Annotated in this window: 54 protein-coding genes and 1 pseudogene (2 of these 55 only partly in view); 26 read left to right on the top strand and 29 right to left on the bottom strand. The window is 70.0% G+C overall.

The features are described 5' to 3' along the window. Window positions 1-669 carry the 5' portion of a cytochrome P450 gene (locus ACFOY2_RS33295; RefSeq protein ID WP_379532072.1) on the bottom strand. 573 nt of this gene lie to the left of the window's left edge, so only the first 669 of its 1,242 coding nucleotides appear in the window; the start codon lies at window positions 667-669; its stop codon lies beyond the left edge, outside the window. A 155-nt stretch (window positions 670-824) separates the two neighbouring features. On the opposite strand from ACFOY2_RS33295, the gene ACFOY2_RS33290 reads away from it, so the two are divergent. Further along, window positions 825-1,778 carry an aldo/keto reductase gene (locus tag ACFOY2_RS33290; RefSeq protein ID WP_379532071.1) on the top strand — a complete coding sequence of 318 codons (954 nt, stop codon included), beginning with the start codon at window positions 825-827 and terminating at the stop codon, window positions 1,776-1,778. 71 nt (window positions 1,779-1,849) lie between these two features. Continuing rightward, the gene (locus tag ACFOY2_RS33285) at window positions 1,850-2,308 is read left to right on the top strand and encodes a GbsR/MarR family transcriptional regulator (protein ID WP_379532070.1); all 459 of its coding nucleotides are present in this window, start codon (window positions 1,850-1,852) and stop codon (window positions 2,306-2,308) included. Window positions 2,309-2,318: 10 nt separating this feature from the next. On the opposite strand, the gene ACFOY2_RS33280 is transcribed toward ACFOY2_RS33285, so the two are convergent. From ACFOY2_RS33280 to ACFOY2_RS33260, 5 genes are all read right to left on the bottom strand, one after another. After that, on the bottom strand, window positions 2,319-2,990 hold the full coding sequence (locus ACFOY2_RS33280) for a response regulator (RefSeq protein WP_379532069.1): 672 nt from the start codon (window positions 2,988-2,990) through the stop codon (window positions 2,319-2,321). After that, on the bottom strand, window positions 2,987-4,273 hold the full coding sequence (locus ACFOY2_RS33275; RefSeq protein WP_379532068.1) for a sensor histidine kinase: 1,287 nt from the start codon (window positions 4,271-4,273) through the stop codon (window positions 2,987-2,989). The genes ACFOY2_RS33280 and ACFOY2_RS33275 overlap by 4 nt, the downstream gene beginning before the upstream one ends. 11 nt (window positions 4,274-4,284) lie before the next feature. Next, the gene (locus ACFOY2_RS33270; protein WP_379532067.1) at window positions 4,285-5,406 is read right to left on the bottom strand and encodes an acyltransferase family protein; all 1,122 of its coding nucleotides are present in this window, start codon (window positions 5,404-5,406) and stop codon (window positions 4,285-4,287) included. After that, window positions 5,399-6,340, bottom strand: coding sequence for an alpha/beta hydrolase (locus ACFOY2_RS33265; RefSeq protein WP_379532066.1), 942 nt, complete (start codon window positions 6,338-6,340; stop codon window positions 5,399-5,401). The genes ACFOY2_RS33270 and ACFOY2_RS33265 overlap by 8 nt, the downstream gene beginning before the upstream one ends. A gap of 113 nt (window positions 6,341-6,453) precedes the next feature. After that, on the bottom strand, window positions 6,454-6,999 hold the full coding sequence (locus ACFOY2_RS33260; RefSeq protein WP_379532065.1) for a dihydrofolate reductase family protein: 546 nt from the start codon (window positions 6,997-6,999) through the stop codon (window positions 6,454-6,456). 134 nt (window positions 7,000-7,133) lie between these two features. Between ACFOY2_RS33260 and ACFOY2_RS33255 the strand changes: the two genes are divergently transcribed. Beyond that, the gene (locus ACFOY2_RS33255) at window positions 7,134-7,433 is read left to right on the top strand and encodes a hypothetical protein (RefSeq protein WP_379532064.1); all 300 of its coding nucleotides are present in this window, start codon (window positions 7,134-7,136) and stop codon (window positions 7,431-7,433) included. Window positions 7,434-7,521: 88 nt separating this feature from the next. On the opposite strand, the gene ACFOY2_RS33250 is transcribed toward ACFOY2_RS33255, so the two are convergent. From ACFOY2_RS33250 to ACFOY2_RS33240, 3 genes are all read right to left on the bottom strand, one after another. Then, window positions 7,522-8,973 (bottom strand): amidase, encoded by a 1,452-nt coding sequence (locus ACFOY2_RS33250; protein ID WP_379532063.1) that lies wholly within the window; start codon window positions 8,971-8,973, stop codon window positions 7,522-7,524. Between the two features lie 495 nt (window positions 8,974-9,468). Beyond that, the gene (locus ACFOY2_RS33245) at window positions 9,469-10,230 is read right to left on the bottom strand and encodes an SDR family NAD(P)-dependent oxidoreductase (RefSeq protein ID WP_379532062.1); all 762 of its coding nucleotides are present in this window, start codon (window positions 10,228-10,230) and stop codon (window positions 9,469-9,471) included. A gap of 95 nt (window positions 10,231-10,325) precedes the next feature. Next, window positions 10,326-10,688, bottom strand: coding sequence for a hypothetical protein (locus ACFOY2_RS33240; protein WP_379532061.1), 363 nt, complete (start codon window positions 10,686-10,688; stop codon window positions 10,326-10,328). A 195-nt stretch (window positions 10,689-10,883) separates the two neighbouring features. On the opposite strand from ACFOY2_RS33240, the gene ACFOY2_RS33235 reads away from it, so the two are divergent. From ACFOY2_RS33235 to ACFOY2_RS33220, 4 genes are all read left to right on the top strand, one after another. Next, complete coding sequence (locus ACFOY2_RS33235) at window positions 10,884-11,159, top strand: hypothetical protein (protein WP_379532060.1); 276 nt, start codon at window positions 10,884-10,886, stop codon at window positions 11,157-11,159. Continuing rightward, the gene (locus ACFOY2_RS33230) at window positions 11,159-11,542 is read left to right on the top strand and encodes a MerR family transcriptional regulator (protein ID WP_379532059.1); all 384 of its coding nucleotides are present in this window, start codon (window positions 11,159-11,161) and stop codon (window positions 11,540-11,542) included. The genes ACFOY2_RS33235 and ACFOY2_RS33230 overlap by 1 nt, the downstream gene beginning before the upstream one ends. Window positions 11,543-11,616: 74 nt before the next feature. Beyond that, entirely contained in the window at window positions 11,617-12,654 is a 1,038-nt protein-coding gene (locus ACFOY2_RS33225; protein ID WP_379532058.1) for a LacI family DNA-binding transcriptional regulator, read from the top strand. A 145-nt stretch (window positions 12,655-12,799) separates the two neighbouring features. Further along, the gene (locus ACFOY2_RS33220; protein WP_379532057.1) at window positions 12,800-15,070 is read left to right on the top strand and encodes a HelD family protein; all 2,271 of its coding nucleotides are present in this window, start codon (window positions 12,800-12,802) and stop codon (window positions 15,068-15,070) included. Between the two features lie 65 nt (window positions 15,071-15,135). Here the strand turns inward: ACFOY2_RS33220 and ACFOY2_RS33215 are convergent, their stop codons facing one another. After that, on the bottom strand, window positions 15,136-15,588 hold the full coding sequence (locus ACFOY2_RS33215; RefSeq protein ID WP_379532056.1) for a MarR family winged helix-turn-helix transcriptional regulator: 453 nt from the start codon (window positions 15,586-15,588) through the stop codon (window positions 15,136-15,138). Between the two features lie 100 nt (window positions 15,589-15,688). Here ACFOY2_RS33215 and ACFOY2_RS33210 point away from each other — a divergent pair, with 100 nt between their 5' ends. From ACFOY2_RS33210 to ACFOY2_RS33185, 6 genes are all read left to right on the top strand, one after another. After that, window positions 15,689-18,925 (top strand): efflux RND transporter permease subunit, encoded by a 3,237-nt coding sequence (locus ACFOY2_RS33210; RefSeq protein ID WP_379532055.1) that lies wholly within the window; start codon window positions 15,689-15,691, stop codon window positions 18,923-18,925. A 71-nt stretch (window positions 18,926-18,996) separates the two neighbouring features. Beyond that, the gene (gene purB / locus ACFOY2_RS33205) at window positions 18,997-20,427 is read left to right on the top strand and encodes an adenylosuccinate lyase (RefSeq protein ID WP_379532054.1); all 1,431 of its coding nucleotides are present in this window, start codon (window positions 18,997-18,999) and stop codon (window positions 20,425-20,427) included. Next, on the top strand, window positions 20,424-21,188 hold the full coding sequence (locus tag ACFOY2_RS33200; RefSeq protein ID WP_379532053.1) for a GNAT family N-acetyltransferase: 765 nt from the start codon (window positions 20,424-20,426) through the stop codon (window positions 21,186-21,188). The genes purB and ACFOY2_RS33200 overlap by 4 nt, the downstream gene beginning before the upstream one ends. 79 nt (window positions 21,189-21,267) lie before the next feature. After that, the gene (locus tag ACFOY2_RS33195; protein ID WP_379532052.1) at window positions 21,268-22,308 is read left to right on the top strand and encodes a DUF4037 domain-containing protein; all 1,041 of its coding nucleotides are present in this window, start codon (window positions 21,268-21,270) and stop codon (window positions 22,306-22,308) included. A gap of 331 nt (window positions 22,309-22,639) precedes the next feature. Next, window positions 22,640-23,419: a MerR family transcriptional regulator gene (locus ACFOY2_RS33190; RefSeq protein WP_379532051.1), complete on the top strand. Its 780-nt coding sequence runs from the start codon at window positions 22,640-22,642 to the stop codon at window positions 23,417-23,419. Continuing rightward, window positions 23,416-23,928 (top strand): hypothetical protein, encoded by a 513-nt coding sequence (locus tag ACFOY2_RS33185; protein WP_379532050.1) that lies wholly within the window; start codon window positions 23,416-23,418, stop codon window positions 23,926-23,928. The genes ACFOY2_RS33190 and ACFOY2_RS33185 overlap by 4 nt, the downstream gene beginning before the upstream one ends. On the opposite strand, the gene ACFOY2_RS33180 is transcribed toward ACFOY2_RS33185, so the two are convergent. Both ACFOY2_RS33180 and ACFOY2_RS33175 read right to left on the bottom strand, forming a co-directional pair. Further along, a complete protein-coding gene (locus ACFOY2_RS33180; protein WP_379532049.1) occupies window positions 23,816-24,307 on the bottom strand; it encodes a hypothetical protein in 492 nt (163 codons plus the stop codon). The two genes, ACFOY2_RS33185 and ACFOY2_RS33180, sit on opposite strands and share 113 nt — an antisense overlap. 284 nt (window positions 24,308-24,591) lie before the next feature. After that, window positions 24,592-25,380 carry an MBL fold metallo-hydrolase gene (locus ACFOY2_RS33175; protein ID WP_379532048.1) on the bottom strand — a complete coding sequence of 263 codons (789 nt, stop codon included), beginning with the start codon at window positions 25,378-25,380 and terminating at the stop codon, window positions 24,592-24,594. A gap of 86 nt (window positions 25,381-25,466) precedes the next feature. Here ACFOY2_RS33175 and ACFOY2_RS33170 point away from each other — a divergent pair, with 86 nt between their 5' ends. Continuing rightward, window positions 25,467-26,066 carry a CGNR zinc finger domain-containing protein gene (locus tag ACFOY2_RS33170; protein ID WP_379532047.1) on the top strand — a complete coding sequence of 200 codons (600 nt, stop codon included), beginning with the start codon at window positions 25,467-25,469 and terminating at the stop codon, window positions 26,064-26,066. Between the two features lie 131 nt (window positions 26,067-26,197). Here ACFOY2_RS33170 and rox read toward each other — a convergent pair whose 3' ends face one another. Beyond that, entirely contained in the window at window positions 26,198-27,622 is a 1,425-nt protein-coding gene (gene rox / locus ACFOY2_RS33165; RefSeq protein WP_379532046.1) for a rifampin monooxygenase, read from the bottom strand. 561 nt (window positions 27,623-28,183) lie between these two features. Here rox and ACFOY2_RS33160 point away from each other — a divergent pair. The 7 genes from ACFOY2_RS33160 to ACFOY2_RS33130 all read left to right on the top strand — a co-directional run bounded on the left by ACFOY2_RS33160 (window position 28,184) and on the right by ACFOY2_RS33130 (window position 36,203). After that, entirely contained in the window at window positions 28,184-28,918 is a 735-nt protein-coding gene (locus tag ACFOY2_RS33160; protein ID WP_379532045.1) for a hypothetical protein, read from the top strand. Between the two features lie 613 nt (window positions 28,919-29,531). Next, the gene (locus ACFOY2_RS33155) at window positions 29,532-29,783 is read left to right on the top strand and encodes a helix-turn-helix domain-containing protein (RefSeq protein ID WP_379532044.1); all 252 of its coding nucleotides are present in this window, start codon (window positions 29,532-29,534) and stop codon (window positions 29,781-29,783) included. A gap of 276 nt (window positions 29,784-30,059) precedes the next feature. Further along, window positions 30,060-30,203 carry a DUF4158 domain-containing protein gene (locus ACFOY2_RS33150; protein ID WP_379532043.1) on the top strand — a complete coding sequence of 48 codons (144 nt, stop codon included), beginning with the start codon at window positions 30,060-30,062 and terminating at the stop codon, window positions 30,201-30,203. Between the two features lie 175 nt (window positions 30,204-30,378). After that, on the top strand, window positions 30,379-30,657 hold the full coding sequence (locus tag ACFOY2_RS33145; RefSeq protein WP_379532042.1) for a hypothetical protein: 279 nt from the start codon (window positions 30,379-30,381) through the stop codon (window positions 30,655-30,657). Between the two features lie 41 nt (window positions 30,658-30,698). Then, window positions 30,699-31,688, top strand: coding sequence for a DUF4158 domain-containing protein (locus ACFOY2_RS33140; RefSeq protein WP_379532041.1), 990 nt, complete (start codon window positions 30,699-30,701; stop codon window positions 31,686-31,688). Beyond that, window positions 31,667-33,103: a Tn3 family transposase gene (locus ACFOY2_RS33135; protein ID WP_379532094.1), complete on the top strand. Its 1,437-nt coding sequence runs from the start codon at window positions 31,667-31,669 to the stop codon at window positions 33,101-33,103. Before ACFOY2_RS33140 ends, ACFOY2_RS33135 begins: the two co-directional genes overlap by 22 nt. A gap of 175 nt (window positions 33,104-33,278) precedes the next feature. Then, window positions 33,279-36,203: a Tn3 family transposase gene (locus ACFOY2_RS33130; protein WP_379532040.1), complete on the top strand. Its 2,925-nt coding sequence runs from the start codon at window positions 33,279-33,281 to the stop codon at window positions 36,201-36,203. 456 nt (window positions 36,204-36,659) lie between these two features. Here ACFOY2_RS33130 and ACFOY2_RS33125 read toward each other — a convergent pair whose 3' ends face one another. The 4 genes from ACFOY2_RS33125 to ACFOY2_RS33110 are packed head-to-tail and all read right to left on the bottom strand — an operon-like array spanning window position 36,660 to window position 40,573. Further along, window positions 36,660-37,415, bottom strand: a complete 756-nt coding sequence (locus ACFOY2_RS33125) for a hypothetical protein (protein ID WP_379532039.1) — start codon at window positions 37,413-37,415, stop codon at window positions 36,660-36,662. Next, window positions 37,406-38,092: a response regulator gene (locus ACFOY2_RS33120; RefSeq protein ID WP_379532038.1), complete on the bottom strand. Its 687-nt coding sequence runs from the start codon at window positions 38,090-38,092 to the stop codon at window positions 37,406-37,408. The genes ACFOY2_RS33125 and ACFOY2_RS33120 overlap by 10 nt, the downstream gene beginning before the upstream one ends. Beyond that, window positions 38,089-39,177, bottom strand: coding sequence for a sensor histidine kinase (locus ACFOY2_RS33115; protein ID WP_379532037.1), 1,089 nt, complete (start codon window positions 39,175-39,177; stop codon window positions 38,089-38,091). Before ACFOY2_RS33115 ends, ACFOY2_RS33120 begins: the two co-directional genes overlap by 4 nt. A 10-nt stretch (window positions 39,178-39,187) precedes the next feature. After that, window positions 39,188-40,573, bottom strand: coding sequence for an alpha/beta hydrolase (locus ACFOY2_RS33110; protein WP_379532036.1), 1,386 nt, complete (start codon window positions 40,571-40,573; stop codon window positions 39,188-39,190). A gap of 387 nt (window positions 40,574-40,960) precedes the next feature. On the opposite strand from ACFOY2_RS33110, the gene ACFOY2_RS33105 reads away from it, so the two are divergent. After that, window positions 40,961-41,902: a tyrosine-type recombinase/integrase gene (locus ACFOY2_RS33105; protein WP_379532035.1), complete on the top strand. Its 942-nt coding sequence runs from the start codon at window positions 40,961-40,963 to the stop codon at window positions 41,900-41,902. Between the two features lie 363 nt (window positions 41,903-42,265). On the opposite strand, the gene ACFOY2_RS33100 is transcribed toward ACFOY2_RS33105, so the two are convergent. Further along, the gene (locus ACFOY2_RS33100) at window positions 42,266-42,478 is read right to left on the bottom strand and encodes a hypothetical protein (protein ID WP_379532034.1); all 213 of its coding nucleotides are present in this window, start codon (window positions 42,476-42,478) and stop codon (window positions 42,266-42,268) included. Window positions 42,479-42,719: 241 nt separating this feature from the next. Next, window positions 42,720-43,505 carry a helix-turn-helix domain-containing protein gene (locus ACFOY2_RS33095; RefSeq protein ID WP_379532033.1) on the bottom strand — a complete coding sequence of 262 codons (786 nt, stop codon included), beginning with the start codon at window positions 43,503-43,505 and terminating at the stop codon, window positions 42,720-42,722. Window positions 43,506-43,720: 215 nt separating this feature from the next. Here ACFOY2_RS33095 and ACFOY2_RS33090 point away from each other — a divergent pair, with 215 nt between their 5' ends. Together ACFOY2_RS33090 and ACFOY2_RS33085 are read left to right on the top strand one after the other, a co-directional pair. Beyond that, window positions 43,721-45,187, top strand: coding sequence for an alpha/beta hydrolase (locus ACFOY2_RS33090; protein WP_379532032.1), 1,467 nt, complete (start codon window positions 43,721-43,723; stop codon window positions 45,185-45,187). A gap of 228 nt (window positions 45,188-45,415) precedes the next feature. Next, window positions 45,416-45,583, top strand: a complete 168-nt coding sequence (locus tag ACFOY2_RS33085) for a hypothetical protein (protein WP_379532031.1) — start codon at window positions 45,416-45,418, stop codon at window positions 45,581-45,583. A 66-nt stretch (window positions 45,584-45,649) separates the two neighbouring features. Here ACFOY2_RS33085 and ACFOY2_RS33080 read toward each other — a convergent pair. From ACFOY2_RS33080 to ACFOY2_RS33055, 6 genes and pseudogenes are all read right to left on the bottom strand, one after another. Beyond that, window positions 45,650-45,994, bottom strand: a pseudogene (locus tag ACFOY2_RS33080) (DUF4158 domain-containing protein); the annotation flags it as partial. Window positions 45,995-46,158: 164 nt separating this feature from the next. Continuing rightward, window positions 46,159-46,956 (bottom strand): ABC transporter permease, encoded by a 798-nt coding sequence (locus tag ACFOY2_RS33075; RefSeq protein WP_379532029.1) that lies wholly within the window; start codon window positions 46,954-46,956, stop codon window positions 46,159-46,161. After that, entirely contained in the window at window positions 46,949-47,704 is a 756-nt protein-coding gene (locus tag ACFOY2_RS33070; protein WP_379532028.1) for an ABC transporter permease, read from the bottom strand. The genes ACFOY2_RS33075 and ACFOY2_RS33070 overlap by 8 nt, the downstream gene beginning before the upstream one ends. Continuing rightward, window positions 47,701-48,063: a hypothetical protein gene (locus ACFOY2_RS33065; protein WP_379532027.1), complete on the bottom strand. Its 363-nt coding sequence runs from the start codon at window positions 48,061-48,063 to the stop codon at window positions 47,701-47,703. Before ACFOY2_RS33065 ends, ACFOY2_RS33070 begins: the two co-directional genes overlap by 4 nt. 347 nt (window positions 48,064-48,410) lie before the next feature. After that, complete coding sequence (locus ACFOY2_RS33060; protein WP_379532026.1) at window positions 48,411-49,109, bottom strand: hypothetical protein; 699 nt, start codon at window positions 49,107-49,109, stop codon at window positions 48,411-48,413. Between the two features lie 92 nt (window positions 49,110-49,201). After that, window positions 49,202-49,669, bottom strand: a complete 468-nt coding sequence (locus ACFOY2_RS33055; RefSeq protein WP_379532025.1) for a hypothetical protein — start codon at window positions 49,667-49,669, stop codon at window positions 49,202-49,204. 151 nt (window positions 49,670-49,820) lie between these two features. Between ACFOY2_RS33055 and ACFOY2_RS33050 the strand changes: the two genes are divergently transcribed. Both ACFOY2_RS33050 and ACFOY2_RS33045 read left to right on the top strand, forming a co-directional pair. Next, entirely contained in the window at window positions 49,821-50,381 is a 561-nt protein-coding gene (locus tag ACFOY2_RS33050) for a PadR family transcriptional regulator (RefSeq protein ID WP_379532024.1), read from the top strand. Window positions 50,382-50,392: 11 nt separating this feature from the next. Further along, entirely contained in the window at window positions 50,393-51,112 is a 720-nt protein-coding gene (locus ACFOY2_RS33045) for a VOC family protein (RefSeq protein ID WP_379532023.1), read from the top strand. Between the two features lie 410 nt (window positions 51,113-51,522). Here ACFOY2_RS33045 and ACFOY2_RS33040 read toward each other — a convergent pair whose 3' ends face one another. The 4 genes from ACFOY2_RS33040 to ACFOY2_RS33025 form a co-directional block, all read right to left on the bottom strand. Next, on the bottom strand, window positions 51,523-52,548 hold the full coding sequence (locus ACFOY2_RS33040; RefSeq protein ID WP_379532022.1) for a tyrosine-type recombinase/integrase: 1,026 nt from the start codon (window positions 52,546-52,548) through the stop codon (window positions 51,523-51,525). Window positions 52,549-52,614: 66 nt separating this feature from the next. Further along, on the bottom strand, window positions 52,615-54,144 hold the full coding sequence (locus tag ACFOY2_RS33035; RefSeq protein ID WP_379532021.1) for a helix-turn-helix domain-containing protein: 1,530 nt from the start codon (window positions 54,142-54,144) through the stop codon (window positions 52,615-52,617). Window positions 54,145-54,160: 16 nt separating this feature from the next. Beyond that, window positions 54,161-55,864: an enoyl-CoA hydratase-related protein gene (locus ACFOY2_RS33030; protein WP_379532020.1), complete on the bottom strand. Its 1,704-nt coding sequence runs from the start codon at window positions 55,862-55,864 to the stop codon at window positions 54,161-54,163. A gap of 520 nt (window positions 55,865-56,384) precedes the next feature. Beyond that, window positions 56,385-56,592: the 3' portion of a hypothetical protein gene (locus tag ACFOY2_RS33025; RefSeq protein ID WP_379532019.1), read on the bottom strand. Its footprint extends 44 nt past the window's final position; the window shows 208 of its 252 coding nt (coding positions 45-252); the start codon falls outside the window, past its right edge; the stop codon is at window positions 56,385-56,387.

Raw genomic sequence — 56,592 nt, 5'->3', positions numbered from 1 at the left:
GAGGTCGCCGGTCGGGCGGGCCCGGCGCTCGGCGGTCAGGTCGCGGAAGTAGGCGAGGAAGTCCTCCAGCACGGAGGTGTGGTCCTGGGGGGTGCCGCCGCGGCCGGTCTCTGCGTCGTCTTGGCCGAACAGTTCCTGCGTCAGGCGCAGCATGCGGGGGAAGTCCGACTCGGGCAGGCCCAGCAGGGACAGGATGACGTACAGCGGGTAGTGCGCGGCGACCTGCCGGACGAAGTCGCACCTGCCGTCGTAGGCGGCCATCCTGTCGACGTGGCGCCTGGCGAGTTCGCCTGCCCGCGCCTGCAGGGCGCGCATGGCTTTGGGCCTGAACCAGTCGGCGCCGACGGCGCGCAGGGCGTGGTGCTCGGGATCGTCCATGTGCACGAGGGTCCTCAGCCCGGCGCTGCGGGCCCGGCGCGTTTCGAGCTCGGCGTCGAGTGCGGCGGCGCGCAGCACGGGACGCGGGGCGCTGAGCCACAGGGCGTGGTCGCGCTCGATCGCCAGCACGTCGGCGTGCCGGGTGATCGCCCAGAACGGGGTGTAGCCGGGGACGTCCACCCAGTGCACGGGGGATTGGCGGCGCAGCAGCGCCAGTGCCTCGTGGAGCCGCCTGTCGTCGGTGTAGGCGGCGGGCGTGGCGAGCAGGCGCCCGGCTTCGCTCACGGACATGACGGGAGCCTCCTGTCGCATCGGGTGCGGACCGGAAAGCGCCGCCCCTGCGGTCAGGAGGGGCATTCCCGCGGCGGGCCCCCGCCATGCGCCGCCCCGGTGAGCGGGCGGGCTCGATGTGTGGTCGTGGAGGCGGCGTGTGGTGAACTGGCGGGATGAACGAGCTGGGCAGGAGCGCCTTGCGGGTGACGTCCATGGGGATCGGGCTGGCCGCCCTCGGCCGGCCGGCCTACATCACGCTCGGCCGCGCGCAGGACCTGGGGGAGGACCGCAGTGTCGCGGCGATGCGGGCGCGCTGCTGGCAGGTGCTGGACGCGGCGCTGGCGGCGGGCATCGGCTACGTCGACGTCGCCCGCTCCTACGGCAGGGCGGAGGAGTTTTTGGCGGGCTGGCTGCGTGAGCGCGGCATCGCGCCGGGCACGCTGACCATCGGATCCAAATGGGGGTACGCCTACGTCGGCGATTGGCGCATGGACGCCGAGCGGCACGAGGTCAAGGAGCTGTCGGCCGGCCGGTTGCGGGGCCAGCTCGGCCAGACCCGGGCGTTGCTGGGCGAGCACCTGTCGCTTTACCAGATTCATTCGGCCACCGCCGACAGCGGTGTGTTCGATGATGAGGACGTGCTGGCCTGCCTGCGCGAGCTGCGCGCCGGCGGTGTGGCGATCGGCCTGTCCACGACCGGTCCCGGTCAGGCGGACACCATCGATCGCGCGCTCGAGGCCGATGTGTTCGACACGGTTCAGGCGACCTGGAATCTGCTGGAGCGCTCCGCGGGCCCGGCCCTGGCGCGGGCGCACGCGGCCGGCCTGGGCGTGATCGTCAAGGAGGGCGTGGCGAACGGCCGTCTCACCGCCGATGCCGCGCCGCGGGAGCTCGCCCGCGCCGCCCGCGAGCGCGCCGTCACCCCCGACGCGCTGGCGCTGGCCGCCGTTGTGGCCAGGCCGTGGGCGGGGGTGGTGCTGAGCGGGGCCGTCTCGGCGGCCCAGCTGCACAGCAACCTGGCCGCCGCCGGCATCACCTGGGACGCCGAGCTGGAGGAATGCCTGGCCGCGCTGGCCGAGGACCCCGAGACCTACTGGGCGAGGCGGGGCTGCCTGACGTGGGGCTGAGCGACCCGCGGTCCTGGGCATGCTCGGAATGCTAAGTGTTCGGAATGATCCGAACAAGTTAGAATCTTGGTGTGGCAGGCGTCGAGGAATTCGTCGAAAGCGCGGGGCTGTACTTCGAGCGGCTGGGGCTGAGCCGGACCGCCGGTCGCGTCATCGGCCTGCTGCTGGTCGACCCCGGCGACTCGGCCGACGCCCCGGCCCTGTGCGAGAGCCTGGGCGTCGCCAAGAGCAGCATGAGTGTCGCGCTGGGACAGCTCGAACGGGGCGGCCTCATCGAACGTTTCCGCCCGCCCCGGGGCCGGCGAGACCACTACCGCCTGGTCGAGGACGTCTTCGGGCGCGCGTTCCGGGCAAAGATGGCCGAGTTCACGGCATTCGCCCAGCTTGCCGAGCAGGGGCTGAGCGTCGTCGGCGACAACCCCAAAGGCCGGGCGCGGCTGGAGCTGATGCGCGACATGCACGCGTTCATGGGCCGCGAGTTCCCCAAACTCCTCGACGCGTGGGACCGCGAACCCCGCGAGCCGACCTGACCCGCCCCGATCAGTAGCCCGACGGGCGTACCAGGCCCGACTCGTAGGCGAAGACGGCCGCCTGGGTGCGGTCACGGAGCCCGAGCTTGACCAGGATCCTGCTCACGTGCGTCTTGACCGTCTGCTCGGCCACCACCAGGCACGCGGCGATCTCCGCGTTCGACAGCCCCTGCGCGATCAGCGACAGCACCTCGCTCTCCCGCTCGGTCAGGTCCCCCACGCGCTCCTTCAGCGGGGCGCGCGGCGCGCCGCTGACACGGGCGAACTCGGCGATGAGCCGCTTGGTGAGGTTCGGCGCCAGCAGGGCGTCCCCGGCCGCCACCACGCGCACCGCGTGGGCCAGTTCGGCCGCCGAGGCGTCCTTGAGCAGGAACCCGGACGCGCCCGCGCGCAGCGCCTCATACACGTAGTCGTCGAGGTCGAAGGTGGTCAGGACCAGGACTTTCACGGTGGTGTCCGGCCGGGCGGCGATGCGGCGGGTCGCCTCGATGCCGCCCAGTTCGGGCATCCGCACGTCCATGAGGACCACGTCGGGGTTCAGCTCTGCGGCCTGCGCGAGGGCGTCGAGGCCGTTGACGGCCTGGCCGACGACCTCGATGCCGGGCTCGGCGTTCAGCAGCACGGTGAACCCCTGACGGACCATCACCTGGTCGTCGGCGATGAGCACGCGGATGCTCCTCATGGTGTGGCCTGGATGCCTTTCTGCGAGTCGGCGGGCAGGAACACGCTCACTTCGTAACCGCCGTCCGGCGTCGGCCCCGCGACCAGGTCGCCGCCCAGCATCGCGGCCCGCTCACGCATCCCCAGCAGCCCGTGCCCGTCGCCGCGCGCCGGCGGCGGCGAGGCGGCGGGCGCGTCGTTGACGACCCGGATGGTCAGGGCGCCGGGCCGGTAGGACAGCCGCAGGCGCACCGGCGCGCCGGGCGCGTGCCGCATGGCGTTGCTGAGCGCCTCCTGCACGATCCTGAACGCCGACAGCTCCACCCCGGGCGAGAGCGGGCGCCGCCGGCCGGCGATCTCGGCGGTGAGCGCGACGCCCGCGCCGCGCACGTTCGCCAGCAGCTCCTCCAGCCGCTCCAGCGTGGGCTGCGGGGCGTCGGCGGGGGTGTCCTGCGCGCGCAGCAGGCCCAGCACGCGGCGCAGCTCGCTCAGCGCCTGGACGGCGTTGTCGCGGATGCCCGCCAGGTTCTCCTTCAGCTCCTGCGACGGGTTGTCCACCAGGTGCGGCGCGACCTGCGCCTGAATGGAGATGACGGACATGTGGTGGGCGACCACGTCGTGCAGCTCGCGGGCGATCCTGTTGCGTTCCTCCAGCAGCGTGCGGCGGGCCCGTTCCTCGGCGGTCAGCTCCTGCTGGGCCTCCAGCCGGGTGCGGGTCGTCCTGAGCGCACGCACAGCGGCCCCGGCCGCGACCGCGATCGCGTAGACGACCATGGCGATCAGCGGGAAGCCGCCCCTGCTGCCGTCGGGCAGGAACACCATGCACAGCCCCGCCGTCAGCACGGTGATCGCCAGCGCCTCGGCCGCGGCGCGGGGGCGCACCCGCAGGGCCAGCAGGAACAGCACGCCGCCCTGCAGGGCCAGGCCGGACCCCGTCCAGGGGAAGGCCACCGCCTCGACCCCCGGGTAGGGGGGCAGCCGGCCGGGGGCCGCCTCGGACACCATCCAGGGGAAGAGCGGGACCAGCGAGTTGTGGGTCATCCCCGTGCGCGCGCCGGCGACCACGACGGCGAGCGAGGCCCACCAGGCGGGCAGCGGACGCAGCCGCGCGAGCACGAGCACCGCCCCGTGCGCCATGGCGATCAGCGGCACCGTCGGATCGACGCCTTGCCCGGAGGGGAACAGGCCCATGGCCGTCGCGTACACGACGACCACGGCATGCGCGAGCCACGAGCGCCGGTGGCGGGGGAGCGGGTCGGCGCGCAGCGTGCCGAAGAGCCCGCGCGGCCCGTCCCCGTTGGTCATGATGTTCCACCCTAACCATGACCTGCGGTCGGTTTCGTGCCCGGACGCCCCCGCTGGCGGGCGCCGAAGGCCGCGCAGCACGCCACCAGCGCCGCCGCGAACACCGGCAGCCACGCCGCCCGCGCCGCCACCCAGCCAGGACCGTCGGGGACGGTGTGCAGGCCGGGCAGCCTCCCGCCGCCGAGCAGCCCGATGGCGGTGACGGCGATCATCGCGCTCTGGTGCCACAGGAAGATCGTCAGCGCGGACAGGTTCACCAGTGCCACCGCGGCCCAGGCCGCCGGGCGGCGCAGCAGCCGCCGCAGCGGGCCGGCCAGCAGCAGCGCCGCGCCGCTCTGGGCCAGCCCCCAGGCGACGGCGGCCAGGGAGGGCGGGTCGAGGTTCGACAGCGGCGCCCCCGGCACCCCCACCATGGCGGCGGGGTAGCCGCCCCAGGTGACGAGCGCGGCGGCGGCGGCCGCGCCGCCGAGCAGCAGCGCCCACCCGCTCGCGCGCCCGCGCAGCCCGCCACGGGCCCAGGCCGCCCCCAGGCAGTAGGGCACCAGCCACCCGGCCGCCACGTTGACCCACCCGGCCTGCGGCCCCCCGCAGAACCGCATCAGGTCGGCGCACACCACGACGGCCAGCGGCCAGCCCGGATGCAGCCGCGCCACCAGCGGCGTCGCCGCGCTCAGCGCCACCAGCACCAGCAGGAACCACATCGGCGACCACACCAGCTTGACCAGCGCCCGCACGGTCTGCGTCCCGGCCCCGCCGGCGAGCATCGCGATCGCGGCCACGGCCCACACCGCGGCCACGGCCGCCACAGGCCGCGCCAGCCGGGCCGTGCGCGCCGCGAGCCAGCGCCCATAGGAGAGGCCCTCGGCCCGGGCGCGCAGGTGGCTGCGCGTCGCGACAGCCCCGCCCACCAGGAAGAAGAGCGCGAGGGTCTGCAGCAGCCAGGAGGCCGGGGCGAGCTGCGGCATGAACGTCAGCGGGCTGGTGACGCGCACCGCGCCGCTGTCGGTGACCAGCGCGGTCACCAGCCAGTGCCCGGCGACCACCCCGGCGATGGCCAGAGCGCGCAGGGCGTCCAGGGCGCGGTCGCGCTCTGGCGGCGTTCGCGCCTCGATCCGGGCGGCGAGCTCACGCATCGTCGCCGGCCCGCCCGCAGACGATCCGCGCGATGCTCGCCAGCGCCGTGGACCCGGCCGCCAGGTAGTCGCTGTGCCCGCCGCCGCCCGCCGCGAAGATCCGGGCGCCGAAGGCGGGCGAGAGCGGGTCGGCGCCCAGCCCCACCGTGGCGAACGGCAGCTCGATCAGGGCGTGCGGCAGGCCGCCGACCCAGTCCCCCGACGTGCGCCCGGCCCACACCCTGGCCCGGGTACGCAGCTGGGCGGCCTGGCTCACGCCCGCGCCGGGGCTGCCGAACAGCACGATGTCGGCCACGTCCAGGCCCGGCGCGGCCAGGCCGCACACCACCGAGCCGTAGGAGTGGCACAGCAGCGAGATCCGGGCGCCGGGCCTGGCCGCGCGTAACTCCCGGACGAAGGCCCGCAGGGCGGGCGCGGCCCTGCGGGCGCCGGACGGGGTCAGCGCCTGGAGGCTCACACTGGCGGGTGTGGCGTACCCGAGCCAGGCGATCACCGCCGAGCGCTCGTCGAGCGCGGCCCGCAGCCTCAGCGAGCCGCCGCGCAGCAGCCCGTACTTGTCCAGGTTGATGTCGGCGCCGGGGACCAGCACGGCGATGCGCTCGGCGCGGGACAGCTCGCCGAACACCTCCACCGTGCGTCCGCCGTCACGGCCGTCGAAGGACAGGAAAGAGCGGGCGGGATCGGCCATCTCGCGCAGGCGCGCGGCCCGCCACCGGTGGCCGTGCCGGGCCGCCGTCTGCCCGGCCGCGCCGATCTGCGCGCGGCTTGCCGCGTACCGTGCGGCGAGCACGGCCGGCGTCGCGGCGGCCAGGGGCGGGACGGGGGCGGGGATGGGCGCGGGCACCGCCCCGGGCCGGGCCGCGCCCGTCACCGGCCCCGCCACCGAGGCGGCCAGGAGCGCGGCGAACAGGGTGCGGCGGGAGCGGGTCGCCATGGGGGGTCGGTGTCCTTTCGAGGCCGGAGATCGTCCGGCCTCGAACGGTAGGGGTCACCTCGCGTCGTCGGCGTCCCGCTGCGGAGGGCACCTGGCGGCGTAGCTCTGAAGTACTACGGGGTGCAGGGCGCCGCTTGTCGTTCGACCTTGTAGGTCGACTGGACGACTCCCGCCCCGAGCACCTTGGTCCGCACGTGGGACAGCGGGATGTCGCCGCCGACCGGGCCGAACAGGGGCACGCCCGTGCCCAGCACCACCGGGACCGTGGTGATGGTGATCTCGTCGATCAGCCCGGCGCGCAGGAAGGCGCGGATGACCTGCCCGCCGTCCACGTACACGCTCCTGGCGCCGCGCTCTTCGAGCCCGCGCAGGAGCCGGTCGAGGTCGCGGTAGACGGTGATGCGCGGGTCGGCGCCGGCTTGCAGCGTGGTGCTCAGCACGGCCACGTGCAGGCCCTCGTGGGGCCAGGTGTCATAGCCGAGCGCCGGCTCGTAGGTGCCGCGGCCCATGACGACGGCGTCGATGCCGGCGATGAAGGCGTCGTAGCCGTAGTCGCCGGCGGCCTCGCCCCGGCTGGTGAGCCAGTGCAGGTCGCCGTCCTGGCGGGCGATGAACCCGTCGAGGCTCGTGCCGATGAACACCGAGGACGTGAACGTCATGAGAACCCCCAATAGTAAATGTCGATTCGTTTATAAACTAGCGAGCCGCCCCCCGGCGCGCAAAGCGGGATTTTGCCGGGGGCGCGGTCCATACCGAGACGACGCTGCGCGACGGCGAGCTGTGGACCGGCTCGATGCCGCGCGCGGTCAAGGCCGCCGACCTGCGGCGCGATCCCCGGATGGCGATCCACGTGACCTCGAGGGAGCCCGAGGGCGACGACCCTTCGGCGTGGGAGGGGGACCTGAAGCTGGCGGGCCGGGCGGTGGAGGTCCTCGACGAGGCGGTACTGGCGTCCTTTGAGTTGCCGAGCGGCGACTCCCATCTGTTCCGGGTGGAACTGGTCGAGGTGGTGTGGACGAGGGTCGAGGGCGACGAGATCGTCATGGACGCCTGGCGCGAAGGGGTGGGTGTCCGGCAGATCCGGCGTAAGTAATCTACTAAGTAAAGGCGCTCAATTCGGACACCCCGGATGTCAGGGACTGATCCGCACCTCGTCCGCGACGGACACTCAGAGGTGGGCCCTATTTCGGTGCCTGGAAGCCGCCGATCTTCTGCTCGAGCAGTTCGGCCAGCCGTAGCGGGGTGCGGTCCTCGAACATCGGACCGATGAGCTGCACTCCGACCGGCAGACCCTCGGGGGACCGGCCCGCTGGTATGGCGGTGGCGGGCAGGCCGGGCATGGTGGCCAGACCGGCCCAGACGAGCTGGTCGAAGTACGGGTACTCGACGCCGTCGATGTCGATGCGCCGTTCCAACGGATTGGGGTCGTGGTCGTGCGGGAACGCGGGCGTCGGCGTGATCGGGCACACCACGGCGTCGAACTCGGCGAACAGCTGCCGCCAGCCGTGGCGGTGGACTTCGCGGCGGTTGTTCGCCTCCATCCAGTCGCGGTGGCTGAACATCATGGCGCGCAGCCGCGCGGCGTCAAGACTCTGGTCCTCCGCGCTCAGTTCGGCGGCGCGGGTCCGCAGCTGCTCGTGCGATTCGATGGGAAAACGCGCAACGGAGCCCGAAATCAGCAACTGCATGTAGAGCAGCGCGGCTTCGGTCAGATCGGGCAGCAGCGGACTGTGCCGTTCGACGCGGGCGCCGCCGTCGGCAAGCGCGTCGGCCACCCGGTTCACGCCCGCCCGCACGGCGGACCCGGTCGGAATGAGCGGATGCTCCTCGAGCACCAAGACGCGGAAGTCGCCGAGCCGCTCGTGGCGCGCGGGCGGCAGCGTCACCTCGTGCGCCACACCGTGCGTCAGCGGGTCCGGGCCGGCCATGACGTCGAGCAGGAGCGTGAGGTCGCGGGCGGTGCGCGCCATCGGGCCGACGACGGCGAGGTCGAGGTCGACCGGCAATGGCGGTGCCGGCGGCGCGACCATGCCGCGGGTTGCCGCCAGTCCGAGTGTCGGCTTGTGCGCGTAGACACCGCAGAAATGCGCGGGGGTGCGCAGCGAACCGGCGAGGTCGGAGCCGATGGACAGCGCGCCGAACCCGGACGCCAGAGCCGCCGCCGATCCGCCCGAGGACCCACCCGGCGTGCGACCGTGATCCCACGGGTTGTTGGTGGTGCCGTAGATGTCGTTGAAGCTCTGGATATCCTGCAGCCCCAAGGGCACATTGGTCTTGCCGAGCACCACCGCGCCCGCGGCCTTGAGCCGCGACACCTGTACCGCGTCCTCGGCCGGCATGAAGGTCGCCTGCGGCGGCATGCCCCAGGTCGTGGGCAGCCCGGCCATGTTGTAGGACTCTTTGACCGTCACCGGAACGCCGAGCAGCGGCCGGACCTCGCCGCGGGCGCGCGCCTGGTCGGCACCGCGCGCGGCAGTCCGCGCACGGTCGAAGTCCGGCACGCAAATCGCGTTGATCACCTTGTCGTCCCGCTCGATACGGGCGATCGTCGCGTCGGTCAGTTCCACCGAGCTCACTTCACCGGCACGCAAGGCAGCCGCGAGTTCTTCGGCCGCCTGAAAATTCCATTCCATAAAATTTGACTCTAACGGCCTGCGGCAGACGCTCGTCCCCGCACAAGTCGCCCGCATCCGCCCGGCAAATTCTAAACGGCTACCTTGGTGGGCCGAAGTCGCGCACTCATTCTGCCTCCCAAGGTGGCCAACCCCAGGTCAGAAGGGTCGGCGGCGGGTCGACTCCACTGGCAAGGGCATGAAATTCCGCGTCGCGCAACGAGAGAGATGTCTCAATGCTCATCTGTTTCTCTCCGGCCACTGACTATTCGCTCGACCGCCAGGCCATAGTGCGCGGGGATTGTCCAGTAAACGGGGTAACTCGTTTTAAATTTGTTCTTACGCCTCCAGCTCGGCGTAGTTCTCGATGCGGCGGGCGGTGAGGTCGGCGGGCAGGTTCTCCTCCGGGTCGCGGAAGGAATGGGCGCCGACCACCAGATCTCCTTGCACCGCAGGGCCTGGAAGGTGGCGATCTCGTTACTGTTCAGTTTGATCCGCTGTCAAGCGCCTCGCCCGTCAGTGGACCGCGAAACCGCCGTCCACGAAGAGCATCTGGCCGGTGACGAACGCGCAGGCCTCACCGGCCAGGAACACCGCGGCGCCCGCGAAGTCCTCGGGCAGCCCGTTGCGCCCGCTCATGTGGCGCGCGGCGAGCGCTTCGAGGCGGCCGGGAATGGCCTGGGCCGCGGCGGTCAGCGGCGTCAGCACGAATCCGGGGATGATCGTGTTGACGCACACGCCGTCGGCCGACCACGCCTCGGCCTGGGAGCGGGTCAGCCCGGCGAGCCCGGCCTTGGCCGCCCCGTAGGCGCCGCTGTCGCCGAAGGCGCTGATGGACTGCTGCGAGCCGACGTTGATGATGCGGCCCCAGCCGCGGCCGGCCATCTTCGGGCCGTGGTGCTGGCCGAGCAGGTAGGGGGCGGTCAGGTTGACGGCGATGCTGAGGTCGTAGTCGTCCTCGGTGAGCTCGGCCATGGGCTTGCGGATGTTGGCGCCGGCGTCGTTGACGAGGATGTCGATGTCGCCCGCCTCGTCGCACACGCGCCGCAGGTCCTCGCGCACGCCGACGTCGGCGCTGATCCGGGAGGCGGTGACGCCGTGGGCGCGCAGCCGGGCGACGGCCCGGTCGAGTTCGGCCTCGCGACGGGCGACCAGGACGACCTCGGCGCCGGCGCGTCCGATGGCCTCGGCCATGACCAGGCCGATGCCGGAGCTGCCGCCGGTGACCAGGGCCCGGCGGCCGTTCAGGGAGAACAGGTCGCGCAGATAGTCAGACACGCTCGCAGAAGCTAGCACCCGCCGGGCCCGGCAGGGGGGACGGCGGGGCCTCACCCGGCCCCGTACCTGGGTGAGGCCCCGCCGTCGTCAAGGGGTCAGCCCAGCACCAGTGCCGTGACGAACTGCAGCAGGTGCCAGGCCGTGTAGGCGCCGGCCGACCAGAACGCCCACGTCTTGCCGCGCTGGATCCGCGAGATCCAGCGCAGGGCCTCCACCGGCTCCCGGCGTTCCCGGACGGTCGCGGCGGTCAGGAGCGCCGAGGCCAGCCAGGTGATCGCCGAGCCGGCGACCAGGGCGAGCGAGAGGGCCCACAGGATCGGGCCGGGCGCCTGCGGGAGGGGCAGTTGGCGGGCCCAGGCGGCCACCAGGCCGCTCTGCAGGGCGATGGTGATCCATCTGTCCTTGCGGGCCTGTCGCTTGAGCCACTGAAGGTCGTGCCGTAGCTGGTTCGTGAGCATCGGGATCACCTCCGCTTGTAGCTGGTGGGACCAGCTAACGGAAAATTCCGGGGAGGATCTGCGACCTCACATCCGAGATTTCACGACTTTTAGCGGAATTTCAGGCAAGTCGTCTCGCGGCCCGCACCCCAGAAACACGCTGACGATCACGGCGTCCGGCGTGAACGCCGCCCGCGTCCCCGGTTCGGGTTGCCCTTGACGCGCACGTCAGGAGTTACGGTCTCTGCCCGTCCATCCGAGGAGCGCGACCGTGCCATCCCCGCCCCGAACGTCGAGACAGATCAGGCTCGCCACCGTCCCCGCATTCTCACCGCCCGCCCCGGACGCGGCCGGCTGCGCGCGGGCGACATCACCTTCCCGCACGTCCGGGTCACGGGCATCGAAAACGCGCCGCGGGCGTTGCGGGAAGTGATCGAGGGACGGCATTTCGGGACCGTCATCGTCGAACTGGAGACCAACGGGGAGCGTTGATGCGCATCGGCGACGCGGCGGCAGCGGCGGGCACCACACCCAGGGCACTGCGCTTCTACGAGCAGCGCGGGCTGCTGAGGCCGCCCCCGCGCACGGCGTCCGGGCAGCGCGAGTACGGGCCGCGCGAGGTCGCCCTCGTGCGCGTCATCCGCGAACTGCTCTCGCTCGGGCTGACCGTCCAGGACGTACGGGGCTGCGCCGATCGCCTGCACCTGCTGGACGGCGACACGCTCCCGGCACGCGGCGGGCCCGGCTGCTCCACGGCCGACGGCGTGGTGGAAGCCCGGCTCGCCGCCCTGGACGCGCAGATCGCCCGGCTGTCGCAGGTGCGCGAACGACTCGCCGCTCGGGCCGGGGTGCAGCAGGATGCGACAACCCCGTGAGCGCCTGCTCTGGCTGAAGCGATTAAGCAGTTGCTCGTACAATCGGCACGTTGTAAAAGGGAAGAGGCGAGCCGATGAGCACGGGCGGGCGGCGACGGCGGGTGACGATCGCCGACGTGGCACGCCACGCGGGGGTGTCGACCACGGCCGTGTCGAAGGTGCTGCGCAACGCCTACGGGGTCAGCGCCGCGATGCGCGAGCGGGTCAAGGCCGCCATCGAGGAGCTCGGCTACCGGCCGCACGCGGCGGCGCGGGCGATGCGCGGCCGCACGTACACGATCGGGGTGCTGCTCCCCGAACTGCGCAACCCGTTCTTCCCCGACATCCTGGACGGTCTGTACGCGCAGCTGTCCGGCACCGACTACCAGGTGATCATCGTCACCGGCGGCCCCGACGCCAAGGCGGAGAACCGCGCCATCGACGCCCTGGTCGACCGGCAGGTCGACGGCATCCTCATGGTGGCGCCCCGGGTGGCGCGGGCCCGGCTGGAGGAGGTCGCCTGCGGGCTGCCGACCGTCGTGCTCGGCCCGCACGAGAAGTCGGCCCTGTACGACGCGGTCCTCGACGACGACGAGGTCGGGGCCGAGCTGGTGGTGCGGCACCTGATCGGGCTGGGGCACCGCCGGATCGCGCACATCGGCCAGCGCGAGGGCACGCCGCGGCGGGCGGCGGCGATGCTGCACACGATCAGGGCGCGCACCTACGAGCGCGTCATGCGCGAACACGGCCTGGATGACGAGATCGCGATCGCCACCACCTCCTACAGCGAGGAGGGCGGCTACCGGGGGGCGCGCGAGCTGCTCGGGCGCTCGCCCCGGCCGACGGCGATCTTCGCGGGGGCCGACCTGGCGGCCTTCGGGGCGCTGACGGCGCTGCACGAGGCGGGGCTGGCGGTGCCGGGGGAGGTGTCGCTGGCCGGCTACGACAACACGCGCCTGGCGGCGCTGTCGACCATCTCACTGACCAGCGTGGATCAGGACGGGGATGTGATGGGACGGACGGCGGGGCGCCTGCTGCTGGAGCGGATCGAGGGCCGGACGTCGTCGGTGCGCTTCTCCATCACCCCGACCCTGGTCCCCCGCCGCTCCACCGCCCCACCCCCGCAGACGTAGCTGAGGTTGCTCGAAGAGGCGGGAAGGTCTGTGCCGGAGGGGTCGACGGCGAGGGTTTGCGCGCGCAGGGGGTGGAGGGCTAAGCTCGAACACTGCCCAATGGCAAGCGAACTCCACACGCCTCCCGTTAGGAGTATAGCACCGGATGACTAATCGTCAAGATGGTTTCGCGCAAGCCCTTGACAGCGAGCAGCGTACTGTCTCGTGGCTGTACGGCCGGCTCGACACCGCCAGAGCGCGGGCGCAGGCGGCGCTGCGCGAGGTGTACGGCAGGAGCGGCGGCACCCGGCAGGCGCGGGTCGAGCGCGAGGTGCTGGCCGGCGAGCAGACGCGCCGGCTGGCGCAACTGAACGCGGTCGAGCGGGGCCTGTGTTTCGGCCGCATCGACGACGGCGCGGGAGGCAGCACCTACGTCGGCAGGATCGGGCTGCGTGATGAGGAGCACGAGTCGGTCCTGATCGACTGGCGGGCGCCGGCGGCGCGGCCGTTCTACGTGGCCACGGCCACCGATCCGGGCGGCCTGGTGCGGCGCCGGCATCTGCATCTGAAGGAGCGGCGGGTGGTGGGCATCGATGATGAGGTGTTCGACCTGGAGGGGATGAGCGAGGGCGACCGGCGCACGCTGGTGGGCGAGGCGGCGCTGCTGGCGGCGTTGCGGCGGGGCCGTACGGGCCGGATGGGCGATGTGGTGGCGACCATCCAGATCGAGCAGGACCGGGTGATCCGCTCCTCGCTGCAGGGGGCGCTGGTGGTGCAGGGCGGGCCGGGCACCGGCAAGACGGTGGCGGCGCTGCACCGGGCGGCCTACCTGCTCTACACCCACCGCGAGGCGCTGGAGCGGCGCGGGGTGCTGGTGGTTGGCCCCAACCCGATGTTCCTGCGCTACATCGGCCAGGTGCTGCCGGCGCTGGGGGAGACGCAGGTGGTGATGACCACGGTCGGGGAGATGTTCCCGGGGGTGCGGGCGAGCGGGGCGGACACTCCGGCGGCGGCGGTGGTCAAGGGCGATGCGCGGATGGCGCAGGTGGTGGCCGGGGCGCTGGAGCTGCGCCAGGCGGCGCCGGACGGCGACCTGGTGGTGGAGCTGGACGGGCTGGCGCTGCGGGTGCCGCGGCGCACGTGCCTGCTGCTGCGCGATCGGGCGCGGGCGGTGCGGCTGCCGCACAACATGGCGCGCAAGCTGTTTGTGACCGAGATGCTCAAGGAGCTGGCCAGGGCCGAGGCGCGGGCGCTGGAGGAGTCGCTGCGCATCGACGAGCTCGAGGTGGACGATGAGCCTGAGCTGTCGCAGCCGCTGGATCTGGAGGGCGACCTGGACGAGGTGGACCTGGACGTGGCCTCGGCGCGGCTGTGGGGTGAGCCGCAGGTGCGGCGGGCGGTGGATGGGCTGTGGCCGGAGCTGACGCCGCAGCGCCTGATCGGGGAGCTGTTGTCCTCGCCGGACGCGCTGTGGTCGGTGGCGCCCTCGGGGCTGGACTGGCGGCAGCTGCTGCGTCCGCGGGGGGCCGCCTGGACGGTGGGGGATGTGCCGCTGCTGGATGAGGCGGCCGAGCTGCTGGGCGAGGACGACTCGGCCGAGCGGGCCTCGGCCCGCGAGGCAGGGCGCGAGAGGGCCGAGCGGGAGCTGTACGCCCAGGAGGTGCTGACCTCGACCGGCGTGCTGGAGCAGGGGGTGTTCGAGCGGGCCGACGTGCTGGCTGGGCGGCACGCCGACGACGGCGCGGAGCTGACGACGGCCGAGCGGGCGGCGGCCGACCGCTCCTGGGCCTATGGGCATGTGATCGTGGACGAGGCGCAGGAGTTGTCGGCGATGGCCTGGCGGATGGTCATGCGGCGGGTGCCGGCCAAGTCGCTGACGGTGGTGGGCGACCTGGCGCAGACGGGGTCGTCGGCGGGGGCGCGCTCGTGGGGCCAGGTGCTGGATCCGTATCTGCGGGGCCGCTGGCGGGAGGAGCGGCTGCTGGTGAACTACCGCACGCCGGCGGAGATCATGGCGGTGGCGGCCGACGTGCTGGCCTCCTTCGCGCCGGAGCAGGCGCCGCCGGAGTCGGTGCGTGAGGGCGGCCAGGTGCCGCGGGCGGTGCGGATGCCGCTGTCGGGGCTGCCGGCGCTGGTGGAGGAGGAGCTGGCGCGCATCGGTGAGGGCCGGGTGGGCGTGGTGACCTCTGATGCCCGCCACGCGGAGGCGTCGCGGTTGTTGCCGGCGGCGGACCTGGAGGCGGCGGTGGCGGTGCTGACGGTCGGGCAGGCCAAGGGGCTGGAGTTCGACGCGGTCGTGGTGGTCGATCCGGCGGGGATCCTCGCGCAGTCGGCGATGGGCGGCCAGGACCTGTATGTGGCGGTGACGCGGGCGACGCGGCGGCTGACGGTGGTGCACGAGGACGGCCTCCCCGACGTCCTATCCCGAATCTACTAAGTAAAGGCATTCGGGCTGGATGTCCGATTCGTCCAGCCCGAAAAGCCGGGAACCGCGGCAGCGGATCAGCCGTTGTAGAGCTTGTCGGCCACGGCCCGGATGGTGCGGGTGACGTGGTCGAGGGCGCGCAGCGTCTCGGTGTCGAGGTGCCGCATGACGCTGCGGAAGTGCTCGATGCCGGCGTTGTTGATCTCCTCGACGAGGGCGGCGCCCTTCGCGGTGAGCTCGACGCGGCGCACCCGGCGGTCGTGCGGGTCCTCGTGCCGGCTGACCAGGCCCTGGGCGACGAGGCGGTCGACGATGCCGGTGACGGTGCCGAGGCTGACGCCGAGGTCGCCGGCGAGGTCCTGGCCGGAGGCCGAGCCGCTCGCGGCCAGGATCATCACGACCTTGAGCTGGCGCATGGTGAGGTTGGAGGAGAACAGGGGGGATTGATGCTGGGCGAACAGCCGGCCCAGGCCACGCTGGCTTTCGGTGATCCGGCGGATCAGGTCTTCCCGTTCGTCGTTCACGCTCACCTCTCGCTTTCCTGAGAAGGTTATCAGGAAAGCTTGAGTGATCTAAATATTCGTTCAAGGCAAAGTGTTAGTCTGTGGCGAACTCTTGGAGGGGACGCCTATGACCGCTTTGGCACGGTTGAGTCTGGTCAACCGAAGTCTTGTGATCCTGGTCGCGGTCGTGCTCAGCGCGTTCGGCGCGTTCACGATCCCGCAGTTGAAACAGCAGTTGCTGCCATCTTTGGCCTTTCCCGGCGCTTTCGTGGTCGCCTCCTATCCCGGCGCGTCGCCGGAGATCGTCGAGGACGAGATCACCAAGCCGATCGAGGACTCCTTCCAGGGGCTGGCCGGGATGGAGCAGATGACCTCGACGTCGAAGGAGGGCCTGGCGCAGATCCAGGTCGCCTTCACCTACGGCACCGACGTCGAGGCCTCGCTGAACAAGATGCAGCAGGCCATCGACCGGGCTGCCCTGCCCGACGGGGTGGACCCGCAGGTCGTGGCGGGCAACACCGACGACATCCCGGTGCTGGTGCTGGCGGTGGGCGACGGCGGCGACGAGCGGGCGATGGCCGACAAGCTGCGCACCATCGCCGTGCCGGAGCTGCAGGGCGTGGAGGGGGTGCGCGAGGCGTCGGTCACCGGCACCCGCGACGAGGTCGTCACGATCGAGCCGGACACCGAGAAGATGGCCAAGGCGGGGGTGTCGGCGGCGCAGATCCCCGACGTGCTCAAGGCCAACGGCACGCCGATCCCGGCGGGCACGCTGACCTCCGACGGCACCTCGCTGACGGTGCAGGTCGGCAGCCGGGTCGATTCGGTGGCCAAGCTGAAGGATCTGTACCTGACGCCGGCCCAGCCGGCGGCCCAGCAGCAGCCCGCCCAGCAGCAGCCCGCCCAGCAGCAGGCCCGCCCCCAGCCGGGCCAGAACGGGCCGGCGGCACAGGCCGCCCTGGCCCAGCAGCGGGCGGCGGCGCCCAAGCCGCTCAAGCCGGTGAAACTGGGCGAGGTGGCCACGATCACGCGCGGCCTGGCCGAGGCCACGACGATCACGCGGACCGACGGCAAGACGAGCCTCGGCGTGTCGGTGACGATGGTGCCCGACGGCAACGCGGTGACGATCTCGCACGAGGTCCGCCAGAAGCTGCCGGAGCTGACCAAGGCGCTGGGCGACTCCTCCGACACGGCGGTGTCGGTCGTCTTCGACCAGGCCCCCTACGTGGAGGAGTCGATCGAGAACCTGACCACAGAAGGGCTGCTCGGACTGGCCTTCGCGGTGCTGGTCATCTTGGTGTTCCTGCTGTCGGTGCGCTCGACGGTGGTCACGGCGGTGTCGATCCCCCTGTCGGTCGTGATCGCGCTCATCGTGTTGTGGGCAGGCGACTACTCGCTGAACATGCTGACCCTGGGCGCGCTGACGATCGCGGTCGGCCGGGTCGTGGACGACTCGATCGTGGTGCTGGAGAACATCAAACGCCATCTCGCCTACGGCGAGGCCAAACTACAGGCGATCTTGACGGCGGTGCGCGAGGTGTCGGGGGCGGTCACGGCCTCGACACTGACGACGGTGGCGGTGTTCGCGCCGATCGCCGTGGTCGGCGGCATGGTAGGCGAGCTGTTCAGCCCGTTCGCGATCACGGTGGCGGTGGCGCTGCTGGCCTCACTGGTGGTGTCGCTGACGGTGGTGCCGGTGCTGGCCTACTGGTTCTTGAAGGCGCCGGAGCTGACGCCGGAGCAGGCACGCAAGCAGCGCGAGGAGGCCGAGGCCAAGGAGCTGCGCTCGCCGCTGCAGCGGGCCTACCTGCCGGTGCTGCGTTTCGCGACCCGCTTCAAGCTGGTGACGCTGCTGATCGGCGTGGCGGTGTTCATCGGCACGATGGGCCTGGCCGGCAGCCTGCAGACCAACTTCCTGGACGCCGCCGGGCAGAACACGATCTCGGTGTCGCAGCGGATGCCCGTCGGCACCGACCTGGCCACCACCGACAAGGCGGCCAAAAAGGTCGAGGGCGTGCTGGCCGACCTGGACGGCGTCCAGACCTATCAGGTGAACGTGGGCGGCGGCAACGCCATGCAGGGCGGCGCGGTCGGCGGCGGCGCGGACCGCGCCTCCTACTCGGTCACGCTGGCCGACGGCGTGGACACCGCCGCGGTCGAGCAGCGGCTGCGCGAGCGGATCGCGGGCCTGTCGGGGGTCGGCGAGGTGACCGTCGGCGGGGCCGGCGGCGGCGGGTTCTCCTCCGACACGATCGACGTGATCGTGCAGGCGCCCGACACCCAGACGCTGCGCACGGCGACCGACACGGTCAAGACCGCGATGAGCCAGGTGACGGGGCTGCGGGAGGTCTCCTCCAACCTGGAGGCCAGCGCGCCGAGGGTCGAGGTCGTGGTCGACCGGCAGGAGGCCGCCGAGCGGGGCCTGTCGGAGGCGCAGGTCGGCCAGGCGGTGGCGCAGGCGTTCCGCGGCGCGCCGCTGGGCCAGATCACGCTGGACGGCCGCACCAGCGACCTGGTGCTGCGCGGCGCCGACGAGCCGGACGACATCAAGGCGATCGAGGAGTTGAAGCTGGCCACGGCGGCCGGGACGGTGAAACTGTCGACGGTGGCCGAGGTGCGCGAGGTGGCCGGGCCGACGCAGGTGTCGCGCATCGACGGCGAACGCTCGGCGACGGTGTCGGCCAAGACCCAGGCCGGCGACCTGGGCAGCGTGACGCAGGCGCTGACGACGAAGCTGGACGGCCTGGCGCTGGCCGGCGGCGCGACGTTCGAGATCGGCGGCGCCTCGGCCGACCAGGCGCAGGCGTTCTCGGACCTGGGGCTGGCGATGCTGGCGGCGATCGCGATCGTGTTCATGATCATGGTGGCGACGTTCCGGAGCTTCATCCAGCCGCTGATCCTGCTGGTGTCGGTCCCGTTCGCGGCCACGGGCGCGGTCGGGCTGCTGGTGGCCACCGACACGGCGCTGGGCGTGCCGGCGCTGATCGGGATGCTGATGCTGATCGGCATCGTGGTGACCAACGCGATCGTGCTCATCGACCTGATCAACCAGTACCGCGACCAAGGCATGGACGTGAAGGACGCGGTCATCGAGGGCGGCCGGCGCAGGTTGCGGCCGATCCTGATGACCGCGGTGGCCACGATCTGCGCGCTGACGCCGATGGCGCTGGGGGTGACCGGCTCCGGCGGGTTCATCTCCCAGCCGCTGGCGATCGTGGTGATCGGCGGGCTGATCTCCTCCACGCTGCTCACCCTGGTGCTGGTGCCGACCCTGTACACGATGGTCGAGCGGGCCAAGGAGCGGATGCGGCGCACGCCGGCCGCGCCCGAGCCGGAGGCCAAAGTCCTGACGCCCGCCTCGTAGGCGGCTCGGCACGGTGCGCCCGCACGGCCTGGTGCCGTGCGGGCGCACCGTGGTGAATACACTTGTCCAACGTGACTTCCAAGCCGCGTATCCCCGACGTCCTGGCCGCGCGTTACGCCTCGCCGGAGCTGACCCGCCTGTGGTCTCCCGAGTACAAGATCGTCGCTGAGCGGCGGTTGTGGCTGGCGGTGCTGCGGGCCCAGGCCGAGCTCGGGGTCGCGGTGCCCGCCGAGGCGATCGCCGACTACGACAAGGTCGTCGAGCACGTCGATCTGGCCTCCATCGCGGCCCGCGAGCGCGTCACCCGCCACGACGTCAAGGCCCGCATCGAGGAGTTCAACGCGCTGGCCGGGCACGAGCAGGTGCACAAGGGCATGACCTCGCGCGACCTGACCGAGAACGTCGAACAGATGCAGGTGCGCGACAGCCTGCTGCTGGCGCGTGACCGGGTGGTGGCGCTGCTGGCCCGCCTGGCGAGCCTGGCCACCCAGCACCAGGCCACGGTCGTGGCCGGGCGCTCCCACAACGTCGCCGCGCAGGCCACCACCCTGGGCAAAAGGTTCGCCAGCGCGGCCGATGAGCTGCTGGTCGCCTACCACCGGCTGCAGGAGCTCATCGGCCGCTACCCGCTGCGCGGCCTCAAAGGCCCCGTCGGCACCGCGCAGGACATGCTCGACCTGCTGGGCGGCGACCGGGCCAAGCTGGCAGAGCTGGAAGAGCGCCTGGCCGCCCACCTGGGCTTCACCCGCCGCCTGACCAGCGTCGGGCAGGTCTACCCGCGCTCGCTCGACTTCGAGGTGGTCACCGCCCTGGTGCAGGCGGCGGCCGCGCCGTCGTCGCTGGCCACGACGATCCGGCTCATGGCCGGCCACGAGCTGGTGACCGAGGGGTTCAAAGCGGGCCAGGTCGGCTCCTCGGCGATGCCGCACAAGATGAACACCCGCTCGTGCGAGCGCGTCAACGGCCTGGCCGTGGTGCTGCGCGGCTACGCCTCGATGGTCGGGGAGCTGGCCGGAGACCAGTGGAACGAGGGCGACGTGTCGTGCTCGGTGGTGCGGCGGGTGGCGCTGCCGGACGCGTTCTTCGCCTTCGACGGGCTGGTGGAGACGATGCTGACGGTGCTGGAGGAGTTCGGCGCCTTCCCCGCGGTGATCTCGTCCGAGCTGGACCGCTACCTGCCGTTCCTGGCCACGACGAAGATGCTGATGGCGGCCGTGCGGGCCGGCGTCGGGCGGGAAAGCGCCCACGAGCTGATCAAGGAGCACGCGGTCGCGGCGGCGCTGGAGATGCGCTCGCGGGGCGCGGCCAACGAGCTGCTGGAGCGGCTGGCCGGCGACGAGCGCTTCCCGCTCGGGCGGGCCGAGCTGCAGGCGCTGCTGGCCGATCGGGTCTCGTTCACCGGGGCGGCGGCCGAGCAGGTGGAGGCGGTCGTGCGGCAGGTGGGCCAGGTCGTGGCGGCCCACCCCGAGGCGGCCGCCTACCGTCCAGGCGCGATCTTGTGATCAGGGCGCTGGCCACCGACGGCGAGGTTCGGGCCGCCTGCGGCGACGACGATCTGCTGGTGTGGGCGGCGCAGGGGCTGCGCCCGGGGGCGCGGGCATGGGCGCTGGGGGATGCCGTGGTGGCCGCGAGCCCGTCGGTGTCGCGGCGCGACCGGATGGCGGTGTGGGGCGGCGCCAGCTGCGCGGCGGAGCTGGTGCGGCACGCGCTGGCCGAGCTCGGGCCCTCCTACCGGCCGTTCGGGGAGCGGGAGCTGATGCGGCGCGTGAGCGCGCGGGTGGACGGGGTGCGGCCGGGCGGCCAGTTCTCCTGGATGAGCCTGCCCGCCGCCGTCCATGAACACGCCGGCCACGAAGACGGCGCCGGGGACGGCTCCGGCGCGGGGGTCGCCTGGCTGGGCGCCGGAGCCGGAGCGGACATCGCCGCGCTGCTGGCGGTGGCCGCGCCCGACTCCTACGCCATCCCCGGCGCGGCCGGGGTGCGCCGCTGGGCCGGGCTGCGTATACGCGGCGTGCTGGCCGCGGTCGCGGCCGACGCCTGGTCGGCCCCCACGGTCGGATTCCTGGCCGGGGTGGCGACCGGGGCGGGCTTTCGCGGGCGCGGGCTGGCCGAGCGGGTGTGCCGGTGGACCTCGCGCGAGCTGATGCGCTCGCACGGGCGGGCGGCATTGATGGTGGACGACGACAACCGCGCCGCGATCGGCGTCTACGAGCGGATCGGCTACCGGCGGGTGCGGGTGATGGCCACCTCCGCGACCGGCTGACGGGCCTGGCTGACAGCCGGTCGGCGCCGGGGAAAACCGGGTGAGGTTCGGGCTGCGCTGGGGCAGAGTGGACGGGGTGATGTCCGATTTTGTGCCTGGTATTGAGTTGTCGCGCGCCTTCTACACCGAGGTCGTCGCTCCGTCGGTGCGCGGGCTGGCGCACAGCGCCGCGCTGGTCGGGCCGGGCTCGGAGGTGCTGGCGTTCGACACCGCCCGCTCGGCCGACCACGACTGGGGGCCGAGAGTCCTGGTGTTCGTGCCGGCCGGCATGGCGGCCGAGGTGGAGGCGAAGGTCGCCGCGGCGCTGCCGCAACGTTTCCGCGGCTACCCGACGGTGTTCGGCTACCACGGCGAGGTCCGGCCCGGGGTGGTCGTGAGCGAGCTGGGGGCGTGGCTGCGTGAGCAGCTCGGGTTCGACCCGCGATCAGGGGTGTCGCTGCTGGACTGGTTGTCGGCGCCCTGGCAGCGGCTGGCCGAGGTGACCAGCGGGGAGGTCTTCCACGACGGCCTGGCCGAGGGCGGGCTGGAGGCGGTGAGGGCGGCGTTGCGCTGGTATCCGCAGGACGTGTGGCGCTACGTGCTGGCCTGTCAGTGGCGGCGCATCGCCCAGGAGGAGGCCTTCCCCGGCCGGTGCGGCGAGGTCGGCGACGAACTCGGCTCGGCGGTGGTGGGCATGCGGCTGGCTCGGGAGGTGATGCGGCTGGCGCTGCTGCTGCGCCGGCGCTACCCCCCGTACGCCAAATGGCTGGGCAGCGCGCTGGCGCGGATGCCCGGCTCGACGGAACTGGGGGAGTGCCTGGGGACGGCGGTGGCGGCGCGGTCGTGGCGGGAACGGGAGCAGGGGCTGTCGGGCGCCTACACGCGCCTGGCGGCGCTGCAGAACCGGCTGGCGCTGGCCGAGCGCCTGGATGAGGACGTGCGGGGGTATTTCGACCGGCCGTTCCAGGTGATCGGCGGGGATCGGTTCGTGCGGGCGTTGATGGACTCGGTGGCCGATCCGGCGATCCGGGCGTTGCCGATGGCAGGGTGCGCGGACCAGTTGTCGGACTCGACGGACCTGCTGACAACGCCGGGGCGGGCGCGGACGCTGACAGCGGCCGCACTGGGGCTTACCGCATGATTTGATCTACATTGTAAAGTTGAGGGGGTTGGAGAATTTTGTCCGATTTCAACATGCTCAACCCTCAACCAGAGCAGCAGCCAGAACCTCCGCCCTGACGCGCCGGCCCGTGCGGCGTGACGTTACTCCACAAGCTTGCCCGCCCCGGGCCGGGGACGATGAACGGCTCAGGCAGCCGCCACACCTCGTCGGCCGGGCCGGCGTTCGACGCGGGCCTCACCGCCGGAGGCGGCGAGCTGCCGGCGCAGTTCGTCCGCCTCCCACCACCCGGCACGGCAGGAGCGTGCGGCGCATTGGACTCTTCCCCCATGGGAGGGCCCATGCTTGGGGCGTGGAAGAGGATCTGCTGCCCATCGGGCAGTTCGCCCGGCTCGGCCGGCTGAGCGTCAAGCAGCTGCGGCACTACGACGAGCTGGGGCTGCTGCGGCCCGCGTACGTGGACGCCGAGACCGGCTACCGCTACTACCGGGCCTCGCAGGCCCGCACGGCGCTGTCGATCGGGCTGCTGCGCTCGCTGGACGTGCCGCTGGCCGTGATCGACGAGGTGCTGGCGGGCTCGCCGCAGGCGCTGGAGGCGGTCCGCGACGGGCTGGAGGCGGAGCTGGCGCGCCGGCGGCGCACGCTGGCCTGGCTGGAGCGGGTGATGGCCGAAGGGCTGCCGTCGGCGCGGGTGCGCGTGGTGCGCGAGCCGTCGCGACGGGCGGCCGTGGTGCGGGAACGGGCCGATGGCCTCCTGGACGTGGGCCGGGCGACGTCGTCGGCCGCGGCCCGGCTGGTGACCGCCTGGCAGGGCGCGCCGCTGGAGCTGATCGGGCTGTTCCCCGTGGACGTGGACGAGGCGTTCGAGGTGGAGGTGGCCGCCGTGCTGGAGACGGGAGCGGCCCCGGTGGGGCAGGTGCGGGTGCTGCCCGGGGGCGCGTTCGCGTGCGCGACGCACGTGGGCCCCTACGACCAGATGTCGTTGACCGCGCACGCCGTGCTGGCCTGGTGCGCCGAGCGCCGGCTCCCGGTGCGGGGCCGGCTTCGTGAGGTGTATGTGTCGGATCCGGCCGTCACCTCTCCTGACCAGTTGGTCACTCATGTGATGGTTTCGTTGGAGGAGGAGTCATGAATCCTGTGCTGGCCGAGTACGGTCCGGTGAACTGCCTGAACGTCACCGGTGTGGGGGAGCCGGGCGGAGCCGAGCACACCGCGGCGATTGGCGCGCTGTATGCCGTGGCCGCGCGGATGGGCGGGCCGGGCGGCCCGCTGGAGGGCCAGTGGTTCGTGGAGGACGACCGGCCGCCCCTGACGGTGCCGCGTCAGGAGTGGCGCTGGCATCTGCTGCTGCCGCTGGCGGCGGCGCCGGAGCCGGGGGCGGCCGAACGGGCGCGGGAGGCGGCCCGGGCGTCGGGGGCCGCGGTCGACCGGGTCCGGGTGGTGACGTTCACCGAGGGGGAGTGCGTGGAGGTCGTGCACATGGGGCCGTTCAGCCAGGAGCACGTGTCGCTGGCGGTGATGGAGGCGTTCATGGCCGAGCGGGGGCTGGTCGCCAACGGGCTGCACCATGAGGTGTATCTGACGGCGCTGGACGATCCGCGGCCGCGCACGGTACTGCGGCAGCCGGTGCGGCCCGCGTGAGGCAGGCGCCGGCGCCGTAGACGAACAGGGCCAGGAACAGCAGGGCGGGGTTGCCGGCGACGGCGGCGGCGATGACGCCGGCGCTGCCGACGGCACCGGCGAGGTACCCGGCGGCAAGGCCGGGGCGGCGGCCGCGGGCTTGGGAGATGCGCCCGACGGCGACGGCGGCCAGCGCGGAGCCTGCGGTGCCCGCGGCGCTGGGCAGGCCGGCGAGGCTGGTGGAGCTGAGCATGTCCTGGGCGAGCAGGGCGCCGACGGTCACGCCGGCCGCCAGTCCCACGCCGCTGAGGACTTGGGCGGCGACCAGGACGGTCAGGGAGCGGCGCTGCGCCTGAAGGCGCGGGGCGTCCTTGATCCGGGCAGGCACGTCAGTCGTCACGAGAGAGTTCTTTCGATTGGGGTGATCCGACCGGGCGCCGCCAATGGCGCGGTTTCGACAGGTGAGGTCGACGGGAGGCGACGCGGCGGAGACCGGGGGAGAAGCGACAGCGCATCGCGCTCGGCGTCCCAAGCCCATGGCGGAAGACGCGTCCAAGCCCATAGCGGAAGACAACGGCGCAAGACACCCGAGACGGCGTGGCGGACACCGCTGTGGCAGGCCGAGCCGGCGGGGCGGGCCGGCCGGCCGGTCCTGCCGAGGTACCGGCCTGCGCGGCTGCGCGGTCAGCCCCGGTCGCCCAGGTCCAGGCGGTCGGCCACCCCGCCGTCGGTGAAGGCGGCCACCAGTTCGTCACGGCCCTCGGTGAAGTGGGCCCAGCTGTCGTAGTGGACGGGAACCACCCGGCGGGCGCCGAGGATCTTGGCGGCCTCGGCGGCCTGTGCGCTGTCCAGGACGATCGGCTCGCCGTCGAAGAGGATGGGGAATCGGGGGGCTCCGGCGAAGAGGATGGCGGTGTGCACCGGGCCGAATCGGTCGGCGATCTGCTTGACCAGGTCGAGTGAGGCGTTGTCGCCGCTGACGTAGACCGTGGGCAGGCCCTGCCCGGTCAGGACGAATCCGACGACTTGGCCGGTGATCGGTTCGACCTTCTCGCGTGGGCCGGGTCCGTGGATGGCGGGCACGCCGGTGACGGTGATCGTGCCGCCGCCGGGGCGGTCCAGCTCGATCGGCTCCCAGTCGGCCAGCCCCTTGGCCCCGTTCCCCAGGCGTTGCCCGCCGCCGGGCGTGGTGAGCGTGAGCGGGACGTCGGCGAGCAGCGTTCGGCCGGAGTTGTCGAGGTTGTCGGGATGCTCGTCATGGGAGAGCAGGACCACATCGATACGGCCGAGGTCGGCCGGTGTGGCGGAGGGGGGAGCCGTCTTGATCAGCCGGCCGCCCGGCACGTGATAGTCGCCGGGAGCGTCGAAGGTCGGGTCGGTCAAGAACCGCAGGCCACCGTATTCGAAAAGGGCGGTGGGGCCGCCGAAGACGCGGACGGGGATCGGCTCGGTGGTCGTGCTGAAACTGGCCATCCAGACACCTCACGGATGAGAAACGGTTTATCCGTGATGAAGGTAGCGGCGTCTCACGGACGAACGCAAGCCGTACCATGAGAGCTATGAGCGAGACCCCGACCGCCGCCTCCGCGTTGCCGCCCGCGCCAGGGGCGGAGGACCACCTCGCCCTCGACTTCGTCAACAGCGCCGTCGCGCTGCCCGGAGGGCAGTTCATCGATCTCCTCGGCACCCCCGAGGCGACGAACCACTGGCTCACCCAACGCGGCCTCGCTCCGGCCGACGCCGGGGTGCAGGAGATGTGCGTGACGCAACTGCGCTCGCTACGCGAGCACGTCAGGGCATTGTTCGCCGCCCATGTCGCCGCCCTGCCCGCCCTGCCCGCGGCTCTGTCCGCCGTCAATGACGCGCTGAGCAAGGCCCCCACGGCCGCCCTGCTGTACTGGGACGACAAGAACGGCCCCTACCGTGCGGCGCCCTGCCCCACCAACGAGATCCTCGACCACGCTCTGGCGACCCTCGCGGCCAACACGGCCGACCTGCTCACCGGCCCCGACGCCGAACGCCTCACCCATTGCCGATCCAATCCCTGCAACCGCTACCTGCTGCGCCACGGCCGCCGCCACTGGTGCTCCACCCGTTGCGGTGACCGCGCCCGCGCCGCCCGTGCCTACGCCCGACGCACCCAGCCGACGCCGAACTGACCAACCCCGCCCCCTTGATTGCGCCGCCGACGTTCTCCACGCTGCCAACGCGAGCAGACTGACGCTCCGCCCATTCATGTGCGGCGGCAGCAGCGGACCAGTAGTCCGGCGGGGTTGAGGACAGTTCGCTATCAGGTGGCGGGTTTGCCGAACCAACGGGAGAGGTGCTCGTCCAGGTCCTGCTGATCGTCGCCGATCCAGGCGACGTGGCCGTCGGGGCGTAGCAGGACGCACGCGACATCCAGTCCCGCAGTGGGATCGGCGAGGTAGTCGACCCGGTCCGACCAGCCGCCGGCGGTCAGGCGTTCGGTGCGGTCCAGCAGCAGGCCGCGGCCGCGATGCAGCAGACCGTAGAGGTGGCCCTGTTTCACGTCGATGTCGCGCAGGCGGCGGCCGAGCAGGTCGGGGCCTTGGCCGAAGTCGTAGCGGATGCCGATCGCGGTGATCTTCTCGATCAGATGGCGGTTCACCTCCTCGAAGTCCATCAGCTCGGTGAGCAGCCTGCGCACGGCCCGCGGGCCCGGTTCGGCGGACAGCAGTTCCATCTGGGCGCGGGTGTTGTCCAGCACGTCCTCGGCGATCGGATGACGTTCGGCCTGGTAGGTGTCCAGCAGCGTTTCCGGCGCCCAGCCGCGGATCTGTGCGGCCAGTTTCCAGCCGAGGTTGAACGCGTCCTGAACGCCCAGGTTGAGGCCCTGCCCGCCGATGGGCGGATGGACGTGTGCCGCATCGCCGGCCAGCAGCACCCGCCCGACCCGATACCGTTCGGCCAGCCGGGTGGCATCCCCGAAACGGGACATCCAGCGCGGGGAGTGCACGCCGAAATCGGTTCCGGCGATGGTGCGCAACTGTTGTTTGAAATCCTCGAGGGTGGGCGGTGCGGCGCGGTCGCCGACTCCCGCGGCGGGGACGACGACGCTGTAGATCCCTTCGCCGAAGGGCCGCAGCCAGAATCGCTGATGGACCTCGCTGATTCCGGCCAGCTTGGCGGCGATCTCCTCCTGCGGCACGCCTGCTTCCATCTCGCCCATCAGCGTCTCGGTCCGCGCGGGCTCGCCGGGGAAGCCGACGCCGAGCAGTTTGCGCACCGTACTGCGCCCGCCGTCGCAGCCGACGAGATAGCGCGCACGCAACTGTTCCCCGTCGGCCAGCTCGACGGTCACCCCCTCGTCGTCCTGCTCGAAACCGGCCACCGCGCAACCGTGCCGGACCTGCGCACCCCGTTCGATCGCATGCTCTTCGAGCAGGCGTTCGATGACCGGCTGCGGGATGCCCAGCAGATAGGCGTGCGCGGAATCCAGGCCCTTGGGCGCGGGTTTGGGGATGGCGGCGAAGAAACCGCCCGCCGGACGCCGTCTTCCATGCTGGAGAAGGCGCTCCAGCAGTCCGCGCATCGCCATCAGCTCGAGACTGCGAATATGCAGGCCGACGATGCGGACGAACGACTTGGGCTCGGTGTCCTTCTCCAGAACGAGTACCCGCACATCGTGCAGCCGCAGTTCGGCGGCCAGCATCGCACCGGTCGGCCCGCACCCGGCAATGATCACGTCGAACATGAGGGGCGCGCGATCGGCGCCGGAGACGTCGCCCGCGGTGAAGTCGCGCTCGACCGAATCGTTCGACGACGGCTCGGCGGTGACCTGCGGAGAGTGCATAGGTGTTGCCTTTCGGGAGTGCCTTGTTGGCGAGGCGCTCCCGGCGACACCTACCTCAATCGCCCGGCCGTGACGGGAAGGGGGAGCACCCACATCGATACAGCGTTCATGGGTCTCACCTCCTCGGGCGGTGTCACGGTCAACTGCAAGCTACAAGCCCGAGCATCACCCCGTCCAATCCTTTCCCGGCCACGTGATCACGACCCCAGACGGATGCGTGCGGGTTCGGACGAGCGTCGGCCGGGGTGTCACCTGCTGTGGCGGATCGCCGCCCGTACGGCGGTGTAGATGACGACCCAGAGAGCCGCCAGGGGGCCCCAGCGGGGTGTACGTCTTGTCTGGAGAGCGGCAACCGCACCTCCTGCGGCCGGCCGGACAGGTGGGACGGCCCCCCGCATGGGGGACGTCTCTCCCCTTCAGGAGGGAACCCGCGTGATAAGCCCCGGATTACGGTGGACCGACATGAGATCACATGCACGGCCCGCGTTACTGATCGCGGGCTGGGTGGGGGCGGCGGCGCTGGCGCTGGTGGCGCCCGGCAATCTGGTCATGCGGCTGGTGTTCGGCAAGCTGGAGGACCCGCAGCTCCTCCGGCAGACGCTGCTGACCACGCTCGGGCTGCTGCTCGCCCTGGCCGTCATCCGCTACGGCGAGCGCGGCAGGCCGCGCCGGCCGCAACCGTGGGACGACACAGCGGTCCGGCCCGCGCTCTGGGCGCGGGCGGTGACGTGGGTGGCGGCGGGCGTACCGGTGGTGGGCTTCTCGGTTCCGCACCTGCTTTGGGGGCTCGGTGTGCCCTTTGGAGTGGGGGAGGAGACCAGCTTGGCGGAGTTGCGCGGGTCTGCGGTGTTCTGGGTGCTGCTCGTGGCCGGGCCGGTTGCGGGGGCGGCGCTGACGCTCGGGCTGATCAGCCGGTGGAGCCAGGTGGTGGCGGGACGGCGGGTGCCGCGCCTCATCGCCGTCGTCCCGCCGGTGGCGGTCGGGCTGTTGGTCGGTCAGTACGGAACGATGATGACGACGTGCCTGGCCTTCGGCCTCACCCAGACGTGCGCGCCCAACGGCGGCGCCGAGGTTCTCGACGGCAGCTGGGGGTTCGCCGCGACGTATCCCGTCTTCCTGCTCTGGGGCGTGTCACTGCTGGCCGCCGCGGCCGGCTACCTGCACACCACCACCGCCCTGCGACAACAACGACCCTGACTCGGCCGACATCACCCCTCCTGCGATGCCCAGCGCGAGATCGAGGCGGCGCTGCGCGCGACCGCCGCAGGGCCACCCATCGACCGGCCGACCCGCACGAACCCCCGACGACGTCGACGGCGTCCCGGCCCGCGCCGCCTGCCACGAAGGATCGTCAGCTCCAGGATGATGCCCAAGAGCAACCGGCCCGGCTTCTCGGGCGGGTCAATTGGGTGGCGGGCGGCCCGGGAGTGCCACTGAGTTTGGGGGAGACCTGGCAGAGGCGGGGGAAGACCGTTCGCGGGGACAGGAAGAGGCGGGCAGCGATCTCTTTGCCGGTACGGATCGTGCGCGCCCGCGGCCCCGTACACCGGGCCGGCTGCCCGATCGTGTAAAGACCCGCCAGGCCGTTCATGGCTCGAATCTGCACCTTCCACCCAGTGGAACCTCAAGCGTTCTGTCAGAAATTCTCGCCGCAGAGCAGCCGGTTGACGGGGCGCAGACCAACACGCCACCCCCCGAACCCCCGTGTCGAACACCACGGACGACTTGCCCACCCCGGCCCTTCCGGATGCGCCGGGGCGTACGGCCCTCGGCTACCCCACCCCGGCCCACGCGGGTATAGAGTTGAAACATGGTGCGACCTCCGCTGACCCTTGAAGAGCGGCTCCGCGGCGAGCAGCTCGGCAGGGTGCTGCGGCAGGCCCGCGGCGAGCGCAGCATCGTCGAGGTCGCCGCCGCCGCCGGCATGTCCGCCGAGACCCTGCGCAAAATCGAGACCGGACGCATCGCCACACCCGCGTTCTTCACGATCGCGGCCCTGGCCGACGTGCTCGACATCTCGCTCGACCACCTCGCCGTCCGCGCCGCACCCGCCGCCACCTGACACGGCGCCACACCCGGCCCGCCCCAGGACACGACGGGCTATCACCACGCCCACAGGAAAGCCCCCAGGGCACACCGGCGGCATGGCCACTCCCGCGCCACGGGGTTGCCGTCATATCCGCCGAACACCCAACGGATATGACTGACCTGCACGTATAACAGTCCGATGAAGGCCGATCACACACGGTTTCATACGTCTTAGCGTGGGCCTGCAGCCGGATCGGGCTGCGTTGCTTCGGGGGCTGACCAGGGCGGGTGAGGCGCGTTGGCGACCCGAGTGTTCGCTGACGAAGAGATCGCGCGCTTGCGATCGTTCCCGGAGATCAGCCGAGAGGAGCTGATCCGGTTCTTCACGTTGACGGCGGCGGATGTGGAGTTCATTGATCCAGGCCGGGGCCGGGGACCTGCTGACCCTGCCTGATCGCCGCCGCCCGCGACGCCGGCGTCACCATCGTGTCTCGTACTGGGCGGCGTCGTACGACGCTCCCCGGGACAGACTCGCGAGCCGGCCGGAACTCATCGCGGCGGGCCACCCTCGCGTAGGAGCGCTCAAGTACCATCCCGATCACGGTTCCCCCTGAGGAGTCGACTGCCCGATGCCCGATCGCGAAAGACTTGTGGCCACGTTCGACGTCATGGGGCTGGAAGTGACCACATCACCACTCCACACGCTCGCCGGACGGGTGACGGACGAGACGGCCAAACGGGTGATCACTGAGATCGGGATTCCCGAGCGGGTCGGCGGCTACCTCACCTTCGACCATTTCGGGGACGGTCCCACGTTCATCTCCACCGAATACGCAAGAAAGGGGCCGCGGTCAGGCGTAACCGCTGGTCGGGGGGAGATCTGTATCCGCGGCCGTGAACACGGTTAAGGTGTTCTCGTCCAAGTGGTTGATCTTGCTGGGGTGTCGGGTTGGCGTCGATCGATCGCACGGCTTACCCGCGGTTCAAACGCGGGGTGTCGGTGCGCGAGCTCGCCGAGGCGTTCACGCCCACATCCGATGAGATCACGTGGGCACATGGCAAGACACAGAGCGAACAGCACCTGCTCACCCTGTTGGTCCGGCTGAAGTGCTATCAGCGGCTGGGGTATTTCGCGAAACTCACCGACGTTCCGGCTGTGGTAGCCGATCACGTGCGCGGCATGCTGGAGTTGCCGGACGCGGTCGTCGCGGAGACCGATGCGGATCGCACGGCCAAGCGGCACCGGCAGTTCGTGCGCGAGCGCCTGGGCGTGAAGTACGAGGCGGTTCGGGTGCGGGCGGTGGCCGAGCAAGCCATTCGTTCCGCGGTGCAGACCAAGGACAACCCGGCCGATCTAATCAACGTGGCGCTGGAGGAGTTGGTCCGGCAGCGCTGTGAACTGCCGGGCTACACGACGTTGGACGCGATGGCCGCCGGCATCCGCGCTGAGGTCAACGGCGGGTTCTTTGCGATGATGGCGTCCCGGCCGGACCGGGCCGAGCGTGCGCGGCTTGAACGGATGCTGGTGGTGGACCCCGCGACGCGGCGCAGCGAATTCGATCGGATCAAGACGCCGGCACAGGCACCCACCCTGGGCAAGTTCAAGAAGCGACTGGCGCACTTACAGGCGCTGGACGCGATCGGTCCGACCGAGCGGTGGCTGGATGGGGTACCGCCGGGCAAGATCGCTCACTTCGCCGGCGAGGCCCGTGTCGCCAACGTCGACGACATGCGCAAGACCGGCGACGCCAAGCGGCGGTGGAGTTCATTCGCGCCAACCGGGACCGGCGCAGTGAATGGATCCCGCAGACGACGGTGCACACCTGTGAGGGACAGCAGATCACGGTCACCATCGACGTGGATGCGTTCGCCACGGTGGCCTGGCGCAAGGTGCTGCGGCACAAGGACCGGCCGGGGATGCTCGCCCGACGCCACTTAGAGGTGTGCGTGTTCTCTCACCTGGCTGCCGAACTGCGGTCAGGAGACGTCGCGGTGGCCGGGTCGGACTCGTATGCGGACCTGGGTGCGCAGTTGATGTCGTGGGAGGAGTGCGCACCACTGGCCGCGCAGTTCTGCGAGCAGGCCGGCATCCCGACCGAGGCGGGCGAGCTCGTGGCGTTCTATCGCCGGGAACTGGACACTACCGCCGCGCGAGTAGATGGGGGGTACCCGGCCAACACCGACCTGGTTCTCGAGGAAGGCCGCCCGGTGCTCAAGCGCCGCAGAGGGGCCGACCGGAGGCCGTCCGCATTGGGGCTGGAACAGGCGATCCACCAGCGCCTTCCCGAGCGCAGCCTGCTCGACATCCTTACCCGCGCCGCGTACCTGACCGGGTGGTATAGCCACCTTGGCCCGGCCTCCGGATCCGATCCGAAGATCCGCGGCGACGCGCTCGGGCGCTACGTGCTGACGGCCTACGCCTACGGCGCGAACCTCGGCGCCGCAGAGGTCGCCCGGCACATGCGCGGTCAGGTCTCCGCGCACGAGCTCTACACCGCGGGCAAGGTCCACAAGTGTTCGGCGGACGTGATCAACGCGTTCACCATGTTGGACGTGGCCGGGGTGTGGGGCGATGGGCAGATCGTCGCGGTGGACGGCTCGCAGGTGGACACCTGGGAGAACAACCTTCTTGCCGAGTCGCACATCCGGTACGGGGGCTATGGTGGGCTGGCCATGCGGTTCGTGTCCGACTCCTACATCGCCCTGTTCTCTCATTTCGTTCCGTGCGGGGCGTGGGAGGCCGTCTACATCATCGACGGGTTGCTGCGCAACGACTCCGACGTCCAACCGGACACCATCCATGCGGACACGCAAGGCCAGTCGCTGCCGGTCTTCGGACTCGCCGCGCTGCTGGGGTTCGAGTTGTTGCCGCGCATCCGCAACTGGCACGACCTGAACTTCTACCGGCCGTCCCCGGCCACCCTCTATCAGCACATCGACTCGCTGTTCGGCGACAACGCCATCGACTGGGAGTTGATCGAACGCCACTGGATCGACCTGCTGCGCACCAGCATCTCGATCCGCGAAGGCCGGGTCTCCTCGGTGACACTGCTACGCTGGCTGGGCAACCACTCGCACAAGAACCGCCTGTACCGGGCATTTCGCGAGCTGGGACGCGTGATCCGCACGATCACGCTGCTGCGGTTCTTGTCGGAACCGGGCTTGCGGGAGAAGATCACCGCGATCACCAACAAGGCCGAGGCGTTCCACGGCTACGCGGAATGGCTGAGGCAGCGGGTGCTCGGCGACGAACGCTCGCCATCCGTCCTTGCTGGTCACCGACTTCCTTCGGTGAAGGCGTCGAAAACTCCCATCGGCGGTCACCCTCGCCCTCTCGGCCTGGACCTCCTATAGCTACGGCGAGCCGCCACCCCGGCCAGCCTTGAGGGCCAAAGCGGGGATATGCGAAGAGTTAGCTATCAGTTTCGCCACGTAGTTATCTCAGGTGGTGCATACCTTCCGGTAACCCTCTCGACCTCCTCAAGGGTGTTCGGGCCGCTGATAGCGCTGGCTTGGGAGGAGCTCCGAGGTGCGTGCGGACTGGGAACAGGATGAGCTGATCAGTGCGTGGATGTTGGTCAAGGGTGATTGGGACCTGGTCGGGGAGAAGGTGGGGGCGGGTAGGCTCGGTTTCGCCTTGATCTTGAAGTTCTATGAGATTGAGGGGCGGTTTCCCGCCTATCCCGAGGAGATACCGGCGGCTGCGGTGGAGTACGTGGCGTCGCTGGTGGAGGTCGAGCCGGAGCTGCTGGCGAAGTACTCCTGGCGGAGCCGGACGATCGAGCGTCACCGGGCGCGGATCCGCAAGCGATTCGGCACCCGTCCGGCGTCTGAGGACGATGAGGAGCGGCTGGCGCAGTGGCTAGCCGACAAGGTGTGCCCGATCGAGACGAACCGTGATCGCCTGGCCGAGGCGGTGCGTGAGCGGTGCCGGAGTACCAGGATCGAACCGCCGAGTAGTGGCCAGGTGGACCGGGTGGTTAATTCCGGGTGCCGCCGTTTCGAGGAGACCTTCGCCGAGCAGGTGATGACGCGGCTCGGGCCGGCCGTGTGCGGCCGTCTGGAGAAGTTGCTGGGGCGGCCGCATGTGCTGGCCGAGTTGAAGGCCGACCCTGGGCCGCTGGGGCTGGACACTCTACTGGTGGAGATCGGGAAGCATACGACCGCTCGCTCCCTGGGGCTGGGCGAGGCGGTGTTCGCCGAGATCTCCGATCAGATCGTGGCGGCGTGGCGGGGCCGGGCGATGCGGATGTATCCCTCGGATTTTGCCGCCTGCTCGCTGCCGGTGCGCTATACGCTGCTGGCGGCGTTGTGCTGGACGCGGCAGGCCGAGCTGGTGGACGGGCTGGTGGAGCTGTTGATCGGGCTGATCCACCGGATCAACGCACGTGCTGAGCGGCGGGTGGAGAAGGAGCTGATCCGGCAGCTGGCCGCGGTGCCCGGCAAGCGCGGCATTTTCACCAAGATCGTGAACGCCGCGCTGAGCAAGCCCGATGAGACGGTCCGGCAGGTGGTCTTCCCCGCGGTGCCGGGCGGAGAGAAGACGCTGCGGGCGCTGGCCAAGGAGCTGATGGCGACCGAGCGTGTGGTCGCCGAGCGGATCCGCTACCAGCTGCGGGGTTCCTACTCGTACTACTACCGGCGGATGCTGGCACCGCTGCTGGCCGCGCTGGAGTTCAAGTGCCACAACACCGCCTATCGGCCGGTGATGGACGCGATCGAACTGCTGGCTCGCTACGCGGGCGTCGATTCCGACCAGCGGCACTACGCCGCGGCCGAGACGGTGCCGATCGACGGGGTAGTGCCCAGGGCGTGGCTGGACGGCGTCGTCGACGACGGCGGCCGGGTGGAGCGGATCCCGTACGAGCTGTGCGTGCTGATCGCGCTGAAGGACGCGCTGCGCCGCCGTGAGATCTATGTCGAGGGCGCCGACCGATGGCGTGATCCCGACGAGGACCTGCCCGGCGACTTCGAGGACAACCGGGACGTGCACTACGCGGCGCTGGCCAAACCGCTGGACGCCACGGAGTTCGTCACCGGCCTGAAGACGCGGATGCGAGCCGCCCTGGACAAGCTGAACACCGGACTGACCGCCGGCAGCACCGGCGGGGTGCGGATCATCACCCGGGCCGGCAAGCCGTGGGTGAGCGTCCCCAAGCTCGACAAGCTGCCCGAGCCGAGGAACCTCGGCAAGCTCAAGGCCGAGGTCCAGCGCCGGTGGGGCACCATCGACCTGCTCGACATCCTCAAGGACACCGCCTTCCTCACCGACTTCACCGACGCCTTCACCTCGGTGGCCACCCGCGAGGTGCTGGACAAGCAGACGCTCAACCGCCGGTTGCTGCTCGTACTCTTCGCACTCGGCACGAACATGGGCATCCGGCAGATGGCCGCGACCGGCGACCACGGCCAGGACGAGGCCGCGCTGCGGCACGTGCGCGCAACCTACGTCACCCGCCAGAACCTGCGGGCGGCGATCGTCGCTGTGGTCAACGCCACCCTGGAAGCCCGCGACCCCACGTGGTGGGGAGAGGTGACCAGTACCGCCTCAGACTCCAAGCGATTCGCCTCCTGGGACTCCAATCTGATGACCGAGTTCCACGCCCGCTACGGCGGTTACGGCGTCATGATCTACTGGCACGTCGACAAAGGCCGCCTGTGCATCTACTCCCAGCTCAAATCGTGTTCCTCCTCCGAGGTCGCGGCGATGATCGAGGGCCTGCTGCGGCACTGCACCAACGCCGAGGTCGAGGCGAACTACACCGACACCCACGGCGCCACCACCGTCGGGTTCGCCTTCACCGAACTGCTGGGCTTCAAGCTGCTGCCCCGGCTGAAGAACATCGGCGCGATCGAGCTGTACAGTCCCGGCGCCATCCAGACCGCCTGGCCGAAGGTGGACAAGATCCTCAAGAAGCGGCCGATCGACTGGGACCTCATCGCCCGCAACTACGACCAGATGATCAAGTACGCGACGGCGCTGCGGCTGCGGACAGCGGAAACCGAGCAGGTCTTGCGCCGTTTCATGAAGGGCAACGGCCCCAAGCACCCGGTCTACCTGGCCCTGGAGGAACTCGGCCGGGTGGTACGCACCATCTTCGCCTGCGACTATCTCGGCGACGAGCAACTGCGCCGGGAGATCAACAGCGGCCTGCAGGTTGTGGAGAACTGGAACAGCGCCAATGACAAGATCTTCTACGGGCGCGAAGGCGTGCTGACCGGCGCCGACCGCGAGCACGCCGAGGTGTCCATGCTCACCTTGCACCTACTGCAATCCTCATTGGTGTTCATCAATACCCAGCTCCTACAGGCCGTTCTGCGAGATCCGCAGTGGGCCGGCAAACTCACGGAGGAAGACCGGCGCGCGCTCAGCCCGCTGTTCTGGGCTCACGTGAACCCCTACGGCCGGTTCCGGCTGGACATGGAAACCCGGCTCGACCTCACCGCGGAGTGAGCGAACCTCCGACGGAACGGCGCAGCCGATTCTGGCATTGCCTCATGCTTTGTGCGCCGCCACGCCTCCATCCGCGCAGGGGCCGGCCGAGCCCCCTTCGCGACGTTGGTCAGCAGCAGAACTTCAGATAGTTCTGCAGGTCGCCGGGCATGTGGGCGAGGCCGTCGCGGTTGCCGCGATACAACACCTCCTTGCCGTCGCGGCGGGAGGCGACGATGCCGCCACGGCGCGGCAGGGCAGTTGCTGGGAGGCAGCGGACTGGCTGATGCCGACGCGCTCGGCGGCGCCCTGGGCGAACGGCAGCATGATCTGCTGGCGGCCGGCGTTGGCCAGGGGCCTTGAGGAGGTCTTGGGCGGCCTGCGGCAGCTGCGGCGGTGCACGTCACGCCCGCCGGCTCGATCCGGAGGGCGCGGTGGTGTTGGGGCCCCGGTCGTCGTTGATCGGGAGGGAAGAGATCAAGTTGTGGTTGCGGCTGCGGCCGGCATCTGCATGTCTGGGAAGGCCTGTCCTGTTGAAACCCGTTCGATGAGAGTTAGTAGAGCCTCTTTCCCGCCATTGGTTCCTGCCCAGCGACTCACCTGGCAGGCGGCTTCGGCGTATACCTGGGGATTCGCTGATGCCGCGCGCAGCCAGTCATCGAGTGTCGCCGGCAAGGGCCGGCGGGAGTCGAGCAGACAGCGGTCGCCGGTGGGGGCAAGGTATCGGGGATCGTCACTGACCAGGACGGCCAGGCCCTCGTCGAACCACTGCGGGACTTCGGCGCCGTCCAGCCGGGCGTGCAGCTCCACATGGGTCAGCTCGTGCGAGGCGATCACGGGATCGACGCCGCGCGGAGACAGCATCACCGACCGGTTGAGCACGGCGATGCCGCGTTCCCGGCCGCCGCCGATCCTGCGGTAGCAGTCCTCCGTTAGGCACACGAGGATGTCAGCTGTGCTTGCCCGACCGCCGAAGAAGTCGCGTACCCGCTTGTTCGCCTGCTCGACGGCCTCCACCACGTGCCGGCGCTCGGCCGGCGCTCGGCCCGGTTCGGCGTACACGCCGGGCTGGAGCCGCTCCAGGCCATAACAGCCGGGACAGGTGGTGGCCGCGACGGACGGGAAGGCGATCGCGGTCAGCGCCACGGCTGCGGTGAGGAGAACCGCGGTGATCGTGCCCGCGATCCACCAGCCTCTCCGGTGGCGGCTTGCCCCCTGAGGGATCAAGGGCATGTGAACCTCCTTGGCGGTTGGGTGTCTGAGTGGCGCGGGGCCAGGCCGTGCTCGTAGGCATAGATGACGGCGTGCACCCGCGTGGGGAGCCCAAGTTTGCGCAAGAGACTTGCGACGTGGTTCTTGACCGTGCCTTCCTCGATGGTCAGGGCTCGGGCTATCTGCGCGTTGCTCAGCCCGTGGGCCAGGTGCCGGAGCACCTCCAGCTCACGAGCGGTGAGCCGCTGTTGCGCGTCGGCGGCGGAGGCGGGCGACAGGCTCGCGAAGCGGTGGATCAACCGGGTGGTGACCTGAGGGTCCACCAGTCCGTGCCCGCGGTGCAGCGCTCGCACCGCCTCCAGGAGCAGTTCAGGGTCGCTGTCCTTGAGCAGGAACGCCGACGCCCCCGACTGGAGTGCCTCGAAGAGGTACTCATCGGTGTCGAACGTCGTCAGCGCGAGCATTCGCGGTGGGGTTTCCACGTCGGCCAGTTGCCGGATCGCGGAGATCCCGTCGACGTACGGCATGCGCAGGTCCAGCACCACCACGTCGGGGCGCCGCCACATCGTCTGGTGGACGGCCTCGGCTCCGTCGGCCGCCTCACCGACTACCTTGATGTCGGGCTCGCCGTCCAGTGTCATGCGCAACGCGTCACGTACGGCCGGCTGATCATCGGCGATGACCACGCGAATCGTCACGCCGCCTCCTTCGAATCGACTGGCCTGGTCGGCACGACGGCCTCTACCCGCCAGCCGTGATCCTGCCGCGGGCCCGCCACGAACGTGCCGCCATGCTGGTCTACACGTTCGCGCATGCCTCTGATGCCTCGGCCCTCCGCTCCGGCACGTCCGTGACCGTCGTCGGTGATCGAGACCGTCACAGCGACCGGGTCGCACAGCACGCGCACGTCCACATGGCCGGCCCCGGAATGGCGGGCGGCGTTGGTGAGCGCTTCTTGCACGACCCGGTAGACCGTATGGCCGACCGCGGGCGGCAGCGTGGTGCCGGGGCCGGCGCGGTGGACCGAGATCGGCATCTGTGGGGTGGAAAGCCGCCTGGCCAGGTTCTCGATCTCTTCCAGGTCACGTCCGGTGGGTGCCTCGCGCAGTGAGTCGAGAAGGACGCGCACCTCGTTCAACGCGGTTGCGGACAGTTCGGCGATGGTGCCTAGTGCCTTGTCGGCGGTCTGCGCCTGGCCGCGCAGTGCTCGCCGGGTGGCGGTGGCCTGCATGCGGATGGCGGTGAGGTGGTGGCCGACGCTGTCGTGGACGTCGCGGGCGAGCGCGGCACGTTCCTCCGCCATGTCGCGCTGGGCCTCGGCGTGGTCGAGCCGTGCCGCCTGCGCGGTCCGCTCGCCGTACAGGCGCAGGGCGAGACCGATCGCGACCGGAGCGACACCCATGATCACCAGGTCAGTGACCACGGACAGCCCTGCCTGGACGCGCGGGATGAGCAGGCCGTAACCGGTGGTCCAGACGATGGACAGGCTCATCACCAGCCAGGCACGGCGCGGCAGGCGGAAGGCCGCCGCGCCGAACATGACCATGGTCACCAGCCGGCCTTGCCAGCCTGGGATCGCCAGCCCGAGCACAGCTATCGCCGCTGAGAGCAGCGCTCCTGTCAGCGGGAAACGGGCACGCAGCGTCAGGGGCAGGGCTGCGGCGAGGCTGGCACCCGCCAGCAGGGGCAGCCCAGGCCACGGCGGAGGCGGACCGTCGATCACGGCGAATGCGGTGAGCGCAGCCGTGGCCGCGAGCACGAAGAGTCCCTGTCTGGCGTACACAGCGGCAACGCTACTTCGCCGGTCCGCAGGAGGCGCCGCGCGGCGGCATCTGGCCCGTGGTCAGGTAGCGGTGCACGTGCTCGCGTACGCACGGGTGACCGGCGAGGTAGAGCGCATGTCCGCCGATGGCCGACAGGAAACGGGCCCCGGGAAGCTGGGCGGCCAGCCGGCGGCCGCCCGCGGCCGGGGTGTTGTCGTCGTACTCGCCGCCCGCGATGAGCACGGACGGCAGGCCCGGCGCCTTGATGGGGTGAGGCGCGTACGTCCTGGTCCGTGGGAGGCCGGCGCAGTGGTTGGCCATCAGCCACACGGCCCGCCACCCGATGCGGGGCGTATCGCGACGCAGGACGCCCTCCAGCTGCTTGACCTTCGCGTAGCCGGGGTAGGGCAGATCCGCGCAGAGGATGACGCGCGACAGGTCGGGGTCCGGAGCCCCTTGCACCTTGGCGAAGAACGAGGCGTCGCCGGCCTGCGCCCGCGCGAGCCCGGCGGCCAGGCGCTCCCAAGTGGCCTCGAAGGTGAAGAAGGCGCGGGAGGCGATCTGGGTGTCGCTGATGCGCACGTCCGGGCCGGCTTCGGGAGCGGGGATGGGCTCGCGGCGGGCCTTGGCCATCACCTCGTCCCAGACGGCCACCGGATCCTTGTCGTGCAGCGCGCAGGTGGCAGTGTTCCGGCACCACGCGGCGAAGCGCCTGAAGTTGGCCTCCAGGGCCTCGGCTCGCGGCTGGAGCCAGGTGCGAAGGTCGGGGGTGGTGTGGTCGAAGACGCTGTCGAGGTACATCCGGCCGACCTTGCGGGGGAACAACTCAGCGTAGGCCTGCCCGAGCACGGTGCCGTGCGAGTTGCCCAGGTAGGTCAGCTTGGCCTGTCTCAGGGCCTTTCTGATCGCCTCCATGTCGTGCGCGATCTGCCAGGAGTTGAGACTTCCCGACAGCGGCCCCGCCTCTTTGGCGCATGCTTGCCCGAAAACGCGGTTCTTCGCAGCGTACGCTTCGTATGCATCCTTGTCCGGAAACACCCACTCGGTGGCGAAAGGTGCCGGTATAGGGCAGTTGATCGCGCTGGACTTGCCGAACCCTCGCGGGTCGAAAATCACCACGTCGAACCATTTGGTGAGATCTGCGAAGGACTGCTTCGCCTGGCGGAGAAGCGCGATCTGCTCGCCAGGCCCGCCGGTGTTGACCAGCAGCACGCCCTTCTTGTCAGCCTGGTCCTGGGCGGGCAGCTTGGCGAGACCGATCGTCACCTCCTGCCCTGATCGGCGGGCCCAGTCCGCCGGCACCTGGATCTGTGCGCACTGCAAACCGTCTCCGCAGTCCTGCCATGACAGCGGCGTGGCAGAGGCCGGGGCAACGGCGGTGACCGCGCCGATGACGAGTGAGGCAACGATGTTCATGCTGGAAGGATCGCCGTGGCCGCCCCGTCCAGGCGTCCCCCTTTCTGCATATCTTTTGCCGGAGCGGCGGGGATGTCAGCAAGGCTCCTCTCCCGGCACTGCTGGCGCCCGGCATTCAACGCCGCGAGCCACGTCCCTTCCGGCCTGGCGTCCTCGTTGCGCTGGAGATTGCGAGCGATCCCAGATCGGCGAGGAGGAGAGGCAAAGCCGTGCGAGGCATACTTCCCACCTTCTCTCATGTACGTGATAATGGTCTATTATCACGTACATGAGCGATCAAGGCGGCGCACCGACCAGGAGAACCGCCTCCGGCGACAGGGCGCGACTCCGGCACGTTATCCGGTACATCACCCAGGTTGGTGCAACGACCGTCACCCGGCGACCGGCATGACCGCCGCCCCGAAGATCACCGCCCTACGCGGCGGGCGCGTCACGCTCGCGGCGGCGGCCGACGCCTTCCTGACCACCCCACGCACCGCCAACCCCAACACCCACCGCGCCTACGCCTCGGCCATCGACCGCGTCATCGCCCTGCTGGGCCGCGACCGGCCGCTCGCCGACGTCACCGACGCCGAGATCGGCGCCGCGCTCACCGAGCTGTGGGGGGCTAGCGCGCCGGCGACCTGGAACCGCAACCGCGCCGCCGTCACCTCCTGGCTCGCCTGGTGCCAGGCCAAGAAGCACTGGGCCGCCCCCTCGGTCCCGGCCGACGCCGAACGCCGCAAGGAAAGCGCGGACGAAACCCGCGCGGTCGCCAAGACCACCATCCACCGGCTGCTGTCGCGCCGCGACATCCCGCTCCGCGAGCGGGCGCTCTGGCGGATGCTGTACGAGACCGCGGCCCGGGCCGCCGAGATCCTCGCGCTCAATGTCGAGGACCTCGACCTGGAGCACCGCCGCGCACCCGTCCGCTCCAAGGGCGGCGCCGTCGAATGGGTGTACTGGGACCGCGGCACCGCCCACCTGCTGCCCCGCCTCCTCCGGCTCCCGGACGGGAGCACCCGCACGCACGGCCCGCTGTTCCTGTCCGAACGCCGCCCCGTGCCCGCTCGCCGCCCGGCGGCCGCCGACATCTGCCCGTACACCGGCCGCGCCCGCCTCGGATACGACCGCGCCCGCGTCCTGCTGGACAAGTACGCCGGCCTCGATCTGCACCAGTTGCGCCACTCCGCCGCCACCCACCTCGGCGAGGCCGAGATCCCGCTGCAGCTCATCATGGGCAAGACCCGCCACAAGAACCCCCGCACCGCCATGCGCTACGTCAAACCCGGTGCTGAGGCCATCGCCAAGGTCACCGAGGTTCTGGCACCCCGCCGCCGTACTCACTGATCAACTGAGTGACGGCTCGCCGGAGCCATAGGAGTTCCGGGCCCTCTCGACGAGCTCACCCGTCAAGCGCCGTCAGGGGTCTGACCGGCCACCCTGGGGCGCCTTCGCATCGACCGCCAACTCGAAGAGGCTCTGACCCGCGGCCCCGATCCCCTGCATCTGGCCACCGTGTTCGGCATCGATGACAAGACCGCCATCCGTAACGCCAACGCCGTCCGCTACCTCCGCAGACCGAGATAACCGCGGAAGCGCCCGGACCACCGTGACACCATAGGCGTCGTGGTCTCCGCGGATGAGCTCGTCAGCCGAAGGCTGCTCCAGGTGACGGTGTCCTGGCACACCCACCCCAGCGGCGACCAAGCCTCACTGGTGCACATGTGGTTGCACCTGAGCGCAGCCGGCCGCCGCACCACCGATGGTGAGCGCGATGTTGAGCCACACCGGCAGCTTGATGGGTAAGGTGAAGGTCCCGAAGCGCTCGAACACCGGGGGCAACTTGAAGGCCACCTCGATGAGCTGCGGGATGAGCAGCAGCAGCGGGGTGACGAGCTTGATCAGCGAGGTGAAACTGATCAAGCGGCTGAGTCCGGGGTGCTCGTGGTCGAGGTAGGCGCGGCGCCCTTCGCCGGAGCGCCGGTCCGGGACGAGTTGCTGCTCGCGCCCCCTCGGCGGTGACGTAGTGGCAGCGCTTGAGGCCGAAGGCGGTCCCCGCCACTTCGATCACGCCGTCCTGGACGGGAAAGACAGCGGGGAGCCTGGGCCGTCTCCCGGCTGAACTCGTTGCATGGCCCGGCTTCTGCGCCGCTCCTTGAACATGTCAGGCTCCGGTCGTCGTTCTTCGTTCACGCTTGCGCGTGAGGCTTTGGCGGGTCTGATCGTCATCTGCGGCTGTCTCCTTCTCGAGGATGGCGTTCATGCGCTGCATGACACGGATCTGAGCGGGGTTGTAGAACTCCACCACCGCGTGCCCCAGCGTGTTCCCTGCCAGCTCCACCCCCAGTGGCGAATCCGCCAGCAGGTCGTTCAGCCACGGGTGCTTCTCCCGCGACCTGCGGACCATCGGCGCCATCCGCTCGGCGAGCCGGGCGACCGCGGCATCGTCGGCATCCGGGGGAAGGGCATCGAGCGCGGCCTGGATGTCGTCGTCCTCGGCGATGATCTGGCGGACTTTCTCCATGCTCTCCTCGCTGAAGACGGCCGAAAAGACGGTGAGCAAGGACTGCTCTCTGTCGGAGAGGTCTTGGGAAATGGGGGCGAGCATGGGTGGCACATGCATCGGCGCGCGGTGGCGCAGGATGACGGCCAGCTCCGCGCGTATCCGATTGAGGCGTTCGATCGTCGCCGCCAGCTCGGCGTCCAGCAGCCTGATCGCCTCGTCCGGATCCTCGTCGGCCCGCTCCATCGCCGCGATCTGCGACAGCGACACCCCCAGATCACGCAGCCGCTTGATCTGCAACATCCGGATCAGGTGCGCGACCTGGTACTGCTTGTAGCCGTTGGCCGCGCGCTCCGGCTCGTCCAGCAGCCCGATCTCGTGGTAGTGCCGAATGGCCTTCACCGTCGAGTCCGTGAGTTTGGCCAGTCGCCGAGTGCTCCACGCCATGTCTCCACCTCCCTCGCCGACGCCTCACGCGTCCTTGACTGCAAGTTCACACCATGCCCCTGGGGCACGGTCAAAACGACGCCCACATGGCGGTGGGCCGCCTGAACCACTTTGCGCCCGGATGCGGGGCACTGCTTGACCGTGCCCCAAGGGCACGCTGTTAGCTCGCTGTCACAAGCAGCCCGAGGAGGAGCTACGTGATCAGACAGCGCAGCATGCCACGAAAACTGGCGGCGATGGCGGTGATGTCAGTGATCGGCATCGCCGGCACATCGGCCGCAGCACCCACCGCGGCCGAGTCCGCCGCAGAGGTGTCGTGGGGCGAGTGTCCCAAGGACGTCGTGACCGCGGCCGCGCCGTCCAAGCTGGACTGTGCCACCGTGCCGGTGCCGCTGGACTACGCCGATCCGGCGAGCGGCGAGATCAAAATCATGATCTCCCGGCTGGCCAGCAAAAAACCGGCCAAGCGGCGCGGCATCCTGCTGCTCAACCCGGGTGGCCCCGGCGGGTCCGGGCTGGCGTTCCCCGGGTTCCTGGTGGCCCGGGGGATGCCGGTGAGCGTGACCGACAGCTACGACGTGATCGGCATGGACACCAGAGGCATCGGGCATTCGGCACCCGTGAGCTGCGGATTCACCGGCAAGGGACCGTACGTCGGGAACCTGCCGCCGTACGCGGTCGACGACGCGGCGGTCCTCAAGCAGGCGAAGGTCGTCAAGGGGGTGGCGGAGCAGTGCGCGAAGAAGGACCGTGACGACCGCCTGCGCCACCTGACGACCGCGAACACCGCTCGCGACCTGGACCGGATCCGCGCCGCGCTCGGCGAGCGGAAGGCCAGTTTCCTCGGGCTCTCCTACGGTACGGCGCTGGGCGCCGCCTACGCGTCGATGTTCCCCGAGCGGTCCGATCGGGTCGTGCTCGACAGCAACATCGGCGACACCCACCTCGACCCCGACGGCCTGCGCCGCTACGCCCTGGGCATGGAGCAGACCTTCCCGGACTTCGCCAAGTGGGCGGCGCAGCGGCACGGCAGCTACGGCCTGGGCCGTACGCCGCAGGAGGTGCGCGCCACGTACTTCAAGATCGCCGAACGCCTCGACAAGCAGCCGGTGCCGGGCCTCGACGGCGCTCTCTTCCGGAACTCCATGTTCGCGATCCTCTACAACAAGACGCTGTACACCTCGGCGGCGCAGCTCTGGCAGACCCTGCTCACCGGCGGCAACCCGCCCGACGACCAGCCCGACCTGTCGTCCTACGACAACTCCTGGACCGTGTTCCTGGCCGTGACCTGCAACGACGTCAACTGGCCCGAGGACGTGAACACGTATCGCCGCGCCGTGGCCCAGGACCGCAAGCGGTACCCGCTGTACGGCGCCGCCGCCGCGAACATCACCCCGTGCGCCTACTGGCCGCACGAGCCGGCCGAGCCCCCGGTCAAGCTGACCGACGAGGGGCCGGCCAACATCCTGCTCGTCCAGAACGAGCGGGACGTCCCCACCCCGCACCGCGGCGGTGAGATGTTCCGCGAGAAGCTCGGCGACCGCGCCCGCCTGGTGAGCGTCGACGCCGCAGGCCACGGCGCCTACCTCCTCGGCGGCAACGCCTGCGCGTGGAACGTCGCCACGAGCTACCTGGTCGACGGCCGGATGCCCCAGCACGACATCTCCTGCCCCGCGTCCTGAGCGTGACCGGGCGGGGTCGTGGGTTTCGGAACCTGCGTCCCGCACTCGCCCAGCCGGCCAGTGCACCCAAACCCTCCAGGCTCGGCCCCGGACGCCCACCCGGCATACCCAACTGCCACCCCGCACTCCGCTACGACGTCAGCAAAACCGTCAAACGCGGCCGCACCCTCGCAGCCCTACAACAATCCGGAGGATAAAGAACAAGCTCAGAAGCTGTCCTGCGGCGTGATGGTCTGGGGCAACGGCGGCAGGATCCACGACTCCTGGACGTACGCGATGGACACCCGAGACGGCAAGCACATGCTCGTCTCCAACATCAACGGCGACTGGGGCAACCCGATCAGCATCCTCACCAAGGAAATGGAAGCGGAGATGTGCCCGCCGAGATCACGATGACCGCTCAATAGCACCGGCTCATCCGGCCCCACGAGCACGAGGCCGGATGAGCTCGCGCACCACATGCAACTCCTCGATCGCCACGTTGATCAGGTCCGCCGGGTTGTTCTTGGCCTGAGCCGCCTTCCGGATCGCCGCCGCGGCGATCGCCCGGGCCCGGCCCGCGTCGTACTTCACGCCTTGACGCTGACGCACCAGCTTGCGATGCGCCTTCGCGCTGCCGGAGGAGCCATGCTCCGGCCAGACGTCCTCGGCCAACTCCAGACAGCGCCGAACGTGGTCGATCACCACCTCGGGAATCTCGTCCATGGACGGAAAGCGCGCCATCTTCTGAAAGCACTTCAACGCCAGCACCAGCGCGAAACACGACTCCGGGCTGCCGGTGCGCTGTTCGGCCCAGGCCACCTCCTCCCTGCCGAACGGCCGTGTTCATCAAACCGCAACCAAACCCAAGCGGAGGGTCACGTCACCCGACAAACGAGCCCTCTGAGCAGCATCTCAACACCCCACTATCCCTTTCTCCCATACTTGGTCTGCCCCCCATCAATCCCCGGGTGGGCATTTCTTAACTGGGCTTAATGACCGACGCTTTGGTAGTGGTCGAGCTGACGTCTCCAAATGAGGTACGCCAGCGCGACCAGGACCACGCCCAGCAGCGGGCCAGCCAGCGCCCACGGGTTGTCCAGCTTGCCCAGCACGACGCTCGCGGGTACGTACGCCACAAAGGCGACCGGCAGCACGAAGGTGAGCAGCCATTCGGTCACCCCGCCGAAGATCTTCATCGGGTAGGACCCGAACTTGCTGAAGATGTCGTCGACGAAGACGCGCAGGGCGAAGGTGTCGATCATGCGTAGCGCCAATGAGCACAGCGTCAGGAAGAAGGCGGCCTCGATGAGTGCGCCGCCGACGATCGCCAGAAAGCAGAAGGCGATGAGCCAGGCGTTCCAATCGATCTGCGCGTTCCGCCCGGCGACGGCGAGCAGTGTCACGCCCACGAGCAGGTCGCCGAACTGGACGATGCCCATCCGATTGCCCATGAGCTGGACGAGGGGGTTGAGCGGGCGTAGCAGGAAGCGGTCGAACTCCCCGTTGCGTACCACCCAGTGGATGTCGTTCACGCTCATCAGGGGTATCATCGCCAGGGCGTGGGCGGTCAGGCGCAGGCCGTACAGAAAGGCGATCTCCGCCAGGCCCCAGCCCGCCAACGAGGGGAAGGTGTGCATCACCACCCAGATGAAGGCGAACCCGGTGCCCTGCCAGAGCGCGCCGCTGAGGATGCCGATCACGGTGTTCAGGCGGTACTGCATGGCGCCGCGGGCGGAGGCGCGCTGGAGCATGACGTACAGGCGCAGGGAACGGAAGACCTCAGCCACCCTGGATCACCACCCGCCGGTGAGCCCGGAACCACGTCAGCACGAGCAAACCCGACAGCCCCGCGATCCAGCCAACCTCGACCAGGACAGGTCCTGAGACGTCGGGGATGTGTCCGATGTAGACGGCCGCGGGCACGTAGCCCATGTACTTGAAGGGCAGGATCTCGGCCAGCACGCCGAGGAAGCCGGGGAAGAAGGCGAGCGGCACCATCGTCCCGGCGAAGAACTGGCTGACCAGCCAGTAGAGCAGCGAGATGGCACCGGTCTCCATCGTCCAGAAGCCAATCAGGCTGACCAGCAGCGCCAGTTGCACGGCGATCACGTACCCGAGCGCCAGAGTGATCAGGTAACCGAGGCCGTTGACCGGCACGGTGATCGAGCCGACCAGGAGAACCACCGGGATCACCGGGGCGAGCAGCAGCAGCCCGCCCAAGGTGTTGCCGATCTGGAAAGCGGCCATCTGCCTCAGGTAGCCGACCGGGCGGGCCAGGTCGAAGAAGACCATGCCGGTGCGGATGCGGTCGTGCATGGTGCGGGCGACGATGGTGTGGGTGGCGAAGGCCTGCAGGTTGGCCAGGGTCAAGTAGATCAGCAGCGCGTCCAGCGTGAGCCCGGCTGCCGAGGCCCGCGAGCCGTACACCGAAGTCCAGATCATGCGCAGCAGGAACACTTGGGCGACCAGCGTGACGCAGGTGATGGTGATGTTGCTGCGGTATGCCAGGGCGAGGCGGAAGCCGATGCGCGTCATCGGGTGTAGATCCCTTTGATCACGCTCTCCAGGTCGGGTTCCACGATCGACAGGTCGCGGATGATGTGTTCGGCGGCGATTGAGGCGATCATGCCCGGCAGGTCGTCGTGGATTTCGAAGACGTAGCGGCCCTCGCCGTCCCGTGACACGCCGCGCACCTCCTCCGGGTCGGATTCCAGCGTGACCACCAGCCGCCGGGGCTCGTTGACCAGGACGTCAATGGCGCCGTCGAAGAGCACTTTGCCGTGGTCGATGAGGATGATCCGCTTGCACAGCGCTTCGACATCGGCCAGATCGTGCGTGGTGAGGATGACGGTGGTGCGCCCGGCGCGGTTGGTCTCGACGATGAACTCGCGCACGGCTTCCTTTTTCGTGACATCGACGGCGAGGCCGTGAAACAGGCCCAGGCGTTCTGGCGCGGTGTGGTGACAGGGTCGTTCCGATCCATGGGCTTCTGAGGGAGGGCGACTCCCCTCTACCCGTCGCAGTGCCCGATGAGGTTCGTGCTCCAGCCTCGTGAAGGCGATCCAGCCTTGCCTCTTCGTACCTGCGACGCGGGCGTAGACCCAGGTGCTGCCGTGGCCGTTGCAGGGCCGGTAAGAAACGTGTCATGAGCCCCAGTGCGCCACGAGGCGCTGAATGTCCGCCTTCTTCGCGTCCCGGGGGCGTGCGGGCCGGCCGCGATCCGCTCCTGCCGCTGAAGCGGTCAGGGGCCGCCGCAACCCCCGCCGCACCCGCCGCCGCCCGGTGCGTCACCGCTGCCTCTACTGCCTGGGCGCCGGTACGAGGTCGGCGGCGGGCCGTAAAGCGCCTCATACAGCTCTCGCTGGTCGTACAGAGCGATCGCGACGGGCCCTTGAGCGGCCTGCGGGGGATTGTCCTTCCTGGCCGACTCAAGAACGTGTTGACCTGCGGGTGTCGGCCTCTGCAAGCGCCAGTCGTCGTACTTGAACGACGTGATCAGCACGGTCAGCAACGCCACCGCGAGGACACACGCGGCGAGCACCAGCGGATCGGTCAGGCGGCGTCCCAGAAGTTCCAGATACGGCCCGTGAAACAGCTCCTCGCGTACCTGATACGTGTCCCGGCCTCCGGGATGACCGGCGACGAGCTGCAGCACCTGCTCGTCAAGAGGGTCGCTCGGCTCACGCCCGGATCTGACCTCATGGACGCGGCCGTCCCGGGACGCGCGCAGCGTCTGCGCCGCCACCTGGGTCGCGATGACGGCGAACGCGGTGTGCCACGCTCCGTTGGCCAGGTAGGCCAGCTCGTACGGCGTGAGTTCGCGCGGCTGGAAGACGGGCACGCCGGCCTTGAGGACGGCGACTTCGCGGCCGAGCGAGCGGAAGATGACGACGACAAGGACCGCCAGGACGATCGACGCGATCAGCAGGGCCAGGTGCATGAAGGTTCCTCCTGAGGGCTCCGAGACGAGCAGGCCGTGATCATCGTCGCCAGTACAGCCGCGTGCACAGCATCATCAGAACAACACAACCGTTACAAGTCGCTACTTATCGCCACGCGACGTAGTTTCGGGTGAACGCCGTCCTGCACCGCCTGCCGCACGGTCTCAGCGAGCCACTCGGCGGCCTCGCTCAGACCTGTGATCACCACGTTCCGCCCGCCACCAGCGGCGGTAGCCAGCCGGATCTGGCAGCGGACACCTCCGCCGAGCAGCCGGGCGAGCGCGTTCTCGCGGGCTTCCGGGATCGTGACCGTGGCCATCTCCTCCCAGCCGAACGCCCAGGACGTGCCGCCGTAGGCGTGGACGAGGCCGTGCTCGTACAGGATGAAAACCTCATCCGAGCGGGTGATCGACGGCCAGCCCAGCACCAGGCCCATACCGAAGGCGCCCAGCCCGGCCCCGCAGAGCATGGACGGGAAGACGCCGGCTCCGGCAGGAGCGGACCCGCTGTCGAGGAACACGATCGACGCGGCGCCGACGAATGCGGCGAGCGCGCCCAAGGGTACGGCGACCAGGCCTATCGTCCTGCTCCGGCGGTTGGCGACCGCGTGCCGCCTGATCTCCGTGCCCAGGTCCTGTACCGCTGCCTTGGTGCGGTAAGCTCCCGATAGCAGCTAGCCAAATTTGGCTAGCGAAGTTCGGGAGGGTTCGATGAAGCCGGTACGGCTGCTGGTCCTGGGCGCGCTGCGCAGGCGCGGGCGCGCCCACGGCTACCAGGTCCGCGCGGATCTGGAGTCGTGGGGCGCGCACGAGTGGTCGACCGCCACCTCGGGCTCGGTCTATCACGCGCTCAAGAGCATGGCCGGTCAGGGCCTGCTGGTGACGCACGAGACGGTCGCCTCCGAGGCCGGGGGGCCGCCGCGGATCGAGTACGAGCTGACCCAGCAGGGCGAGCGGGAATACCTCGACCTGCTGGGTCAGGCGCTGGCCGACCGCGAGCCGAGCCTGGACGTGCTGGGCGCCGCTGTCGGCCTCATCGAGGACCTTCCCCGGGAGCGGGCCCTGGAGTTGCTGCGCGAGCGGGCCCGCGCCATGCGCGAGTGGCGCGCGAGCATCACCGCGTACCTGCCCGAGGGCACGGATCTGGCGGCCTGGGGCCCGGTGGGCGAGGTGCTGTCCCTGTGGCTGAGCACCGCCGACGCCGGCGCCCAGTGGACCGACCGGATGATCCGCCGCCTGGAAGAGGGCGCGTTCACCATGGCCGGCGAATAGGAGTTCCCCCGATGGCCAACGAGATCGCCATACCGCTGCTTCCCTGCCGCTCCATCGACGAGATGGCCGACTTCTACACGATGCTCGGTTTCCGCCGGGTCTACTACCAGGTCCGGCCGAACCCGTACGTGTTGCTCAAGCGCGAGGATCTCCAGCTGGGCTTCTTCGGCATGCCGGAGGCGTTCAAGCCCGAAGACTCCTACGGGACCTGCGTGATCGTCGTGCCGGACACCGGAGAGCTGTTCGAGGCGTTCGCCGCGGGCATGCGCGCGGCGCACGGCAAGCTCCTGGTCTCCGGCATCCCCCGGATGACCCGGCCGCGCAGGCGGAAGAACGACGACAACCACTCCGGCTTCGCCGTCATCGACCCCGGCGGCAACTGGATCCGCTTCATGGCCGCCCGCCCCCTGCCGGAGAAGGAGGAGGCCACGAGCAGGCTCACCACCTCGCTGAACCGGGCGGTCGTGATGGGCGACTCCAACGGCAATCACGAGCGGGCGGCCGAGATCCTGGACGGCGCCCTGGAACGGGACAAGGACACCGCGCCGGCGGCCGAGCTGCTGGAGGCGCTGGTCTACCGGGCCGAGCTCGCCGTCCGCGCCAAGGACCACGCCGCCGCCGGGCACGCCCTGGCCCGGGCGCGCACCCTCACCCTGACCGAGGCAGAACGCGAGCAGCTCGCCCAGCCCCTGGCGGCCATCGACGACCTCGAGGCCGTGCTGGATCTCTGACCGAGTGCGGCGCTTGCGCGGGCCCGCCGAGCGGGGCGGCTGGTCGCGCACGCGGGTCATGATGTCGCCGAGGTAGCGCATGTCCTCCTCAAGGACTGCGCCGTAGGCCGGGGTCTGTGCTCAGCTCGGCTGGCCCGCGTTTGGGCAGGCCGTGTTTCAACGGTCCCAGGTCAACGTTTCCGGTGGTCAGCCAGATGCGTTGGATGTTCGGCGGATGCTACGGCAACCCCGTCACGGGGGAGAGGAAGACGACCAGAGGCGGACGTCCCCCAAAACGCAACCCCATAGCGCCCCTCCCGGGAGTAGCCGCGTGGGGCGGCGGCCATCTCAGCGAAGCTTCCGCCCCCGGCACCCCGGCGTCGTATCAACGAAGACCACACCGGCCCATCAGCGGGGGAGCGCCCCCCAGATCACTGCCCCCGTTTGCCCCGCAACAACGGATGCGCCCGCATCGCCACCTCCAGCTCACCCGGCAGCTCATCCCGATAACGCCCCAACGTCGACAGATCACTGTGCCCCAGCACCCGCCGCACCGCATCCATGTCCACCGCATCGGCCAGCAAATGCGTCGCCGTCGTATGCCGCAACCCATGCGGCGTCACCGAACGCCGCTGATCAGGATCCACCCGCCGCTGCACCCGATCAATCACCGCCTGCACATCCCCACGCGCCAACCGCCGCCCCCGCCACGACAACAACAACGCCTTGTCCTCCACCCCCGGCCGCCCCCGCGCCAGATACACCTGCAACACAAGCGCCACATCATCCGGCAACGGCACATCCCGCGTCCGCCCGCCCTTACCGAAAATCCGCCAATACCGCACCCCGTCGTTGGTGAAGAAATCCTCCACATTCGCCCGCACCAACTCCGACACCCGAGGCCCCACCGTCGACAACAACAACACGATCAACGCATCCCGCAACTCCGTACGCTGATCACGCCGCTTACCCTCCGCCACGGGAGCCTCCTGCAGATCCCGCGCCGCCCCGATCAACCCCTGCGCCTGCTCCCGCGTCAACGCCCGCCGCTGCGGCCGCAACCCGCCCCGCTCCTTGGCCGTCACCGTCGAGCGCGTCATCGGATTGACCTGCACCCACCCCACCAGCTCCGCATGCTTGAACAACGCCGAAATCGAGCGCCGGAAACGCGCCTGCGACGACGGCGACTGCCCCCTGCCGCCACCACCGGCCGCACTGCGCCCATCCGGCTTACGCGCGAACGCCAAAAGAACGGCGTCCACATCCTCACCCGTCAGATCATCCAGCACCGCCCCCGCACCGGCCAGCACCACCAACGTCGCCACATCCCGCGCATACACCTCCGCCGTCGACGCCGACAACGCCCCCGTCACCGTCCGCGCCCGCACCAGCTCCACATAACGATCAGCCGCCTCCGCCACCGTCACCCGAACCAGCTCCGCAGGCCGCACCCGCATCCTCCCTCACCTCGTCGCACACCACGACTCGCAAGGACGACGGTAGCGGCCCGCACCGACAGAAACTCAGATGTCGCGGAACGTCTCGATGCGCGCCCCCAACGCGTTCAGCCGCTCCGCCAGATCCTCATACCCCCGGTTGATCACATACACATTCCGCAGCACCGACGTGCCCTCGGCCGCCATCATCGCCAGCAGCACCACCACCGCCGGCCGCAACGCCGGCGGGCACATCATCTCCGCACTACGCCACCGCGTCGGACCCTCCACCAGCACCCGATGCGGATCCAGCAACTTCACCGACGCACCCAGCCGCGTCAGCTCCGTCAGATAGATCGCCCGATTGTCATACACCCAGTCGTGAATCAGCGTCGACCCCTGAGCCGCGGCCGCGATCGCCGCGAAAAACGGCACATTGTCGATGTTCAGCCCCGGGAACGGCATCGGATGGATCTTGTCGATGGGGGAGACGAGCTTCGACGGCCGCACCGTCAGATCCACCAGCCGCGTACGCCCATTCGCCGCCGCGTACTCCCGCCCCCGATCATGATCGAGCCCCATCTCCTCCAGCACCGCCAGCTCGATCTCCAGGAACTCCACCGGCACCCGGCAGATCGTCAGCTCCGACGACGTCACCACCGCCGCCGCCAGCAGACTCATCGCCTCCACCGGATCCTCAGAAGGGGAGTAGTCCACATCCCGCTCGATCTCCGCCAGGCCATGCACCGTCAGCGTCGTCGTGCCGATGCCCTCCACCCGCACCCCGAGCTGCTCCAGGAAGAAACACAGATCCTGCACCATGTAATTGGAAGAGGCATTACGGATCACCGTCACCCCGTCATGCCGCGCCGCCGCCAGCAACGCGTTCTCCGTCACGGTGTCACCCCGCTCGGTCAGCACGATCGGACGCGACGGCGCCGCCCCCCGATCCACCCGCGCGTGATAGAACCCACCCGTCGCCGTGATGTCCAGCCCGAAATGACGAAGCGCCGACATGTGCGGCTGCACCGTCCGCGTCCCCAGATCACACCCACCCGCGTACGGAATCTGGAACTGCTCCGTCCGATGCATCAACGGCCCCAGGAACATGATCACACTCCTGGTACGGCGAGCCGCCTCGGTGTCCATCGCCTCCAGCTCCAACCGCGCCGGAGGCACGATCTCCAGATCGCTGCCCTCGTTGATCCACCGCGCCCGCACCCCGATCGAGGCCAGCACCTCCAGGATCCGGTACACCTCCTCGATCCGCGCCACCTTACGCAAGATCGTCCGCCCCGAGTTCAGCAGCGACGCGCACAGCAACGCCACACACGCGTTCTTCGAGGTCTTGACATCGATGCTGCCCGACAACCGCCGGCCGCCCACCACCCGCAAATGCATCGGCCCCGCATACCCCAGCGACACGATCTCGCTGTCGAGCGCCTCACCGATCCGGGCGATCATCTCAAGACTGATGTTCTGGTTACCGCGCTCGATCCGGTTCACCGCACTCTGACTCGTCGCCAGAGCATCCGCGAGCTGAAGCTGCGTCCAACCACGATGCTGGCGCGCGTCCCGGATCAGCCGGCCGATCCGCACAAGGTAGTCATCTGCCACAACACGAGACCATATCTCACATATGAGATGCACCCGCACCCGCGGTCGCCGACTCGCCGGACAACTCCCGATGACCCGCCAAATGCGCCGGAGTAGCCTGCGCCTTCACCTTGTGCACGAACAACCGCCGCGCCTCCCGGAACCCATGCCGATCCTCGAACATGTCCCGGCTCATCTCCGCCAACTCCTCAGCCCGGAAAGCATCCAACGGCTTACGCCGCTCGTCAACCTCCCGCGCCTGCCGACGCCCCGCCAGCAGCCGATCATAACCCGGATCCGCCGCCAACCGCTCCGCGTACTCCAGCACCCGCCGCTCGAACTCCAGCCGCCCCCCATCCAACGACCGATCAGCCAACCCCAGCTCCACCGCCTCGGCCGCCCCGATCGGCAACGCCTCCTGCGTCAACCGCCGAGCCACCTCCGCGCCCACCCGACGCGGCAACGTATACGTCCACAACTCACTCCCGAACAACCCCATCGTCCGATAATGCGGATTCAACACCACCGACTCACGCACCACCACCCGATCAGCACCCAACCCCAACATCACCCCACCCGCACCCGCATTCCCACCAATCGACGTCACCACCAACTGATTCGAACACGCCACGATCTCCCGGCACACCCCATTGATCGCATTGATGTTCAACCACGCCTCCAACTCCGGATGACGCGCCGCCTCGATCACATTCAGATGAATCCCATTCGAAAACGCCTCCCCACCCCGCACCACCAGCACCCGCGTATCCTGCGCCACCGCATACCGCAACGCCGCCGCCAACCGCCGGCACTGATCCGTCGACATCGCCCCGTTGTAGAAATCAAAACTCACCACCCCCACCCCATCACTACGGTCATACGTGATCTCGCTGTACCCCGACCGCTCCGGCGCCCCCGACACCAAATCACCCAACGCCATCGCCGCCGGCAACTTCACCGCACCCTCACGCTCCAACCGCAGATGACCCACCCACACCGACCCATCACCGGTATGCACCAACACCGCACCCTCACGCCGCGCCGCCACCTCACCGGGAACCCCCGCCAACTCCGGACCCCGATACACGTCGAACACCCGCACCGGCAGATCACACAACCGCACCCGCCCACCCGGAGAACCATCAGCCGCCCGAACCCGCCGCAACACCTCCTCCGTCGACTCCTCCCACGAAAACTCCCGATCCGCATGCCGCATCGCCCGCCGCAACCGCCCCCGCACCTCAGGCGAACGATAATCCAACGGCACCGGCGCGAACTGCGGATCAGCCGCCTTCACCGCCACCTCCGCCACCAACTCCACCGCCGCATCGGCCACCGGCCCGTTGTACAACGCCGACTTACGCGGCGCCTCCGACGGCATCACGAACGTCCGATACCCCCAGATCGGACCCGCGTCCATCTCCTCCACCGCCTGCAACGCCGTCACCCCCCACTCGGGCTCGCCGTCCACGATCGCCCAATCCAGCGACGACGGCCCCCGGTCCCCGGGAGGCCCCGGGTGAATGATCACCGTACGGTGCCCCTGCCACAACCGCTCCGGCACCCGTTCCTTCAAAAACGGGCAGATCACCAGATCCGGCTTGTGCAACTCGGCCGCCTCCACCATCGCCTGCTCCGAGACGGCCAGCTCGACACTCACGTCATGACCGGCCCGCCGCAACTCCAGCCAGGCACGCTGGGTCAGGCCATTGAACGCGGAACAGAGCAGCAAGATACGCAACGCGGGGCTTCTTTCACAGAGCAGGTGCAGACGTTCGGCGCGGGTCGCGAGGGGACGTGGTCAGCTCAGCCGGACGTGGCTGTCCCGCCAGTCTCGCCCATTAAAGACTGTCCCATATGACCCATACATGCATTGATGCTGACATGAAACTTCGACTGCCGATGACGCTTCACCGCAAAAGCCCGCCCGGACCAGCCCCAATTGACCCGCTTTGCCCGAAAAGTTCCCTCCGGACAGAGAAGGCCGCCCATCCTGGAACCCCAGCCGAAACCCACTCCGGCCCGGGGGAGACCGGCCGCGCTCCGTAACAAAACGATCAAGCCGGGGGAGAGGGACGCGCCCGCCGTCCGGACGGGGACCGCGCCGGGACGCCCAAGGCGTGCCTGGCGCACGCGCGCCACCGCGACCGGGCACCGGGTGGCTCAAAAATGTGACAGATCGCCCTTCTAGGCAGAAAATACTGCATACCAGACAGAACCCTCATTCTGTTTGGTATGGGATGAGATGTCGGATTTGGGCATCATAAGCGGCTGACGAAGCGGGCAGCGGCGCGCTGGCTCATCCCGGTCTCGCCGCGCACGAGGAAGACGGCGTCCCGGATCTGGCCGAGCGCCTTCAGCTCCCGAGCTTGATCGACAAGGTCGGAACTCGGGCTGGGCCGGTTGCGCGGGTTCCTGGTGAGCCGGACGGCCAAGATGATCAGCCAGATGGCGGCGGCGGTGACGACG

Source organism: Nonomuraea purpurea, from assembly GCF_042650645.1.
In the GTDB taxonomy this organism is placed as follows: Bacteria; Actinomycetota; Actinomycetes; order Streptosporangiales; family Streptosporangiaceae; genus Nonomuraea; species Nonomuraea purpurea.
This window is presented reverse-complemented; position numbering and strand designations above follow the sequence as displayed.

Bases quoted from the DNA above. Each gene is read 5' to 3' on its own strand.
- ACFOY2_RS33290 (WP_379532071.1), top strand. From the start codon at position 825: ATGAACGAGCTGGGCAGGAGCGCCTTGCGGGTGACGTCCATGGGGATC.
- ACFOY2_RS33280 (WP_379532069.1), bottom strand. From the start codon at position 2,990: ATGAGGAGCATCCGCGTGCTCATCGCCGACGACCAGGTGATGGTCCGT.
- ACFOY2_RS33275 (WP_379532068.1), bottom strand. From the start codon at position 4,273: ATGACCAACGGGGACGGGCCGCGCGGGCTCTTCGGCACGCTGCGCGCC.
- ACFOY2_RS33270 (WP_379532067.1), bottom strand. From the start codon at position 5,406: ATGCGTGAGCTCGCCGCCCGGATCGAGGCGCGAACGCCGCCAGAGCGC.
- ACFOY2_RS33265 (WP_379532066.1), bottom strand. From the start codon at position 6,340: ATGGCGACCCGCTCCCGCCGCACCCTGTTCGCCGCGCTCCTGGCCGCC.
- ACFOY2_RS33260 (WP_379532065.1), bottom strand. From the start codon at position 6,999: ATGACGTTCACGTCCTCGGTGTTCATCGGCACGAGCCTCGACGGGTTC.
- ACFOY2_RS33255 (WP_379532064.1), top strand. From the start codon at position 7,134: ATGCCGCGCGCGGTCAAGGCCGCCGACCTGCGGCGCGATCCCCGGATG.
- ACFOY2_RS33250 (WP_379532063.1), bottom strand. From the start codon at position 8,973: ATGGAATGGAATTTTCAGGCGGCCGAAGAACTCGCGGCTGCCTTGCGT.
- ACFOY2_RS33240 (WP_379532061.1), bottom strand. From the start codon at position 10,688: ATGCTCACGAACCAGCTACGGCACGACCTTCAGTGGCTCAAGCGACAG.
- ACFOY2_RS33230 (WP_379532059.1), top strand. From the start codon at position 11,159: ATGCGCATCGGCGACGCGGCGGCAGCGGCGGGCACCACACCCAGGGCA.
- ACFOY2_RS33225 (WP_379532058.1), top strand. From the start codon at position 11,617: ATGAGCACGGGCGGGCGGCGACGGCGGGTGACGATCGCCGACGTGGCA.
- ACFOY2_RS33220 (WP_379532057.1), top strand. From the start codon at position 12,800: ATGACTAATCGTCAAGATGGTTTCGCGCAAGCCCTTGACAGCGAGCAG.
- ACFOY2_RS33210 (WP_379532055.1), top strand. From the start codon at position 15,689: ATGACCGCTTTGGCACGGTTGAGTCTGGTCAACCGAAGTCTTGTGATC.
- ACFOY2_RS33195 (WP_379532052.1), top strand. From the start codon at position 21,268: ATGTCCGATTTTGTGCCTGGTATTGAGTTGTCGCGCGCCTTCTACACC.
- ACFOY2_RS33185 (WP_379532050.1), top strand. From the start codon at position 23,416: ATGAATCCTGTGCTGGCCGAGTACGGTCCGGTGAACTGCCTGAACGTC.
- ACFOY2_RS33175 (WP_379532048.1), bottom strand. From the start codon at position 25,380: ATGGCCAGTTTCAGCACGACCACCGAGCCGATCCCCGTCCGCGTCTTC.
- ACFOY2_RS33170 (WP_379532047.1), top strand. From the start codon at position 25,467: ATGAGCGAGACCCCGACCGCCGCCTCCGCGTTGCCGCCCGCGCCAGGG.
- rox (WP_379532046.1), bottom strand. From the start codon at position 27,622: ATGTTCGACGTGATCATTGCCGGGTGCGGGCCGACCGGTGCGATGCTG.
- ACFOY2_RS33160 (WP_379532045.1), top strand. From the start codon at position 28,184: ATGAGATCACATGCACGGCCCGCGTTACTGATCGCGGGCTGGGTGGGG.
- ACFOY2_RS33155 (WP_379532044.1), top strand. From the start codon at position 29,532: ATGGTGCGACCTCCGCTGACCCTTGAAGAGCGGCTCCGCGGCGAGCAG.
- ACFOY2_RS33145 (WP_379532042.1), top strand. From the start codon at position 30,379: ATGCCCGATCGCGAAAGACTTGTGGCCACGTTCGACGTCATGGGGCTG.
- ACFOY2_RS33135 (WP_379532094.1), top strand. From the start codon at position 31,667: ATGCTCGCCCGACGCCACTTAGAGGTGTGCGTGTTCTCTCACCTGGCT.
- ACFOY2_RS33125 (WP_379532039.1), bottom strand. From the start codon at position 37,415: ATGCCCTTGATCCCTCAGGGGGCAAGCCGCCACCGGAGAGGCTGGTGG.
- ACFOY2_RS33110 (WP_379532036.1), bottom strand. From the start codon at position 40,573: ATGAACATCGTTGCCTCACTCGTCATCGGCGCGGTCACCGCCGTTGCC.
- ACFOY2_RS33105 (WP_379532035.1), top strand. From the start codon at position 40,961: ATGACCGCCGCCCCGAAGATCACCGCCCTACGCGGCGGGCGCGTCACG.
- ACFOY2_RS33095 (WP_379532033.1), bottom strand. From the start codon at position 43,505: ATGGCGTGGAGCACTCGGCGACTGGCCAAACTCACGGACTCGACGGTG.
- ACFOY2_RS33090 (WP_379532032.1), top strand. From the start codon at position 43,721: ATGCCACGAAAACTGGCGGCGATGGCGGTGATGTCAGTGATCGGCATC.
- ACFOY2_RS33085 (WP_379532031.1), top strand. From the start codon at position 45,416: ATGGTCTGGGGCAACGGCGGCAGGATCCACGACTCCTGGACGTACGCG.
- ACFOY2_RS33070 (WP_379532028.1), bottom strand. From the start codon at position 47,704: ATGACGCGCATCGGCTTCCGCCTCGCCCTGGCATACCGCAGCAACATC.
- ACFOY2_RS33060 (WP_379532026.1), bottom strand. From the start codon at position 49,109: ATGCACCTGGCCCTGCTGATCGCGTCGATCGTCCTGGCGGTCCTTGTC.
- ACFOY2_RS33050 (WP_379532024.1), top strand. From the start codon at position 49,821: ATGAAGCCGGTACGGCTGCTGGTCCTGGGCGCGCTGCGCAGGCGCGGG.
- ACFOY2_RS33045 (WP_379532023.1), top strand. From the start codon at position 50,393: ATGGCCAACGAGATCGCCATACCGCTGCTTCCCTGCCGCTCCATCGAC.
- ACFOY2_RS33040 (WP_379532022.1), bottom strand. From the start codon at position 52,548: ATGCGGGTGCGGCCTGCGGAGCTGGTTCGGGTGACGGTGGCGGAGGCG.